The organism is Streptomyces sp. SD31, assembly GCF_052068475.1.
In the GTDB taxonomy this organism is placed as follows: domain Bacteria; phylum Actinomycetota; class Actinomycetes; order Streptomycetales; family Streptomycetaceae; genus Streptomyces.
Genome location: NZ_JBQHCX010000004.1, coordinates 1 through 57,671, shown reverse-complemented (window position 1 = coordinate 57,671; position 57,671 = coordinate 1). Strand labels below are relative to the sequence as shown.

Below are 57,671 nucleotides of genomic sequence, written 5' to 3'. Positions count from 1 at the left end.
GTCATCGGGGAACGCGGCAGCACCATCTCGGGTGGCGAACGCCAACGCGTCGCCCTGGCCCGGGCGCTGCTCGCCCGCCCCGCGCTGCTCCTGCTGGACGAGCCCACCTCCCACCTCGACGCGATCAACGAAGCGGCACTGACGGCGGTGCTGAAGGAGGTCGCCCAGGAGTGCGCCCTGCTGGTCATCGCGCACCGCCTGTCCACCGTGCAGCACGCCGACCACATCGTCGTGCTCCACCAGGGCCGTACCGCCGCCTGCGGACGCCACGAGGAGCTGCTGACCGGCAGCCCCCTCTACCGCGATCTGGCCACGAGCCAGATGCTGCGCCCCGGAGGGACGCAAGCGGTGGGAAGCGGCTGAAGCCCGGGTGTTCCTGCACATGCCCCCTGAGCCAGAACGTGCCATCGTGGCATGAGCGTGCCCGACCCGGGTTACCCGGCCCCGGCACGTCGATCAGCGAGGGCGACCCTGCCCGCGCAGGGACGCCGGATGGGAACGCCATGACCAGCGGCTTCAATGGTGGTCCGGAAGACTACGACCCCTTCGGGGAATTCCTCGCCCGCTTCTTCGGGGGACCGCGCCCCGGCCCCCGGCAGATCGACATCGGCCGCCTGCTCAGTCAGCCGGCCCGGGAGCTGGTGCGGGGCGCCGCCCAGTACGCCGCCGAGCACGGCAGCCGCGATCTGGACACCCAGCACCTGCTGCGCGCCGCGCTGTCCGCCGAGCCGACCCGGAGTCTGCTCAGCCGGGCCGGCGCGGACCCGGACTCGCTGGCGACGGAGATCGACGAGCGCTCGGGCCCGGTCCAGCACCCGCCGGGCGAGGCCCCGCCGCCGACGTCGCTCTCCCTCACGCCGGCCGCCAAACGCGCCCTGCTGGACGCGCACGATCTGGCCCGGGCGCGCGGCGCCGGTTACATCGGCCCCGAGCATGTGCTCAGCGCCCTCGCCGCGAACCCCGACTCCGCGGCGGGGCACATCCTCAACGCGGCCCGGTTCGCGCCCTCCGCCGGACCGTCCGAGGCCTCCGACGCCACCGATTCCCGGCCCCGCATCGATCAGCGGCCGCGCGTCGACACCGGCACGCCCACCCTCGACAAGTACGGCCGCGATCTCACCGACCTCGCCCGCCGGGGCCGTATCGACCCGGTGATCGGCCGGGACGAGGAGATCGAGCAGACCATCGAGGTGCTCTCCCGGCGCGGCAAGAACAACCCGGTGCTGATCGGCGACGCGGGCGTGGGCAAGACCGCGATCGTGGAGGGCCTGGCCCAGCGGATCGCCGAGAGCGACGTGCCCGACGTGCTCAGCGGCCGCCGGGTGATCGCGCTGGACCTGACCGGCGTGGTCGCGGGCACTCGTTACCGGGGCGACTTCGAGGAGCGGCTCAACAACATCGTGGGCGAGATCCGCTCGCACTCCGACCAGCTGATCGTCTTCATCGACGAGTTGCACACGGTCGTGGGCGCCGGAGGCGGCGGCGAGGGCGGGTCCATGGACGCCGGGAACATCCTCAAGCCGGCCCTGGCCCGCGGCGAGCTGCACATCGTCGGCGCGACCACCCTGGAGGAGTACCGCAGGATCGAGAAGGACGCGGCGCTCTCCCGCCGCTTCCAGCCGATCCTCGTCCCCGAGCCGACCGCCGCCGACGCGATCGAGATCCTGCGCGGCCTGCGCGACCGCTACGAGGCCCACCACCAGGTCCGCTACACCGACGAGGCGCTCGTCGCCGCCGTCGAACTGTCGGACCGCTATCTCACCGACCGCCGCCTGCCGGACAAGGCGATCGACCTGATCGACCAGGCGGGCGCCCGGGTGCGGCTGCGCGCGCGGACCAAGGGCACGGACGTCCGGGCCATGGAGCGCGAGGTCGAGCAGCTGTACCGGGACAAGGACCAGGCGGTCGCCGACGAGCAGTACGAACAGGCGACCCAACTGCGCGACCGTATCATCGAGTTGAAGCAGCGCATGGCGGACGCGACCGTCGACGAGGAGGTCGACGAGGGCCAGCACCTGGAGGTCACCACCGAGGCGATCGCGGAGGTCGTGTCACGGCAGACCGGCATCCCGGTGAGCAGCCTCACCGAGGAGGAGAAGGACCGGCTGCTCGGCCTGGAGCAGCACCTGCACGAGCGGGTGATCGGCCAGGACGAGGCGGTACGCGTCGTCTCCGACGCGGTGCTGCGCTCGCGGGCCGGACTCGCGAGTCCCGACCGGCCGATCGGCAGCTTCCTCTTCCTCGGCCCCACCGGCGTCGGCAAGACCGAACTGGCCCGGGCGCTCGCCGAGGCGCTGTTCGGCAGCGAGGAGCGCATGGTCCGCCTGGACATGAGCGAGTACCAGGAACGGCACACCGTCAGCCGCCTGATCGGCGCCCCGCCCGGCTACGTCGGGCACGAGGAGGCCGGCCAGCTCACCGAGGTCGTCCGCCGGCACCCGTACTCGCTCCTCCTCCTCGACGAGGTCGAGAAGGCCCACCCGGACGTCTTCAACATCCTGCTCCAGGTCCTGGACGACGGCCGGCTGACCGACTCCCAGGGCCGGACCGTGGACTTCACCAACACGGTCATCGTGATGACCAGCAACCTCGGCTCCGAGGCGATCAGCCGGGGCGGCACCGGGATCGGGTTCGGCGCGGGTGACGAGGAGGCCGACGAGGAGGCGCGGCGCGAGCGGATCCTACGGCCGCTGCGCGAGCACTTCCGGCCCGAGTTCCTCAACCGCATCGACGAGATCGTCGTCTTCCGCCGGCTGACCCACGACCAGTTGGAGCGGATCACCAATCTGCTGCTGGACCAGACCCGTCGGCTGCTCCGGGCGCAGGGCGTCTCGGTCGAGTTCACCGGCACGGCCGTCGACTGGCTCTCCGAGCGCGGCTACCAGCCCGAGTACGGCGCCCGCCCGCTGCGTCGCACCATCCAGAAGGAGGTCGACAACCAGCTCTCCCGGCTGCTCCTGGACGGCCGGATCGGCGAGGGCGGCCGGGTGACGGTGGACGTGGAGGACGGACGGCTCGCCTTCCGCACGGAAGAGCTGCCGCCCGCCCCCGAGTTGTGACGCGCCACATGTGGTCAGGCCTCATGGGGTCAGGCCCATGTGGTGAGGCCCCATGGGGTCTGACCACACGTGGTGAGGCCCCATGTGGTCACCCCCATGATGGTGAGGCGCTACGACGCGGGCCGCACCACCATCGCCGAGCCGCCGCCCCGCCGCACCTTCTCGGCGGCGGCCAGCCACTGCCCGTTCGGCAACCGCTGTACACCGGTCGCCGCGCCGATCTCGGCGTTCTGCCGGAAGCCGTGCCCGATCGCTTCCAGCTGGGCCTTCAACGGGCTGTTCCACAGGACCGGTTCGAGCTCGGTGGTGGTCTGGTTGCGCTGGCTGGCGCGCGGCGCGGCGATCGCGTCGACGAGCGGCAGCCCGCGGTCGAGGAACCCGGTCAGCGTCTGCAGCACGGTCGTGATGATGGTCGCGCCACCGGGCGAACCGAGCGCCACGACCGGCTTGTTGTGCTGGTCGAGGACGATCGTCGGGGACATCGAGGAGCGCGGTCGCTTGCCCGGGCCCGGCAGGTTCGGGTCGTGGACGTCCGGGCTCGCCGGGGTGAAGGAGAAGTCCGTCAGCTCGTTGTTGAGGAGGAAGCCACGGCCCGGCACCGTGATGCCGCTGCCGCCGGTCTGCTCGATGGTCAGCGTGTACGAGACGACGTTGCCCCACTTGTCGGCCACCGTGAGGTGGGTGGTGCTGTCGCCCTCGTACGTGGTCGGCGCCGCCGTGCCGCTCGCGTCGCAGGACGCCGGGTCACGCGGGTCACCCGGCGCGACCGGGCTCGTCAGCACCGCGTCGTCCTTGATCAGGCACGCCCGCGAGTCGGCGTACCGCTGCGACAGCAGTTCCTTCGTCGGTACGTTTTCGAAGGCCGGGTCGCCGACCCAGCGCCCGCGGTCGGCGAAGGCGATGCGGCTGGCCTCGATGTAGCGGTGGAGGTACTGGGCCTCGCTCGCCTTCGACAGATCCGTGTTCTCCAGGATGTTGAGGGCCTCGCCGACCGTGGTGCCGCCGGAGGAGGAGGGCGCCATGGCGTAGACGCCGAGACCGCGGTACGAAGTCCTCGTGGGCGCCTGGGACTTGGCGCGGTAGGCGGCCAGGTCCTTGGCGGACAGGTCGCCGGGGCGGGCCTTCCAGCCGGAACCCGGGTCCACGGGTGGGTGGTTGACCGTGTCGACGATGTCCTCGGCGAGGTCTCCCCGGTAGAGCGCGCCGACGCCGTTCCTCGCCAACTCCGCGTAGGTGCGGGCGAGATCGGGGTTCTTGAAGGAGGAGCCGACGACCGGAAGCTCCCCGCCTGGCAGGAACAGCTTCGCCGTGTCCGGGAAGTAGCGGAACCGGGTCTCGTTGGCGGCGGTCTGCGCGCGGAAGGTGCCGTCGACGGTGAAGCCGTCCCGGGCGAGCCGCTCGGCGGGCTTCAGCAGGGTGCCGAGCCCCCTGCTCCCCCACTTGTCCAGCGCCTTCTGCCAGGTGGCGGGCGTGCCCGGAGTGCCGACGCTCAGTCCGCTGCTGACGACCTCGGCGAACGGGATCGCCGCGCCGTTCTCCACGAACAGTTCGGAGTCGGCGGTCAGCGGCGCGGTCTCGCGGCCGTCGATGGTCTGCACCGTACGGGACTTGGCGTCGTAGTAGACGAAGTAGCCGCCTCCGCCGATGCCGGCGGAGTAGGGCTCGGTCACGCCGAGCGCGGCGGCCGTGGCCACGGCGGCGTCGACGGCGTTGCCGCCCTTCCTCAGGACCTCGATGCCGGCCGCGGAGGCGTCCGCGTCGACGCTCGACACCGCGCCGCCGTAGCCGACGGCGACCGGAACCTTCTGGACTGCCGTGCTCTGGGCGGCGGGTGGCGCTGCGGCCCCGACCGACACCACGGCGGCCGAGACCGCCAGGACCGACAGTTTCCGCGCGACAGGGCGACGCATCCGCACCTCCAGTGAGGGACCGTTCGCGCAGCCTATTCGATCGCCATGCCCTCGTCAGCCTGGCCTCGCGGGCTTTGCTCGAACACGGGTTTGCGTTCGCCCGCTACCATGCGCGCCCATGAATGACGACGTGCGCAACATCGTGCTGGGCGTGGTCGCGGCGGGCATCAGTGCCGCGCTGGGCTGGCTCGCCCGTACCTACCTGTGGAGGCGGAAGCTCCGCCGCAAGCAGGCGTTCTTCGGGCTGCCCGACAACGCCGAGTCCTTGCTGGTGGTCAACCGCGGCGCCGGCGGGCCCGAGCTGACGGTGATGCGCTACGACGTGTTCGCGCTCCTCGAACTCGCCGCCCTCATCAAGGACTGCAACGCCCACGCCCAGATCGTCCCGCACGACACGGCACGCCAGGGCTTCGGCGAGCGCACCGAGTTCTGCGTCGGCGGCCCGGCGTCGAACCGCCGCATGACGGCGCACCTGGCCTCGCTGCTGCCCGGGGTGCGGGTGAACGTCGACGCCGAACCCGGCCCGGAGCGGGGCGCCCTGCAGGTCGGCTCCGAGCGCTACCGGGTGGAGGCCGGCAAGCAGGAGTACGCGCTACTCGCCCGGCTCACCGTCGACCAGAGCCACGGCACCCGCCCCGTCTTCCTCTTCTGCGGCCAGACCGCGATCACCAACCAGGCCGCCACCCGCTACCTCGCCCGCAACCACGAGCGGCTCACCCGCAAGCACGGGACCGGGTCCTTCGTCCTGTTGCTGAAGGTGGTCAACTCGCAGGCGTACGGCCCGGATGTCGTGGAGCTGGTCGCGGACGTCACGCGGGCGGCACAGGCACCACTGCCGACACCGGCGGCTCCTCGCAATACCCACCGGGCCTCCTGAGGTTCATCACATTCCAGTAATCGTTACTGCCACGTAACTTACCGACGGGTTACTTGCGGTAAGGGGCCACGGTTACCGTTCGGTCACTTTGCACTGACACGAGTGAGGAGTGACCCCGTGGGACACCATCGCAAGGCCCTGCGTACGACCGCCGTAGGTGCCGTCTCCGCGACCCTGATCGCCGGTAGCGCCCTCGGGCTCGCCCCGGCCGCACAGGCGGCCCCGAACAGCGTCCGCTTCGTCGACATCACCGGCGACGGCGGCACCACCCTCAAGGCGAACGTCATCACGCCCGCCGGCGCCGACGGCAGCCGCCGCTACCCGCTGCTCGTGCTGCCCACGAGCTGGGGCCTGCCCCAGGTCGAGTACTTCGCGCAGGCACAGAAGCTCGCGGACTCGGGCTATGTCGTGGTCAGTTACAACGTGCGCGGCTTCTGGCAGTCGGGCGGCGAAATAGAAGTGGCGGGCCCGCCCGACATAGCCGACGCGTCCAGGGTGATCGACTGGGCGCTCGCCAACACGCCGGCCGACGCGGGGCACATCGGCATGGCGGGCGTCTCGTACGGCGCCGGCATCAGCCTGCTGACCGCCGCGCACGACAAACGGGTCAGGGCGGTCGCCGCCCTCAGCGGCTGGGCCGACCTCATCGGCTCGATCTACTCCGGCCGCACCCAGCACGTCCAGGCCGGCGCGCTCCTGGACGGCGCGAGCCTGGTCACCGGCCGCCAGAGCGCCGAAGTCCGGCAGATCTTCAACGACTTCTACGCCTCCAACCTGTCCAAGGAACAGGACATGATCAATTGGGGGAAGAAACGTTCGGCCGCTACCTATGTGGACCAACTGAACAGCAACGGCGCCGCGGTCATGATGGCCAACGCCTGGGGCGACACGGTCTTCCCGCCCAACCAGTACGCGGACTTCTACGAGAAGCTGACCGGCCCGAAGCGGCTGGAGTTCCGTCCCGGCGACCACGCCACCCCCGAGATCACCGGCCTGTTCGGCCTGCCCAACGACGTGTGGACGGACACCGAGCGCTGGTTCGACCACTACCTCAAGGGCGAGGACAACGGCATCGACCGCGAGCTGCCGGTCCAGCTCAAGTCCCGCTCCACGGGCGGCTACGAGGGCTATCCGGACTGGAAGTCGGTCGGCGCGACGAACCGGAAGATCGCCCTCGCCGGCACGACCACCATCCACACGAACGTCAACTCGGGCGCGGACGGCGGGGTCGTCTTCCTGTCCAGCATCCTCGACCAGGTGGCCCAACTGCCCCCGATGGCCTCGATCCCGCTGATCCCCCGGCTCTGGGCGGGCGTCTGGCAGTCCGAGAAGTACCCCACGGCCCAACGCGTGCGCGGCACGGCGAAGGTACACACCACGGTCACCCCGACCAAGGAGAGCGGCACCCTCGTCGCCTACCTCTACGACGTGGGCCCGCTCGGCCTCGGCAAGCTGGTCAGCAACGCGCCGTACACCTTCCACGGGCGTACGCCCGGAAAGCCGTTCACCGTCGACCTGGAGCTGTACTCCACGGCCTACGACGTACCGGCAGGGCACCGACTCGCCCTGGTCGTCGACACGGTCGACCCGCTCTACATCGAGCACAACCCGTCCGGCGCGCGGCTGACCTTCTCCTCACCGGCGAACGACCCGTCGTACGTGTCGATCCCACTGCGCGAGCAGTGATCTCCGGCCGGCGCCGGGCGGGTATGGCTCTGTGACTGCTGCCCCCTGCTGCCCCTGGTCCAGGGGCTGTGGGGGGATCCCCACCCGGCAGCAGCGTCCCTGGCCGTGGCCGGGGCCACCGCCGCGACCTTGGGGACGGACGGAACATCGTAGTCGAGGTCGGACACGGCGGGGATTCCGGCGTCGAAATACACCGTTCGTCTCGGCATGGGTGGTACTCCGTACTCCCCGCTCAGTGATGGAGGATCTTCGAGAGGAAGTCCCGGGCGCGCTCGCTGCTGGGGTTGGTGAAGAACTCGTCGGGGTTGCGGTCCTCGACGATGCGGCCGTCGGCCATGAACACGACGCGGTTGGCGGCCGAGCGGGCGAAGCCCATCTCATGGGTGACGACCACCATCGTCATGCCGTCGCGGGCGAGTTGGCGCATGACCTCGAGAACTTCGTTGATCATCTCCGGGTCGAGCGCGGAGGTGGGCTCGTCGAACAGCATCACCTTGGGCCCCATGGCGAGGGCCCGGGCGATGGCGACGCGCTGCTGCTGGCCGCCGGAGAGCTGCGCCGGATACTTGTCCGCCTGGTCGGCCACGCCGACGCGGTCGAGGAGTTCACGGGAGCGCTTCTCGGCGTCCTCCTTCTTGCGCCCGCGAACCTTGACCTGGCCCAGCGAGACGTTCTGCAGGACCGTCTTGTGGGCGAAGAGGTTGAAGGACTGGAAGACCATGCCGACTTCGGCGCGCAGACGTGCGAGGGCCTTGCCCTCCTCGGGCAGCAACTGCCCGTCCAGCATGATCGTGCCGGACTCGATGGTCTCCAGCCGGTTGATGGCCCGGCACAGAGTCGACTTCCCCGAACCCGACGGCCCGATGACGACGACCACCTCCCCCTTGCCGACGGTGAGGTTGATGTCCTGCAGCACATGCAGGTCCCCGAAGTGCTTGTTGACGTCACGCAGCTCGATCAACGGATCGACAGCCATGCCCAGCCCCAGTCCCATTCAGCTGTGTAGCGGTGGTCGCAAACTACCCACGTAAAAGGGGCCTTAGTGAACGACACGCACCTTTCGGGCAAAAGCCGTATTTATCTCAAATTTATGCCAGCTCGGAGGTCAGAGCCTCACGCCTCCGCCACTTCCGCGTACAGCTGCGACAGCTCGGGTACCCCGCTCGCGGCCCACTCCTGCCCCGAGGCCACGACATCGAACTCGCGGCCGGAGGCGAGGCGGACGACCGGCTGACCGTCCGGCCGGATCTTCCACGCGGCCCCGGGCACGGTGCGCACGATGACGGTGCCGAGATACAAGCCGGCGTCGTTGCCGAGCCAGGGCAGGACCTCCTCGTCGTCCCGCCAGCGCGGCACCAACTGGTCGACCGCCTCCAACGAGGCCGCGCTGTCGTCGAGTTGGACCCCGGCCCGGGACGCGTGGGAGCGCAGGAGTTCACACTCGGAAAGGAGTTCGGCGATGCCCTCGGGGTCGGGGGCCCCGCGCTTCTCGGGCCGGTCGCCCAGAAAAGGGATCTTCATACCCCCAGCGTGTCATTCGTACTGCCGAACGCACCACAGGCGCGCGGGCCACCGATTCCGGTCGAGTTCACGCCGAGTTCGGGCATGGCTCGTTGACGGGTCATGGGCGCCTCTCTAACTTCACGGTGCGTCCTGCGTCTCATCTGAACGTCTCACTGAACTTGTCATGTGCAGTCATACGCGGTCCTGAGCGGTCGCGAACGGGAGGAGTCGGAGTTGCGCCGACGTGTGTGGAGTTCCACTGTCGTCCTCGCTCTCTTCGCGGCCCTGGTGCCGAGTGTCTCCGCGCAGGCGGCCACCGAGCGCAGAGCCGGGCCGCTCCCACTGGAGCGGCTCTTCGACAACACGGCGGTCAGCCACAACGCCCGGCCCGCCGAGGCGGACTTCGACGGGCTGGGCGGCTCCCTGTCCGCGCAGGACCTCTCGGCCGCGGGCTGGACACCCGGTCGCATGCTCACCGTGCAGGGCGCCCGGCTGACCTGGCCGAACCGGCGGCCGGGCGAGGCGGACAACGTGCGGGCCAACGGACAGGACGTGCGGGTGCGCGGCCGCGGTGACGCGCTCGCCTTTCTGGTGGCGGGCACGGCCGGGCGCGACGTCGGTGGCACGGGGACGGTGACGTACGCCGACGGCACCCGGACCGGCTACGGCCTGACCGCCTCCGACTGGCGCACCGGCCCGCTCGCCACCAAGGCGGTCGCCCTGCCGCACATCAACACGCCCGGCGGCCAACTCGCCGAGCGGGCACGGCTGTACGTCATGACCGTGCCGCTGGCCATGGGGCGCGAGGTCACCTCGGTACGGCTGCCGGTCGCGCCCGGGCTGCATGTGTTCGCGCTGGCGGTACGGGCCGCGACCCCGGGCTGGACGGGGAGTTGGGCCACCGCGACGGGCGGCTATCCGACCGTGGGGCCATGGACCGACCGGACGTTGCGGCTGGTGGTGCACACCTCGGCGGGCGGGCCGCGGGTGCGGCTGCGGTTCGACAACACCTTCGCGGCGGCGCCGGTACGGATCGGGAGCGCCACGGTGGCGGTGCAGGAGGCGGGCGCAGCGGCACGGAGGACGCCGGTTGCGGTGTCCTTCCGGGGCAGTGCGGGCGTCGAGATCCCGGCGGGGGCGCAGGCGTACAGCGATCCACTCGGCTTCGAGGTGCCGGCGGACACCAATCTGCTGGTGAGCTTCCATCTGCCCGGGAGCGTGCCGGCCGCGCCCGTGCACCGGCTCGCGCAGCAGCGGTCGTATGTGAGCGGGCCGGGCGACCATACGGGGGACGGCTCCGCGGCTTCGTATGGCACGGTCCTGACCAGCTGGCCGCTGCTGACAGGTGTCGACGTGGGCGGTGGGCCGGGGTCCGTGGTGCTGCTGGGAGACTCGATCACCGACGGCGACAAGTCCACGATGGACGCCAACCGGCGGTGGCCCAATGTGCTGGCCACACGGCTGCTGAACCAGCATGTGGTCCCGCGCTATGGGGTGCTGAACCAGGGGATTTCCGGCAACCGTGTGGTCAGCGACCGCTATCCCGGTGACGGGGTGTCCACGGACACGGCCGGAGTGAGCGCCTTGTACCGGTTCGACCGGGATGTCCTGGCCCAGACGTCGGCGCGCACGGTGGTGGTGTTCGAGGGTGTCAACGATGTGCGGTGGGGCACGACCGCGGAACAGGTGATCGCCGGGCTGCGCGCGATCGCCGACCGGGGGCACGCGCGGGGGCTGCGGATGCTGGCGGCGACGATCCTGCCGTGCGAGGGGGAAGTGCGCTGCACGGCGGCGGCCGACGCGGAGCGGCTCAAGGTGAACCATTGGATCCGCACCGGCCCCGCGTTCGACGGCGTGCTCGACTTCGACGCCGTGGTACGGGACCCGGCGCGGCCGTCCCGGATGCTGCCCGCGTACGACAGCGGGGACCATCTGCATCCGGGCGACGCGGGGCTCGCTGCGCTGGCCGAGTCGGTGGATCTGCGGGGGCTGGTTCGGTGACGTTGCCCGGCGCCGAAGGGGCCTTCTTGGGGCTGCGCCCCCAGAAGGCCCCTTCGGCCTGAACGGCCTAGTCCGCAAACGCCGGACAGGCTGGAAACGGCCGGCCTCGACTACACGTCCAGGTCCACGACCACCGGCGCATGGTCCGACGCGCCCTTGCCCTTGCGCTCCTCGCGGTCCACGTAGGAGTCGGTGACCGCCTTGGCGAACGGCTCGTTGCCGTACACCAGGTCGATGCGCATGCCGCGGTTCTTGGGGAAGCAGAGTTGGCGGTAGTCCCAGTACGTGAACGGGGCGTCGTACTTCAGGGGGCGCGGGACCACGTCGGACAGGCCGGTCTCGCGCAGGGAGGCGAGGGCGGCGCGCTCGGCGGGGGTGACGTGGGTGAGGCCCTCGAAGGCGGCCACGTCGTGGACGTCGTCGTCGGTCGGCGCCACGTTGTAATCGCCCATCACCGCGAACGGGCGGCTGCCGCCCGCATCCCCCGCGACGGCGGCCTTGAGGGCCTCGAACCACTGGAGCTTGTAGGCGTAGTGGGGGTGGTCCACCTCACGGCCGTTCGGCACGTACACCGACCAGACGCGGACCGGGCCGCAGGTGGCGGAGATGGCGCGGGGCTCCACGGCGCCGTCGAAGCCGGGGTCGCCCGGGAGGCCCTTGACGACCTCCTTGAGGCCTACGCGGGAGAGCACCGCCACGCCGTTCCACCGGCCGGTGGCGTGGACCGCCGCCTCGTAGCCGAGGTCGCGCAGCGGGTCGAACGGGAACTGCTCCTCGGCGACCTTGGCCTCCTGCAGGCACAGCACGTCGGTGCCGCTGCTCTCCAGCCAAGCCAGCAGCCTGGGCAGGCGGGCGGTGATCGAGTTCACGTTCCAGGTCGCGATGCGCATGCCTGACAACTTACCGGGCGGGACTGACAACCCGGCCCCGCCCGGGGTGGGCCCGCTCACACCTGCGCCGAGTCCCCCGGAGTCAGACGCAGGTGCTCCGCGCCGCCCAGGCCGCCGATCTGACGGTCGTAGATCGGGCGGGCCAGATCGGTGAGCAGGGCGTCGTGGATGTCGTAGGCGCGCTGCGGCTTGACCTCGCGGACGTAGTCGATGACCTCCGAGATCTTGCTCCAGGGCGCCATGACCGGGAGCATCAGCGTCTCGACGGGGTGTTCCGGCACGGTGAGGGCGTCGCCGGGGTGGAACACCTTGCCGCCGTCGATGAGGTAGCCGACGTTCGTGATGCGCGGGATGTCCGGGTGGATGACGGCGTGGAGTTCGCCGTGGACCTGGACGTCGAAGCCCGCCGCGGTGAAGGTGTCGCCGTGGCCCACGGTGTGCACGCGGCCCGGGAACGCCGCCGAGATCTGCTCCGCCACCGACGCGAGCGTCCAGATCTCGGCGGCGGGGTTCGCCTCCATGGCCGCCCGCAGGTGCGCCTCGTCGAAGTGGTCGGGGTGCTCGTGCGTGACGAGGATCGCATCCGCGCCGACCGCGGCGTCCTCCTCGCTGAATCCTCCGGGGTCGAGAACCAGCGTGCGCCCGCCCTTCTCCAGGCGGACGCAGGCGTGCGACTTCTTCGTGAGCTTCATGACACCATCCTGCCCCGCCGCCCGGTCGAAGGGCGGCTCAAGGCGGCTCAAGGCGGCTCAGGATGGTGCTTGCGGTGCCTGGCCGGCGACCGCTGAGGATCACTCCGTGGGAGTGGTCTCCTCCCTTATCACCTGCTGCGCCACCTTGAACGCGCTGTTCGCCGCCGGTACGCCGCAGTAGACGGCCGCCTGCAGCAGCACTTCCTTGATCTCGTCGGGGGTCAGTCCGTTGCGCAGGGCGGCGCGGGTGTGGAAGGCGAGTTCGTCCATGTGGCCGCCCGCGACCAGGGCGGTGAGGGTGACACAGCTGCGGGAGCGCCGGTCGAGACCGGGTCTGTCCCAGATCTCGCCCCACGCGTACCGGGTGATGAACTCCTGGAAGTCCCCCGAGAACTCGTCCGCCTGCGCCAGCGCCCGGTCGACGTGCGCGTCGCCGAGGACCTCGCGACGGACCTTGATGCCCGCGTCGTACGGATCAGGCCGTCCCGTCGTCTGCGGCGGTACGGCCACCGGGGCTATCTCGGCGATGGGCGCGGGCTGCGGCGGCGCGGCAGCCAGGACCGGCTTGACGGGGGCGGCCGTGATGGCGATCTGGCCGGTGGAGGAGTCGTAGGCGGGCTGCCAGGCGGTCGAGAAGTGCCGGACCAGCAGGTCGGTGACGGCCGCGGGCTGCTCGACCGGCACCAGGTGGGAGGCGCCGGGGACGACGGCGAGACGGGCGTCCGGTATGCCGGCGACCAGGGTGCGGGCCTCGGCGGGCCCGGTGACCTGGTCGTCCGAGCCGACGAGGACGAGCGTGGGCACGGTGACGCCGCCGAGCTGGGACCGTACGTCGAAGGAGGCGAGCGCCTCGCAGGCGGCGATGTAGCAGCCGGGGTCGGTGGTGCGCACCATCTGCACGGCCCACTCGGTGATCGCGGGCTGGGCGGCGGCGAAGCCGGAGGTGAACCAGCGGTCCGGCGAGGTGCGGGCGATGGGGTCGAGGCCGTTCGTGCGCACGATCACACCCCGCTGCCGGAACTCGTCGGCCGTGCCGAAGCGGGGCGAGGCGGCGATCAAGGCGAGCGAGGCGAGGCGCTCGGGGTGACGCAGCGCGAGTTCGATGCCGAGGGCGCCGCCGAACGCGCAGCCCGCGTAGCCGAAGCGCTGCACGCCGAGGCCGTCGAGGGTCGCGAGCAGCCGCTCGACGAGATCGCCGACCGAACCCGCCGGGTACGCGGGCGCGCCGCCATGTCCCGGCAGGTCGAACCGGAAGACGCGCCACTGCTGCGTCAGCTCGGGGACCTGCCGGTCCCACATGTGCCATGTGGTACCCAGTGAGGGACCCAAGATCAGGACCGGGGCGTCTTCTGGCCCGTCAAAGCGGTATTGCAGGGTGTTCGATGGTGTCTCACTCACGCCTCAGACCCTCTCACGTATCACGACTGCCCCTCTGACGGGGGTTGCGACTGCACAGGTCTGACCAGGTGAAGACCTCTCTGGCCACGTAGCGCTTGAGGCTTCGGACTATCTCGCGCCGGGTTTGCCCTCCTTGCTGCGGGGCCGCGTTCGCTTGCCGGTCGCCGCCCCGGTTCAGGCGACGGTACCGCCGACTGCCCGAGGAACGCTCGACTGGGCTGACACCGCACAGCGCCGCAAAGGACGCCTCACTGCCCAGGCGTTCCGGGTTGTCCCCGATCGTGATCAGCAAAGTGACGGCGGTGTCCGGACCGATGCCCGCCACCTCGAGCAGCTGCGGAGCGTGGCGCTCCACCAGCCGGGTCAGGCGGCCTTCCAGCTCCCGGACCTGTTCGCTGAGCTGCCTGATGCGCCGGTCCAGCAGACACAGGGTGATGTGCGTAGCGTGGAGCACCGCCCCTTCGTGGGCCTCGTCGGCGATGACCAGGACGGCCTTGAGCTGGTTGATCGCCTGGATACGGGCCTTGACCGCGGAGTCCTTGGCGAGCTTGAACATCCGAGCGCTGTGCACCGGCCCGGCACCGGATTTGGCCCGTGCCCTGGCGTGACCGCTGAGCACGGCCCGCGCGGCAGCCTGCGCATCGAGCGGGTCCGACTTCCCGAGCAAACGGCGGGCCGAGCGGTCGGGCCGATTCACCTCCCCGACGGTAGCCGGCCGCCGTGGCCGGAAAGGACTCGGTGCCCAGGACCTTTCCCAGCGGGGAGACCACGGCGGCAACATGAACCTCGCCATGTGTGTCCACGCCCAGGACAACCTCGCCCGGAACGGGAGGATCCGTGCTGGAGGAGGTGCTGCGCTGTCTGGTCGTCATGGTGGTTCGCCTCCCGCGTAGTGACGTCCTGGGTGGCTGGCACCGGCCTGGACGGGCGGTCTGAACCGTGATGGCGCCTGATCGTCGGCAAGGCCCCTATTGGGACACGCCCGGTGGCTCGGTGACAGCAGACACCATCCCGCAACGACAGTCGACAAGCCCGTGACTGGACAGCAGCCGGAGGACAGAGTGCGGGAGGCCGTGCCGCAGATGCATGAGTGTGGCCGTCAACCGGTCGACGCCTTCCATTTGAGGGGCCCAACGCGACCCTGCGGATTCTGCTCGACCACTCGGTCGCGGAGATCTTCACCGCCTCCGGCCGCACCTCACCCTGCGCGTCTACCCCTCCGGCGACGGCCCCTGGCGCGTCCAGATGGGCGCCACCGGGGTGGCCTCCGCCGCGTACACGGTCGGGGCATCGACCCGGTCGGCACGGCTGGCGTGCCGACCGGGTCGATGATGCCGGCGGGCGGGGACTGCCCTGAGTCAGTCGGTCAGGTTGCCCATCTTCCAGATGGTCATGGACTTGACGACACTGCCGTCGCCGAAGAGCCGCAGGCCGAGGGAGTCCTGCCGGAAGGGGTAGGCGCGGGTGGTGATGGACTTGTGCGCGTTCGCGTATGCCTCGATCATCGAGCGGTCCAGGAACACGTCCAGTGACAGTTCTCCGTTGGAGAGCGTCAGCGGACCTTTCTGGATGCCCAGGTTGGCGTCGACGCTGGAGTTGTTTCCGGATCGTGTTCGGTCGACACCCAGTTGCCCGGCTGGGGCGTCGTAGAACAGACGGGTCCGCTCTTCGTCGCCGGGGCTGCGCAGCACATCGAGACCGAAGGTGTCGGCGCGGCCCCGTTCCAGGGTCAGCTTGATGTGGAGCATGTCTCCCTTGATGTCTGCCAGGCGCGCGTTGGCGTCGGCGACGGAGGTCGGTTCGTTGATGTGGAGGAGTGGTTCGCCCACATGGAGCCGGGAGACCTCCTCGACCGGGCTGACTCCCAGGTCTCCGTCAGGTCGCATGGACAGTTGGACGGGGAGTCCGGCGTTGTGGGCCCAGCCGGCGTCGTAGTGGGCGCGCTCCGTGCGCCGGTCCTGCGCGATGCTGAAGACGAGGGAGCGTCCCTTGTCGTCGACCGTGCCGCTGGGGCCGGTGAAGTGATCGCCGTAGTCGAGCAGTTTGGGCGTGGTGGTGTCGGGTGTCCATCGGCGGGCCTGGGCGTCCCAGGTGCCGACCCAGTAGTAGGTGTACTTGCTGCTGTACTCGGCGGGGCCGTCGGGGAAGGACGGGTTGACGAGCAGCGCCCGTCGCTGGCGTCCCTGGTCGTCCTTGCCGATGGGGAGGAAGGTGGGGAGCTCCCAGACCTGGCCGGTCTTGGGGTGGGCCGCCACGTCACCGACCATGAGAGGCCCCGAGTAGGTCCAGTCGGTGAGGTTCTTGGAGGTGTAGAGGAGCGCCGTCCCGCCGACGCTTTGGCCTGAGGTGGTCTGGACTCCCGAGCCGACCAACTGGAACCAGGTGTCGCCTTCCTTCCACACGTCCTGGTCGCGGAAGTCTCCGAAGCGGACCTTGCGTCCGGGGCCGACGTCCAGATCGGCGGTCTGGCTGGTCACCAGGGTCGGGTGCATCTTCCACTCGACCAGGTCCGGGTCGCCGGGGTCGACAGGGCGTGCGAGTCCGGTTGCCTGATTGGGGCGCTGGGAATCGTTGCCGGCCGTGAACAGCAGGGCCGGGACACCGTTCTCGTCGAGCGTCGCGTCGCCGGACCAGACGCCGTCCGGTGCCACGCTTCCCGCGGTGGGGGCGAGGGCGACGGGCAGGTCGCGCCAGTGCACCAGATCCTCGCTGACCGCGTGCCCCCAGCCGATGTTGTGCCAGTAGGGGCCGTGGGAGTTGTGCTGGTAGAAGAGGTGGTACTTGCCGTTGACCTGGATGGGGGCGTGGGGCTCGTTCATCCAGTGGTTGGGTGCCGAGAAGTGGTAGCCCGGGCGGTAGCGGTCGCCGTCGTAGCGTGAGCGGTCCATGGCCATACGGGCCTCGGGGATGCTGCCCCCGGCGAATGTCTGCATGTCGTGCTCGTGGCCGGCGCGCACGGATTCGGAGGTGAGCGCGTCCGTGTGGACCTTCACCTCATCGACCAGGCCGTTGAACATGTTCACGGCAAAGGTGCCGTTGATGACGGCGGGCTGGTTGTGGCGGCCGATGAGCAGGGGAACGTCGGCCTTGGCCAGGCGGGCCGTGGCGGGGATGGCTGTCCGGGCGACCCGCTCACCGTTCAGGTACAGGCTGATGGTGCCCTCGCTCGGAGCGAAGACCGCCGCGATGTGCGCCCACTTGCCCGCGGCCAGAGCCGCCGCCTGGGGAACCGCCGTCTCGTACCAGGCGTCACCGGTGCCGATGCCGAACTGCCACACGCCGTGCCGGCCGACGCCGAGCGAGAATCCGCGGCGTGCTGCCTTGTCCTGCTGGTTGACGATGGCCGAGGGCTTGCCTTCGTCGCCCCATTCGAAGGCGCGGGGTGCGACCCAGGCTTCGACGGTCATGCCGTCCGTGGGGAGCTGCGTCTGCGATGCGGCGCGGGTGACCCAGGTGGAGTAGCCGTCGAAGAGAAGGGCGCCGGAGAGAACGCCGTCCTCCTGCCGCTTGGTACGCCACAGTGGGTCGCTGTTCGGCTTGTAGACCGCGTTGTTGAAGACGTAGCTGATGGGGTCCGCGCTCTGGCTGATCCGCTCCGTGGTCGTGGTGCCCTGGCTCTCGGCGAAGTCCCAGTAGGCGGCGAGCCCCTCGAGGCCCGGGTCCGGAGCCTCGTCCAGACCGACTCTCACGTCGTCCAGGTTGATGTGTCCCCAGCCGCCGGTGGCCCGGTCGACCGCCGTGATGCGTAACTGCTGGCCCAGGTGCTGTCGTGCGTCCCAGGTGACGCGGCGGTACGCCTCGTCGTCGGTGCCGGTGGCCTTGTGCAGGACGGTGCCGTCCAAGGTCGTCAGAGCCACGTACAGCTGGTCGTCGTTGCGGCCGCCGGAAACCAGGACGCTGACCATTCCCGTGCCGGTCAGGGTGAACGGCTCGGAGGTGACGGTGCCCGTGGGGGCATCGCCGCCGCCCGCGAATCCCCACAGGTGGTAGGTGCCCTGCTGGTTGAAGCAGCAGCCCCATCCCCAGCCCGGCTGGTTGGTGACGGATCCGTTGAAGGCGGTTCCTGTGGTGCTCCAGCCGCTCAGGTCGCCTGTCTCGAAGCCGGGGTTGGACAGGGTGCTCTCGCTCGCGCGGGCTTGTCCCGACATGAAGGGTGTTGTCATGCCGAGACATGCCACGAGGACGAGCAGTGTGCATAGCAGGCTGCCCGGGGGCCCTGTCCTGGATGTCGCTGATGAACGCGTGCGCATGCATACCTCCGGTGATGTGTTGAGGTGTGTTGAGCAGGCTGATCAGTGCGTTCTCCTGGTCGCGGGCCCACGGCAGGGCCCCGGGAGCGTGGAACGTGGATGGGTCGGTGGTCAGGAGCGCTGGACGGGTACGTTGACGTCGTCGACGTTGATGTGGCCCCAGCCGCCGGTCGCCTTGTCGACGACCTCGACGTAGATCCGTTCGCCGATGTGCTCGGACAGGTCGAAGACGACACGGCGGTACTGTTCGGCACCACGCCCGGTTTCCTTGGCCAGCACCTTGCCGTCGGCGGCGCGGACGACGGCGGCGTAGAGCCGGTCGGGGTCGTTGCCGCCGGACACGAGCAGGTCGACCACGCCGTCTCCGCCGAGGACGACGGTGGCGGAGCGGAGTACGCCTGTGGCGTCGTCGCCGCCCGCGTCCGGGTTGTAGCCCCACAGGTGGTGGCCGGCCGGGTCGTCCGCCGTCTCGGCCTGGTAGAAGGGTCCGCCCCAGCCCCAGTCGGTACGGGTGGTCACGTTGGCGTCGCCGAAGGTGGTGCCCGAGACGACGGTCCATCCGGTGAGGTCGCCGGTGGCGAAGTCGTGGTTGGGAAGGGCGTCGACGTTCGTCGGGCGCGGCGGGTCGTAGGCGGCGGGCGCGACGGATGTGTCGTAGGCGCCGTTCATGCGCCAGACATCCAGGGAGACGACCCGGGCGGAGCCGCCCTCGCTGGTCAGTCGCAGGCCGGTGGAGTCCTGCCGGGTCGGGTAGACGCGGCTGGTGAGGCTGTTGGTGCCGTTGACGTACGCCTCCAGCATCGAGCGGTCGAGCAGGACCCTCAACTTCAGCTGTCCGCCGACGAGTTCGACCGTGCCGCCGTGGACGCCCTTACGGACGTCCGGGTCGAGGCTGGAGCGGCCGCGGTCGATGGAGAAGCGGTGCTTGCTCGTGTCGTAGGAGAGCAGGGTCCGCTCACTGCCGTCGGCGCTCGCCCGGACGGCCAGGGTGACGGTCGTGGCGTCGCGGGGCTCGATGACGGCCTCGATGTCGAGCAGGTCGCCGGAGACACCGGCGAGTTGGCGGTCGGCCTCCTTCACCGAAGCCTGGCGGATCTTGACCAGCCGTCGGCCCCGCAGTCCGGCCGCCTCTTCGATCGGCTCGACACCGAGGGTTCCGTCCTGGCGCAGCGAGACGCTGACCGGCATGCCGGCGTTGTGGGCCCAGCCGGACTGGGCGTGCTGCTGTTCGCTGCGGCGGTCCTGGGTGATGCTGAAGAGCACCGAGCGGCCGTCGGGGGTGACGAAGCCGGACGGGCCGGTGAAGTGCTCGCCGAAGTCGAACTCGCGGGGCTTGTCGTGGTCGGGCAGGAAGCGGCATTCGCGCTTGTCGAAGGTGCCGATCCAGTAGTAGGTGTGCTTGACGGCGTTCGGGTTGAACGCCTCCCACCAGGGGCTGAGCAGCAGGATGTGCTTGCCGGTGCGCTTGCCCTTCGGTCCGGGGAGCGGGAGGAGCACCGGCAGCTCCCAGACCTCTCCGGGCTCGGGGACCTTCGCGAGGTCGTTCCAGTGCAGCGGCCCCCGGTATGTCCAAGGCCCCTCGGGCCTGCGCGCGGTGTAGACGAGTGCGGTTCCGCCGTGCTTCTTGGTGACCTGGGTGCCGTCGTAGTCGACGATGCCGCTGCCGACCAGCTGGTACCAGACGCCGTCCTCCTCCCAGACGAACGGGTCGCGGAAGTTCTCCGCCCACGCGGTACCGGGGCCGGCGGGGAGACCGGCCGGGGCCTCGGTGACCGGCTCGGACTTCATGGTCCAGGTCGGCAGGTCCGTGTCGCGGTCGGTCGTGTACGAGGACACGGCCATCCCGGTGCGCTGACGGTAGGGCAGCCGGTCGTCGCCACCGGTGAAGAAGAGCACCGGCCCGCGATCGCCGTCGACGTACGCCGAGCCCGACCAGATCCCGTCCGGCCCGACCGAGTCCCCCGCCGGGGCGAGGGCTATGGGCATGTCCCGCCAGTGCACCATGTCGGTGCTGACGGCGTGACCCCAGTGGATCTGGCCCCAGAACGGGCCGAGCGGATCGTGCTGGTAGAAGATGTGGTACTTGCCCTTGAAGTACACGGGTGCGTGCGGCTCGTTCATCCAGTGCCAGGGCGGCAGCATGTGGAACTGGGGGCGGTGCCGGTCGCCGTCGAAGCGGGACCGGTTCAACGTCAGGTCCGGGCGGGGCACGCGGCCGCCCGGAAGCGCGGCGACCCTCTCGGCGTGCTCCCGATGGGCGGTGGTGTCATCCAGGGTGCCGGGGCGGATGACGAGGCTGTCCATCAGGCCCATGTACATGTTGGCGTGGAACTCGCCGTTGAGCAGGGTGGGCCGGTTGTGCCGGCCGATCAACATGGGCTCGCCGAGGGCCAGTTGAGGGTCCTTGTCGGGAGTGGTGGCGGTGCCGATGAGACGGCCGTCGCGGTAGAGGCGCAGCTGGTGTGCGCCCGGGTCGTAGCTGGCGGCGACGTGCGTCCATCGGCCCTTGGCGGCCGGCTGGTCCTGGGCTCCCTTGACCTCGATCAGGTCGGTGCCGAAGCCGAGTTGGAAGACGATCTGACCGAAGCGGCGCAGACCGAGCAGGAACCCGGTCTTCGCGTCCGGGTTGTGCTGGTTGACCAGGGCCTGGGGCTTGCCGTCGATGCCGTGCTCGTACGCGTAGGGGGCGATCCACGCGTCGATGGTCAGGCCCTGGGCGGGGTCCAGCTTGCCGGGGCCCTTGGCGGTGACGACGGTGGAGTAGCCGTCGAAGTACAGCGCCCGGCCGCGCACTCCGCGCCGCCGGACGGGGTCGGTGTCCGGCTTGTAGCGGGCGTCTTCAAAGACGTACTCGATGGGGTCTGCGGAGCCCGAGACCGCCTCGCGGGCGACCGTGCCGCCGCGCTCGTCGAAGTCCCAGCGGGCGGTGGGACTTTGGGGGCCGCGTCGGCTCTCCGCGGCGGCGGAAGCGGAAGCGAACGAGAGCGGTACGACGGCCCCGCCAATGGCGGCGGACACGACGGTGAGGGCTGTTCTTCTCCTCATGGGCGGGCTCCTGGGTGGTGCGCGGCAGGTCTGACGCACTGCCAAATCGGTTTAAGCGAGATGGCTCGGCATCGTTCGCGCCCCGCCCCTGCTAACGCAAGAGCTAATGCATACCGTTTTACCCGGGGGACACAAGAGGGGCTGACAAAAGGGCATATACATCCCCCGTTTCTCATTCGAGATGTCTGCGGTGTTGACATCCGGCCACGGGCGCATCAATCTCTTCGCAACTTGCTAATCCGATTTAACAACGGAGCTGAGCAGCGTGTCTGAACGTCGTGTGACCATGGCCGATGTCGCCCGCCACGCGGGCGTCTCGCCGACGACCGCGTCGTTCGCCCTGTCCGGTCGCACCGACATGCGTATCTCCGATGCCTCCCGCCAGAAGGTGCTGGACGCCGCGAAGGAGCTGGGCTACCGCCCCAACGTCACCGCGCGCAGCCTGCGGACGAAGTCGACACAGACCATCGGGTTCGTCTCGGACCGGATCACCACGACGCCCTTCGCGGGCGAGGTGATCCGCGGCGCGATGGAGGCCGCCCGGGAACGGGACAACCTGCTGTTCATCACCGAGGCGGGCGGCGATCGCGAGGCCGAGTCGTCGCTGGTCCACGCGCTGCTGGACCGCCAGGTCGACGCGGTGATCTATGCGTCCATGTTCACCCGGTACGTCACTCCGCCCAAAGAGCTCTTCGGGCGACGCGTGGTCCTGCTGAACTGCCTCGCTCCCGGCTTCGACGCCCCGTCCGTCGTCCCCGACGAGCTGGAAGCCGGCCGGGACGCGGCTCGCGCCCTGCTCGCGGCCGGTCACCGCGAGGGCATCTGGGCGATCGGCGGCCACCAGGCCGTTCCGGCCACGCCCGAGGGGATCATCGCGGGCAACGAGCGGATGCGCGGTCTGGAGGAGGTCCTCCGGGAGGGCGGCGCACGCCTGGACGGCGTCATCGAGTGCGACTGGGACACGCTGGACGGCTACCGGGAGGTCTCCGCGCTGCTCGCGGCGGGGCATCGTCCCCGGGCGCTGGTGTGCCTGGCCGATCGGGTGTCCCTCGGCGCCTACCAGGCGCTCGGTGAGGCGGGTCTGTCCGTGCCCGGCGATGTGTCGGTGGTCTCCTTCGACGACCAGGACATCGCGGCCGTACTGCGCCCGGCGCTCACCACGCTGAAGCTGCCGCACTACCAACTCGGCCGCCTCGCCGTGGAGCTGATTCTCCGCAGGGGGCCGCTCGAAGCAGTCGTCCACCGTGTGCCCATGCCGCTGCGGGAACGTGCCTCCATCGGCGCCCCCGCCGGGGACTGACACCGGGCACCCGAAGACGGTTGTCCCGCCGCCAGGAGTACTGACCCTCCGGGCGGCGGGACGACCACCAAGAACAGCGACCGTCGCAACCGGTCGCCAAGGCGGGTCCGGCAAGACCCGTCTCAGTGAGATGGAGGAACCCTCGTGGTGTTCAGAACCAGGCGCCTCGCAGTAGCGAGTGTAGCCGTGGCAGCGGCGACCGCGCTGGTCGCCGGATGCGCGACCGGAAGCGGCGGCGGCAGCACGTCCGGAGCCGACGGCGACACATTGACCCTGTGGACGCACAACGCCGGCAACTCTGCCGAGCTCGACGTCGTCAAGAAGATCATCAAGGACTTCAACGGCTCCCAGAGCAAGTACAAGGTCAAGCTCCAGGCGTTCCCGCAGAGCGACTACAACAACTCCGTCGTGGCAGCGGCCTCGGCCCGCAAGCTGCCCTGCCTGCTCGACGTCGACGGCCCCAATGTGGCGAACTGGGCGTGGGGCGGCTACCTCGCCCCGATCGACGTCTCCGGCAGCGAGGTACCGCTGTCCGACCAGCTGCCCAGCACCGTCGGCCGCTACAAGGACAAGGTCTACGCGTTCGGCTTCACCGATGTCTCCCTCACGTTCTTCGCCCGCAAGTCGGTACTGAACAAGTACGACATCCGCATCCCGACCATCGACAAACCCTGGACGCAGGCCGAGTTCGACTCCGCGCTGGCCAAGCTGAAGAAGAGCGGCAAGTTCGAGTACCCGCTCGAAATGGGCACCGGCCTCATCGGCGAGTGGTACCCGTACGCCTACTCGCCGCAGCTCCAGAGCTTCGGCGGCGATCTGATCAACCGTGACGGCTACAAGACCGCTTCGGGCACCCTCGACGGCAAGAAGTCCGTGGAGTGGGCGACCTGGCTCGGCTCGCTCGTGAAGAAGGGGTACCTGTCGAAGAAGTCCGGGGCCGACCCCAACAAGGACTTCCTCGCCGGCAAGAGCGCCATCCACTGGGACGGCAGCTGGAACGCCGCCAAGAACGCCGACAAATTCGGTGACGACCTGGCGATCATCCCGCCGGTCGACTTCGGCAACGGGCCCAAGATCGGCGGCGCTTCCTGGCAGTGGGCGATGAGCTCCACCTGCTCCAACAAGGCGGGCGCCGAGGCATGGCTGAAGTTCTCCCGCCAGACCAAGTACTTCGTCGACTACGCCAAGGCCACTGGCACCATCCCGGCCGCCGAAGCTGCGGTGAAGCAAGTCGACGGCTACCAGCCCGGCGGAAAGTTCAACGTCTTCGTCCAGTTCGCGCGCAAGTTCGCCGTGGTGCGCCCGGTCACCCCGGCCTACCCCTACATCTCCACCGAGTTCCAGAAGGCGACCCAGGACATCCTGTCCGGGGCCGACCCTCAGAAGGCGCTCGGACAGGCCGCGAAGGACATCGACAACGACCTGAAGTCGAACAACTACTACACCGGCTGACCCGCTCCGGTCCGGTTCGGGCCCCGACCGCGCCTTCCCCGCGCGCCCGAACCGGACCGGTACCCCCCTGGAGCTACCGTGACCACCATGATCGCAGCCCTCGCCCGGCTGCGTCCGGTGCGGCGAACCCGAACGGCCCACGCCCGTCGCCGTGAGAGCCTCACCGCCCTCGGCATGGCCACCCCGGCCGTCGTCCTGCTGATCGTCTTCGTCGTCGTACCGCTCGCCCTCACCTTCGCCCTGGCGTTCACCGACGCGCGGCTCGTCTCGCCCACCCCGGCCCGCTTCGTGGGTCTCAGGAACTTCACCCGGCTCTTCGAGGACCCGGTCTTCTTCAAGTCCCTGCGCAACACGGTGTACTTCACCGCCGTCGTCGTCCCGCTCCAGGCCGGGCTCGCCCTGGTGCTGGCGCTGCTGGTGAACGCGAAAGTGCGGGGCGTCAACTTCTTCCGCACCGTCTACTTCCTGCCGGTCGTCACCTCGATGGTGGTCGTGTCCCTGCTGTGGACCTTCCTCTACCGGCAGGACGGCTTGGTCAACCACATCCTTTCCGCGCTCACCTTCGGCCATGTCGAGGGCCGGGACTGGCTGGGCGACCCGGCCACCGCCATGCCCTCCATCATCCTGATGTCGGTGTGGCAGGGCGTCGGCTTCCACATGATCATCTGGCTGGCCGGGCTGCAGACCATCCCCGCCGAGCTGTACGAGGCCGCCGACCTCGACGGCGCCACCCGCTGGCACCGCTTCCGCCACGTCACCTGGCCCGGCCTGCGCGCCACCCGCACCTTCGTTCTGGTCACCATCACCATCCAGGCGTTCGGCCTCTTCACTCAGATCAACGTGATGACCGAGGGCGGCCCCCTCGACTCGACCACCACCGTCGTCTACCAAGCGGTGCGGACCGGCTACGAGCAGCAGCAGACCGCGTACGCGGCTGCCATCTCGCTGGTCTTCTTCGTGCTCGTCCTGACCGTGTCCCTCGTCCAGCGTTTCCTGACCCGGGAGAAGGACTGACCATGACCTCCTTCCTCAAGCACCTCGGCGGTCACGCCGGCCGCGTCGTCCTCGCCCTGGTCTTCGCACTCCCGCTCGTCTTCATGCTGATCTCGTCGTTCAAGCCGGACGACCAGATCTTCACCGATCTCGGCTCCTGGCGTGCCTTCGTGCCGGTCGGCGCCCTGTCACTCGACAACTACACAGGTGTGTTCGACCGCGTTCCGGCGGCACGCTTCCTGCTGAACTCCGTGCTGATCTCGTCGATCACCGTGGTCCTCGGCATCGTCGTCAACAGCATGGCCGCCTTCGCCCTGTCCCGGATGCGCATGCCCGGCCGCAAGGCGGTCCTGACCGCCGTCATCGCCACCCTCATCGTGCCGTTCGAGACCTTCGCCGTGCCGCTGGTGTGGTGGATCAACCAACTGCCGCTGCTCCGCGTCAACGGCTTCCAACTGGAGCTGACCACCGGCTGGATGGACACCTATCAGGTCCAGATCCTGCCGTTCGTCGCCAACGCCTTCTCGGTCTTCTTCTTCCACCAGTACTTCCAGAGCATCCCCAAGGAGATCGACGAGGCGGCAGTCATGGACGGAGCCGGGTGGTTCACCATCTACCGCCGTATCGTCATGCCCCTGTCCGGCCCGGCGGTCGCCACCGTCGCCATCCTCACCTTCCTGCCCGCCTGGAACTCCTACCTCTGGCCGCTGATGGTGGTCCAGAGCGAGGAACTACGCCCGGTGATGGTGGGCATCTCCTACTTCTTCCAGCTGAACGTGGGCTGGGGCCAGATCATGGCGTACTCCTCCTTGATCACCGTGCCGATCCTCGCCCTGTTCGTGGCGTTCCAGCGGTCGTTCGTGAACAGCATCGCGTCGACGGGCGTGAAGGGCTGAGCTCGCGCCTCCGCGCCACGCGCCGCGTCTCCACTTCTCCTCTTCCCCTGTGCTTCGCGCACCCCGAGAAAGGCCCCGTGTGTCCACGCCGCCTGCTGACCCCCACCTTCCGGCCGTGCATCTGCGCCCCCCGCTCAACTGGATCAACGACCCCAACGGGCTGGTCTTCCACGACGGGCACTACCACGTCTTCTTCCAGTACAACCCGTACGGCCCGCGGCATTCGAACGTGCACTGGGGCCACTACCGCAGCCCCGACCTGATCACCTGGGAACCCCTCCCGGTGGCCCTCGCCCCCACTCCGGGCGGCTACGACGCCGACGGCTGCTTCTCCGGGAACGCGGTCTCCGACGACGGCCGCATGGTGGCCTTCTACTCGGCCCACCGCAACGACCGCTGGTGGCAGCCGGTCACCACCGCCGAGTCGTACGACGGCGGAATCACCTGGGCCAAGCGCCCGGAGCTGCTCATCCCCGAGCCGCCCGCCGACACCACCATGTACCGGGACCCCTACGTCTGGCAGCAGGATGGCCGCTGGCGGATGCTGGTCGGCTCGGCCCTCGCCGACGGCCGCGCCGCGGCGCAGCTGTACGAGTCCGACGACCTGGAGCACTGGGAGTACCGCGGCCCCTTCCACGCCGGCGATGCCGCGGCCGGCTCCGGCCCGGTCGGATGGGAGTGCCCCCAGTACGCGACCTTCGGCGACCGCGGCGTCCTGATCATCAGCGACTGGACCCCGCAGGGCGGCCCCAGCCACACGACCGTCCACACCGGCCGCGAACAGGACGGACGCTTCACGGCGACCGCGGCCCCGGTGCCGCTCGATCACGGCCCCGACTTCTACGCCCCCGCGCTGCTGAAAGCCCCCGGGGAAGACCGCTGGCTGCTGTGGGGCTGGGCGTGGGAGGCCCGCGACGACACCTGGGCGCATGAAGCAGGCTGGGCAGGCACCCTCACCCTCCCCCGCGAGCTGACCCTCGCCGCCGACGGAACGGTCGTCCAGCGCCCCGCTCGCGAACTGCTCGCGCTGCGTGGCGAACGCGTACTGCACCGCACCGGGCACCTCACACAGTCCGGGGCGGCCGAACTCGGCGAGATCAGCCGCACCTTCGACCTCACTGCCGTCCTGACGCCGGACACCACCGGCACCAGCGGCCTGCGCCTGGTCACCTCCGCGGACGACACCGAGTACCTCGACATCAGCCTCGATCCCACCACCGGCCGGCTCACCGTGGACCGCAGCCACGCGTCACTGGACGCGAGGGCACGAGGAGGCTCGTACGCCGTCCCGTGCCCGGCCGCGACGGCCGGCACCCCCGTGGAGCTACGCGTGATCGTGGACCGTTCGATCGCCGAGGTCCATCTCGGCGACGGCCAGGTCCTCACCCTCAGGTTCTATCCACTCGCCGACGGACCGTGGCGGCTGCAGGCCCGCACGACAGGCACCGGCCGCAGCGACTTCACCGTCGAGGCATGGAACCTGACCCCGGGCGGAATCCGTCAGGAACCGCTGCTGGCGAGCCAAGGGCAGGACGCGTAACACGCGCTGCCTGCCCGTACCTGCCCTCACAACGCCGTCCTCACCCCGAAGCGGGTGAGGACGGCACCGTCGTAGACCTACCCGTTGACCTGACCTCGACGTACCTGCCGGACCCACGCACGGGAGCGGCAGCCCACGCCCTCCCTCAGAAAGGCAGACCGTCACCATGACCCGACACGGGTCCCCCGGCAGTGTCACCGTCCTCGGCGAGTGCGTCGCCGACACCTTCGCCGACCCTGGCCGGTCCGGCCTCGGCGAACTCGCACTGCGCGCCCTGCCCGGTGGTGGCCCGGCCAACACCGCCGTGGCCCTTGCCCGGCTCGGCACCCCCACCCGCTTCCTCGGACGGTTCTCCAACGACGTCTTCGGCACCCTCTTCCGAGACCGCCTCAGCGCCTCCGGCGTCGACCTGACCGGCAGCGTGAGCGCCCCCGAGCCCAGCACTCTCGCCGTCGCCGACCTCGACGAGACCGGCCAGGCCACCTACACCTTCTACGCCGACAGTGCCGCCGACTGGCAGTGGACCGCCGACGAACTCGCCGCCACCCAGCAGGACGACGCGGTCTGCCTGCACACCGGATCCCTGGCCCTGGTACGCCGGCCCGGCGCCGGCCACATCGAAGACCACCTCGCCAGTGCCCGCGAGCACGTCACCGTATCCGTCGACCCCAACGTCCGCCCCCTCCTGGTACCGCCCTCGGCCTACCAAGAGCGGCTTCCTCGCTGGTGCGCCCTCGCCGACATCCTCCGCCTCAGCGAGGACGACCTCGCGCTGCTCCTCCCCGGTGCCGGCCTTGAAGAGGCTTGCGACACCTGGCACGCCGCCGGCGCACGACTCGTCGTCATCACCCTCGGCGGACGCGGCGCACTCGCCTCCCTCGACGGCCACCGCGTCACCGTCCCGACCCCGGCCATCGACATCGTCGACACCGTCGGCGCCGGAGACTCCTTCACCGCCGGCCTGCTGCACCGCCTCGCCGCCCTCGGACACCTCGGCGGGCGACTCGACCGGCTGAGCCTCGAAGACCTCGCCGACGCCTGCTCGTTCGCCGCCCACGTCGCCGCCTTGACCTGCTCCGTGCCCGGGGCGAACCCACCCAGGGCAGAACACCTGGCACCCCCGTTCCTCTCCGGGGAACGCCGCTTCATCGAGTCGGCGTCCCGTCCACTTCCACCCTCGTGCCCTGACCATGACCGGACCGCACACGCAAGAGCAGTGCCGTAGCCGACGCCGGTGGTGACCAACATGGTCGAGCTGTCGGCGACCATCGCGTGGCGGTACATATTGATCCGAAACGGTAGGTTTTCCACTCGCCCAGCGCATTGCTTCACATCCGCAAGCACCGTCCCCATCAACGAGAGCACCGCAGCCACATGAGCATCCCGGTGCGTGTCCACTCCCAGCGCCACCTCCCCCGCAGGGCGACGACGACGGGCCCGCGGAGCGAGCGGCGTACTGGGCACGGTCGAATTCCGGGCACACGCCGCGCGGGCTGACGACGTTCCCCGGGTCGGGCGGCGGTGGGTGACGAACACCGGGCCGGGAGCGAGTCGAGGAAGGCGTCGGCCGCCCCGCGGACGGTCCACGCCTTCCCGGCCCACAGTTGCACGACGGTGGGCACCGCTTCCCCCTTTCGGACGGCCGCGGGACGACGCCTTCACGCTCGCGCGACTCAGGGGAGGTGACCCAGGCTGCCGTGATGGGGTACCTGCGCCTGGGGCTGTCAGGGACTACCAGGCGGCCAGTGAGCCGTCCGTGTTGCGCCAGACCGGGTTGCGCCAGCGGTGGCCGCGTTCGGCGGCGGCGCGGACCGCGTCCTCATCAATCGTGACACCGAGACCGGGCGCGGTCGGGCGGTCTATGTAGCCGTCATGGAACGTGAAGGGCGTGGTGTCGGCGAGGTAGTCCAGCAGTCCGCTGCTGTCGCCGTAGCCGATACCCAGTGCCTGTTCCTGGATGAGGAAGTTGGGGATCGCGAAGTCGAGTTGCAGACTGGCCGCGAGGGCGATCGGGCCGAGTGGGCAGTGCGGGGCCACCATGACGTCGTACGCCTCGGCCATCGCGGCGATCCGGCGGGTCTCGGAGATGCCGCCGGCGTGGCTGATGTCGGGCTGGGCCACGGCGATGCCGTCGGAGAGCACCGAGCGGAAGTCCCAGCGTGAGTAGAGCCGTTCGCCGGTGGCGATGGGGATGGAGGTGGAGCGCACCACGGCGCCGAGGTCCCTGGAGAACTCCGGCAGCACGGGCTCCTCGACGAAGAGCGGCAGCAGCGGCTCCAGGAGCGGAAGTACACGGCGCGACATCGCCCCGCTGAAGCGGCCGTGGAAGTCCAGCGCCAGGTCGCGTTCCGGTCCGATGGCCTCGCGGACCGCACTCACCCCGTCCACGATGGCGTTGATCGCGGCGGGCGTGGCGAGAGGCTCCAGCTGGCCGCAGGGGTTCAGCTTGACCGCCGTCATGCCCTTGGCGACCTGCGCGGCCGCGGACTCGGCCAGTTCTTCGGGGGTTTCGCCACCGACCCAGCCATAGACGCGCACCCGGTCACGCACGTGGCCGCCGAGCAGCTGGTGGACGGGGACACCGTGCGTCTTGCCCGCGATGTCCCACAGGGCCTGGTCGATGCCGGACAGGGCGCTGTTCAGGACGACGCCGCCGCGGTAGAAGCCGCTCTTGGCGAGCACCTGCCAGTGCTCCTCGATCCGCGCCGGGTCCTGGCCGACCAGGTAGTCGAACATCTCCTCGACGCAGCGGGCGACGGTGTGGGCCTTGCCCTCGACGATGGGTTCGCCCCACCCGGAGATGCCCTCGTCGGTGTCGACGCGAAGGAAGAGCCAGCGCGGTTCGACGAGGAAGAGTTCGTATCCAGTGATCTTCATGGGGTGGGTCTCCGGGTTCTGTGCTGGGCACGGCGGGGCGGGGGCCGGTACGTGGGGATGGAGGGTGGGGCGGTCATGGTGGGAGCGAGCGCGGGCAAGCGCACGCTCGGGCGGGGAGGCAGAGGGCCAGGCACGCGAAGGGGTTGCTGCGCAGGACGCGCGGCGGGGGTGCGGCGGCGGAGGTGAGCCGGGGTGCGGCGCCTACGTTCGGCGGTCGGGTCGTGCCCGGCGGGGGTGAGCCGGGGTGCGACGCCGGGCTTCGGCGGTCGGGTCGTGCCCGGCGCTGGCCGGGCGTGCGGTCGGCGGTCGGTCGGGGCGGTCGGTCGGGGCGGTCGGTCGGTCGGGGCGGTCGCACGGAACGGCCGGAGCGCGGCAGCGTGTTGCCGGCCCGGAACGGCCAGGGCGCGGCGGCCTACTCCTGGGAGCTGATGCTGCGGCCACCGTCCACGAGCAGGTTCTGGCCGGTGATGAAGGAGGCGTCGTCGGAAGCGAGGAAGGCCACGGTGGCGGCGATGTCCTCGGGGGCGCCGAGCCGGCCGACAGGGGTGCGCGCGGCGGTCTTCGCCTTGTACTCGGGGGGTGCCTCGGCCCACAGGGCGGTGACCACGGCTCCGGGCAGGACGGCGTTGAACCTGATCTGTCCGCCGTACTCGACGGCCAGCTGGCGTACGAGGGCGTCGATCCCGCCCTTGGCCGCCGCGTATGCGGGGAAGCCCTTGAAGCCGATGGCCGCGTGCACGGACGAGGTGATCACCACCGCGCCCCGGGCCGTCCTGAGCAGCGGCACAGCGGCCCGGACGCCGTAGAACACCGAGTCGAGGGAGAGCCGCAGCTGGTCGTGCCAGGAGTCGTCGTCGAGTTCGTGGGCCGCTCCGGGCAGGTTGCGGCCGGCGTTGAGGTGCAGCACGTCCAGCCGCCCGGTCCAGGACTCGGCCTCCGCGACGGCCGCCGCCCACTGCCCCGGCGAGGTGACGTCGAGGCGCCGGTCCTGGGCCCGCCCGCCCTCGGCGCGGATCTCCTCGGCCACGTGCTGGGCGCCCTTGGCGTCCACGTCGGTGACGAGGACGGACGCCCCCTCCGCCGCCAGCCGGCGGGCGGTGGCCGCCCCGATGCCGGAGGCGGCCGCGGTGAGCAGGGCCGTACGGCCGGTGAAACGCGCCGGTGCGGCGGCGACGGTCATGGCATGTCTCCTGGTCGTGCTGGTCTCGCCGTGGAGCCGCGCAGCACCAGCTGCGGCTCGGTCGGTACGACGATGTCTCCCACCGGCGTGCCCTCGATAGTGGCCACCAGGGCGTCCACGGCGGCGGTCCCCAGCTCGTACAGGGGCATCGCGACGGTGGTCAGCGGGGGATGGAGGTGCGCGGCCACGGGCAGGTCGTCGTTGCCGACCACGGAGATGTCCTCCGGGATCCTGAGGCCGAGGTCCCTGATCGCGGCCATGGCGCCTATCGCCTGGGCGAGCGAGCTGGTGTAGAGGGCGGTGACCGGCGCGCGCGTGTCACCGGCGGGAGGGCGCAGCAGTTCCCGGGCGGCGGATCCGCCGCCGTCCTCGGTGAAGTCCCCGGAGGCGACCGGAGCCGCGTCCAGTCCCAGTGCGTCGGCGTGGCGCAGGAACGCCTCCTTGCGGACCTCGCTGGGGGTGATCCCGGGAGGGCCCGCGATGTGGCCGACCACTCGGTGGCCGAGGCCGTGCAGGTGGTCGAGCGCGGTCACGCTGGAGCGGGCGACGTCCATGGTGACGTTGCGGCCGGAGCCCTCGACCGAGCGGTTGAGGAAGACGTGCGGGATCGCGCTGCGGCTCAGCGCGTCCAGCAGGGGATGGCCGGGGCGGGCCGAGGCGATGAGCAGTCCGTCGACCCTGCCCTCCTGCACCAGGTCGTGGAAGGACTCGTCGGCTTCCTGCCCGTCGAAGTCCTCGGCCAGCAGGGAGAGATAGCCCCGTTCGCGGGCCCGCTGGTAGGCGCCGCGGGCGATGGTGACGTACGTGGGGTTCGCGAGGGCGGGGACCAGCAGGGCCAGTGCGTGGGTGCTGGCGCCTGCCAGGGCCCGTGCACCGGAGTGCGGCCGGTAGCCGAGTGCCTCGGCGGCCTCATGGACGCGCCGACGCGTCTCCGGTCGTACGGACAGGTCCTGTCGGCCGTTGAGCACCTTGGACACGGTGGCCTTGGAGACCCCGGCCGCATGGGCCACATCCACGAGCCTGGCCCGCACGGGCTGTTCCGGCACCTGCTCCCCCTCTCACAGGGTGACGCGTTCTTGCCTCTTGACACCTTCTGGCGACGCAACCTAACGTTCGCGAAAGTTTCAGTCAACCGGTTTCCTCAGACGGAAATAAGCGATAAGTCTGAGCAGAGCCAGAGAAACCGGCCATATTGACACCGCAAGATGTCGGCCACAGTTGACGTGAAGTCAACTGGGCCGAAAGCCGTCCTCCCCGGGCTCACCGCCGACGCGACCACCGTCGCACTCGCGGTCCCCTGACACCGGTGCGCACATCCGTCCACGCAGACGGATGTGCCCGGTCCAGGGCATCTCGCACCACCACCGAGCGAGCCGGTGTGCCACCGGCCGCCGTGATCCCCCCCTCGCTCCCCGCGGCAGCCCCTCATGCCGCCACGGCCCTCGCCGCAGGTCCCGCAGCCGCCGTACGCCTGTCCCGCGTATGTCCCGCACGAAAGGTCTCATCAGCATGCCTATGTCAACGTCGACATCTCTCGACAGACGGCGCTTCCTCGCTGTCTCCGCCGGTGCCGCGCTCGGCGCGTCCGCACTGTCCGCCTGCGCCGGCACCGCCGGCACCACCGGCACCACCGGCACGAGCGGATCCGGGAGCGGCAAGACGACGCTCACCGTGATGACGGTGCAGAACGAGTGGGACAAGAAGGCCCTCAAGGCCGCCGAAGAGGCGCTGGGGATGAACCTCAACGTCATCATCTGGGACCCCACCAAGCTCAACGCCATGCTGGCCGCCAAGAACCCGCCGGACGTGGTCCGCGGCTTCGGCGCGACCGAGACCCCGTACTTCGCCGCCCGCGGCCTGATGACGGACCTCGACCCGTACTTCGCCAAGAGCTCGGCCCTGAAGGTCTCCGACCTCGACCCGGTCAACGACGTGTGGCGCTTCGACGGCAAGAAGCAGGGCGCCGGACCGCGCTACGGCATGGCCAAGGACTACTCCCAGGACTCCATGTTCTGGTACCGCACCGACCTGTTCGAGGCCGCGAAGCTGGACGTGCCGAGCGCGACCGAGCCGATCTCCTACGACGAGTGGCTGGACCTGGGCAAGAAGCTGGTCAAGCGCCGCCTGGGCAAGGTGAAGGTGTACGGCCTCAACGCCACCGGCATGGGCGTCTTCCCGCAGCTCATGGGCATGACCGCGTCCGCCGGCGGCAGCCTGTTCGCCGAGGACCTGGCCACGGTGGACTTCTCCTCCCCGGAGGCGCTCAAGGCGCTGCGGTGGTACCTGGACTACGCGAAGGCCGACATAGGCCCGAGCGTCACCAACCCCAACCCGGACGGCTGGGACGGCCCCACCTACCAGGCCAACCGCATGGCGATGAGCTGCAACGGCTACTGGTTCGGCGGCCTGATCGGCGGTGACCCCAAGCTCGCCGAGGTCTCCCGCTTCGCCCCCGCCCCGCAAATGGGCGGCAACCGCGTCAGCTCCTGCTTCGGCGCCACCGGCTTCTGGATCCCGAGGGACGCCAAGAACAAGGACGCGTCCTGGAAGTTCTTCGAGTGGTACTTCGGCGGCAAGCCCGCCCAGGAACGCGCGGCGAGCGGCTGGGGCATCCCCTCCCTTAAGTCGCTGCGTCCGAAGATGCCGCAGGCCAGCGCCTTCCAGAAGCAGGCGTACCAGGTGCAGGAGCAGGAGCTGCCGAGCTTCTCGGTGCTGAGTTTCACCCCGTACGCCCAGCAGGCCGCCCTGGAGGGCGTGCTGACCAAGGTGCTGCCGGGTGCCGTGAAGTCCGGCACGTCCGCGGGCAAGGTCGCCGACATGCTCAACTCCCGCATGAACGAGCAGCTCGCCCAGGGCAAGGGGCTCGTGGGGTGAGTACCGACCAGATCACCGCGCCGGGCGCGCCGTCCCCCTCCGGGGAGACGGCCGCCCGGCCCGGGCACCGCACCGACGCGCAGAACGGTCGCAGACGCTACTCGCTGACCACCCGCCGGGCCTTCTCCTTCTATGCGTTCGCCGGCCCGTGGGTGCTGGGCTTCCTGACCCTGACGGTCTTCCCGCTCGGCTACGCCTTCTGGCTCAGCCTGACCAACTCCGACGGTCTGTCGAACAACGCGCGCTTCGTCGGCCTGGACAACTACCGGGAGGTCCTCACCGACCCCGAGACCATGTCCTCCCTGGCCCGTACCGGCGTCTTCACCGCCATCACGGTGCCGCTGAGCATCGCCGCGGGGCTGCTGCTCGCGGTGCTGGTCAACCAGCCCATCCGGGCCCGCGGGCTGTTCCGCACCCTGCTGTACCTGCCGGCGGTCGTCCCGCCGGTGGGCGCCGCCCTCACCTTCAAGCTGATCTTCGACCGGGACTCGGGCGCCGCCAACGGCATCCTGGACGCCCTGCACATCGACGGCGTCAGCTGGCTGATGGACCCCTACGCCCGCTGGGTCCTGATCTCTCTGACCCTGTGGGGCGCCGGAAACGCCATGATCATCTCCTTGGCGGGGCTGCAGGACGTTCCCAAGGAACTGCACGAGGCAGCCCGCATCGACGGGGCGAACGCCTGGCAGACCTTCACCCGGGTCACCCTGCCGCTGCTCTCTCCGGTGCTGTTCTTCCAGGTCATCACCGGCATCATCGCCGCCGTGCAGAGCTTCCTGCCGCTGCTGATCTCCCTCGACCCCACCCCCAGGGGCGTCACGGCCGTACCCGAGGGCAACTACCTCTTCATGATCCACGTGTTCGCCCAGTACTTCGCCAACGGCCGCTACGGATACGCCTCCGCGATGCTCTGGGTGCTCTTCCTGATCATCGTCGCGGTGACCTTCCTCGTCTTCAAACTCAGCAAGGGCGCGGTCTTCTACGCCGTCGACCCGGAGCCGGACAAGCCGTCCCGGCCGCGCACGCTCGGAGGCAAGTGATGGTGTTCCCCCGCAGAAGTGCCGTCTACATGCTGCTGGTCGGCGCCCTCGTCCTCTTCCTGGGCCCGTTCGCCTGGCTGCTGGACACCGCTCTGAAGGCCCCGGACGAGCTGCGCGCGTTGCCCATCCACTGGTGGCCGCACCACCCCAGCCTGAGCAACTTCAGTGACGCGCTGACCCAGATCGACTACTTCGGCTACGCCCGCAACTCCCTGACGATCGCCACCATCTATGCCGTCCTGGTCACCCTGGCCTCGGCGTGGGCTGGCTACGGGTTCGCCCGCCTGGCCGCGCCCGGCAAGCGGCTCATCTTCAACGTTCTGCTGTCGACGATGATGCTGCCGCAGATCCTCACCCTCATCCCGACCTATCTACTGTTCGCCAAGATGCACCTCACCAACACCTATGTGCCATGGATGCTGTGGGGCTTGTGCGGCGCTCCGTACCTCATCTTCCTGTTCCGGCAGTTCTTCTCGAACATGCCCAAGGAGCTGGAGGAGGCCGCGATCGTCGACGGCTGCGGGCAGTTCCGCATCTTCTGGCGCATCTTCCTGCCGCAGTCCTGGCCGGTCATCGCCACCAGCCTGATCCTGTCGTTCAGCTGGACCTGGGGCGACTACATCGCGCCCGCCCTGCTGCTGGACGACAGCCACACCACGCTCGCGGTCAAGCTCGCCTACGGCTACGTCAACGAGCACGGCGCACAGCTCGGCAACCTGGTCGCCGCGGGCGCGGTGATGTACGTCGTCCCGGTGCTGGCGCTGTTCCTGATCGTGCAGCGGGGCTTCGTCGCCGGCGTCGCCACCTCCGGACTCAAGTGACCCACGTCCACCGACGAACCTGTTTACCGACACCCCTCGCAGCAAAGGAACTTCGCATGACCTACAGCCAGGCAACCGCCAAGTTCCCCGTGGCGGTGGGGGCATGACGGAGCGTCCCGCCCTCACCCCGCAGCTCGGCCGGACCCGGGTCATGGCCATCCTCAGATCGGCCGACGCCTCCGGGCTGCCCGCCGTGGCCCGGGCGCTCGCGGCCGGCGGCGTCGCCTGCCTGGAGGTCACCCTCACCACCGCCGGAGCGCTCGACGCGCTGACCCGCATCCGGGCGGAACTCGGCCCCGGCGTCGCGATCGGCGCCGGCACCGTGATCACCGGCGCCCAGGCCAGGGACGCCCTGGCGGCGGGAGCGGAGTTCCTGGTCGCCCCCGTCGTGGACACCGCCGTCGTCCGACACGCGGCGGACCGGGGCATCCCGTGCTACCCGGGCGCCTGGACGCCGACCGAGGTGTCCCAGGCATGGCAGGCGGGCGCCGCCGCCGTCAAACTCTTCCCCGCGAGCACGGGCGGGATCGGACATCTGCGCCAGCTGCGGGCACCCCTCCCCGACATCCCGCTCGTCGCCGTCGGCGGCGTCGGCATCGACAAGGCGCGGGACTACCTGGACGCGGGCGCCTGCGCCGTCGGCATCGGCTCCCCGCTGCTGCGCGGGGCGGACCGCGACCCGGCTCCGGGGGCGCTGGACGCCCTCACCGCGAGGGCGCGCGCACTGCTGGACGCGGTCGGGATCACCGCACGGGCCGGGGAGGCGACCACGTGAGCACGACTTCACGCCCGGACTCCGAGCCCGAGTCCTACCTCGTGACCGTCGGCGACGTCCTCGCCGTCATGGGCGCCCGGGGCCCCGGCCCGTTCACGCTCGGCACGACCCTGCGCCTCGGGATCGCCGGCGCCGAGTCGAACGTCGCCATAGGCGTCAGCCGCCTCGGCGGATCCGCCACCTGGATCGGCCGGGTGGGCGACGACGAACTCGGCGACCTCGTCCTGCGAGAACTGCGGGCCGAAGGTGTCACCACCGTCGCCGTGCGCGACCCCTCCCCCACCTCCCTCCTGCTGAAGGAACATCGCACCACCACCCACAGCCGTACGCGCTACTACCGCACCCACACAGCAGGGGCCCGGCTGACCGCCGACGACGTCCCCGAGCACGTCGTCGCGGGCGCGGCGATCCTCCACATCACGGGCATCACCCCGGCGCTCGGAGAGGGGCCGGCCGCGGCCGTGACCCGTGCCGTGGACATCGCCGCCGCCGCCGGGGTGACCGTCTCCCTGGACATCAACTTCCGATCCCTGCTGTGGAGCGAGGACGAAGCCCGGCGCACCCTGCTGCCCCTGCTGCGCAGGAGCGACCTGGTCTTCGCCGGACCGCACGAGGCCGCCCTGGTCGTGCCCGGCACCGAGGGGCCGGAGGAACTCGCCAAGCGCATCTGCGCCCTCGGACCCGCCGGCACCGTGATCAAGCTCGGCGCCGAAGGGGCGTACGCACTCCTCGACGGACGGTCCTACCGGCAACCCGCGGTACCGGTCCGCGTCCACGACTCGGTGGGCGCGGGAGACGCCTTCGCCGCCGGGTACCTCGCCGAACTCCTCGCGGACGAGCCCCCGGAGCGGCGGCTGCACACCGCCGCCCTGCTCGGCGCCTTCGCGGTGAGCACCGCCGGCGACTGGGAGGGCCTGCCCCGCCGCTCCGAACTGGGCCTGCTCGACCACCACGACGACATCGTCCGCTGACACCTCCTCCCCGTACGCCACCGCACAAGCAACTTCCGGGACCACCCATGCCCTCAAGCCCCTCAACCGGCGCGCTCCCCGTCCTCACCGGCTCCTACACTCCGGACTCCGGCGGCCACGGCCCCGGCATCGCCGCCGTGCACCTCGACCCCGGCACCGGCCGGCTGACGTACGACGACGGGGTGAAGCCGCTGCCCGTCAGCGGAGCTTCCTTCCTGGCGGCTCACCCGTCGCTCGACGTCGTCTACAGCACGAACGAGGGCGAGTCGGGCACCGTCAGCGCCGTCTCCCGCGACGGGGACGGCGCCCTGTCCCCGCTGGGCGACCCGGTGAACAGCGGCGGGGCGAACCCGTGCCACCTCACCGTCCACCCGGACGGCGGGTGGCTGCTGACCGCGAACTACGGCAGCGACACCGCGCCGGGCACCGTGGCGGTGCACCGGCTCGGCCCGGACGGACGCCTGCTGGAGGCGACCGACCTGATCGTCCACAAGGGGTCGGGACCGGTCACCGGGCGGCAGGAGGGCAGCCACGCCCATCAGGTCCTTCTCGACCCGGCAGGCCGTTTCGTCCTGGCCACCGACCTCGGGGCGGACACGGTGTTCACCTACCGGCTCGACAATCGCACCGGAATCCTGGAACGGGTCGCGGTGAACCCGCTGAGCCCGGGATCCGGACCCCGCCACCTCGCCTTCTCCCCCGACGGTGACCTGGTGTTCAGCGCGGACGAGTTGTCCTCGACCGTCACCTGCCACCGCTACGACGCCGCCACGGGCGCCCTGACAGCCCTCTCCTCCGTACCCGCCACGGCGACCTCGGACGTCACCAACCAGCCCGCCGGAATCGTCGCCTCACCCTGCGGACACTTCGTCTGGGTGACCAACCGCGGCGCGGACACGATCGCCACGTTCCGCCTCACCGGCACCACCCTGGAACCGGTCGGAGAGGTACCCGCCGGCGGCACCTGGCCGCGCGGCCTGACCCTCGCGGCCGGTCATCTCCTCGTCGCCAATCAGCACAGCAGCACCCTGGCCGCCCTGCGGATCGGGGACGACGGCACCCTCGTCCAGCCCCACCCGCCGGTCTGTGCCCCCTCGGTGGTCTGCGCACTGGCGCTCTGACCACACTCCCCTCCCTGCTCAAACACTTGCTCGAAAGGCAGTCATGTCCCACCCCGGCACCTCCCCCGCACGGTTCACCCTCGACCCTGCCTTCGCCGTCGGCAGCGTCAACCCCCGTCTGTACGGATCGTTCGTCGAGCACATGGGCCGCTGCGTCTACACCGGCATCTACGAGCCCGGCCACCCCAGCGCCGACGCGGACGGTCTGCGCCGGGACGTCCTGGAGCTGGTCCGGGAGCTCGGCGTCAGCACCGTCCGCTACCCCGGCGGCAACTTCGTCTCCGGCTACCGCTGGGAGGACAGCGTGGGCCCGCGCGAGGAGCGGCCCAACCGGCTGGACCTGGCCTGGAAGTCCACCGAGACCAACGAGTTCGGACTCGGCGAGTTCATGGACTTCTGCGCCAAGACCGGCATGGAGCCGATGATGGCCGTCAACCTCGGCACCCGCGGCGTCGAGGACGCCGTACGGCTCCTGGAGTACTGCAACCACCCCGGCGGCACCGAACTGTCCGACCGCCGTGTCGCCCACGGCGGCAAGGAGCCGTACGGCATCCGGATGTGGTGCCTGGGCAACGAGATGGACGGCCCCTGGCAGACCGGGCACAAGACGCCCGAGGAGTACGGCCGCCTCGCCGCCGAGACCGCCCGCGCCATGCGGCAGGTCGATCCCGGCCTGGAGCTGGTGGCCTGCGGCAGCTCCAGCTCCTCCATGCCGACGTTCGCCTCCTGGGAGGCGACGGTCCTGGAGGAGTCGTACGACCTCGTCGACTACGTCTCCCTGCACGCCTACTACGAGGAGATCGACGGCGACCGCGCCTCCTTCCTTGCCTCGGCCGTGGACATGGAGCACTTCATCGAGTCGGTCGTCGCCACCTGCGACCACGTCCGGGCCCGCCTCAAGGCGAAGAAGCACATCAACCTCTCGTTCGACGAGTGGAACGTCTGGTACCAGAAGCGGCCCAACCCGCACCCCGTGGAGGACTGGCAGCAGGCGCCGCGCCTGCTGGAGGACGTCTACACCGTCACCGACGCCGTGGTCTTCGGCTCACTGCTCATCGCCCTGCTGCGGCACGCCGACCGGGTCACCGCGGCCTCCCTCGCCCAGCTCGTCAACGTCATCGCGCCGATCATGACCGAACCGGGGGGCGCGGCCTGGCGGCAGACCACGTTCTACCCCTTCGCCCAGGCATCGGCGCACGGACGCGGCCGGGTGCTGCGCGTCGAGGTGGACAGCCCGACGTACCCCACCGCCCGCTTCGGTGACGTACCGCTGCTGCACGCCACCGCTGTCATGGACGACGAGACCGGCGACATCACCGTCTTCGCCGTCAACCGCAGCCAAACGGACGCCCTGCCGCTGGAGATCGACCTGCACGGCACCGACGCCCGCACCGTCGTCGAGCACCTGGTCCTGGCCGACGGCGACCCGGAGGCCACCAACACCGCGGACCGGCCCGACCGGGTCACCCCGCACGCCGCCACCGGCACCACCCTCACCGGCGGCGTCCTCCACGCCCAACTCGAGCCACTGTCCTGGAACATGATCCGCCTGACGAACCGTCAGAACTGACTTGGCGTCATGGGACGCCACCGCACTCACGCTCGGGAAGAACCATGACAGCCGTTCCCCAACCTCTGTTCCGAGACCCCATGCACGACGGCGCGACCGACCCCACCGTCATCTGGAACCGGCATACCGCCGAGTGGTGGATGTTCTACACGAGCCGACGGGCCGACGCGCCACCGATGAACGACGTGAGCTGGGTGCACGGGACCGACATCGGGATCGCGTCCTCCTCGGACGGCGGAGCCGGCTGGCTGTACCGGGGAATCGCCGGGGGGCTGGACATCGAGCCCGGGCGGCACACCTACTGGGCCCCGGAGATCGTCGACGACGGAACCGAGTACCACATGTTCGTCAGCGTGATCCGCGGTGTTCCGACCCGGTGGGAGGGCCACGCACGCGTGATCCGCCACTACACGAGCCACGACCTCTTCTCCTGGACCTACCGCTCCACCCTGTCGCTCTCGTCCGAGAGAGTGATCGACGCCTGCGTCCTGCGGCTCCCCACCGGCGGCTACCGCATGTGGTACAAGGACGAGGCCGATCACGCACACACCTACGCGGCGGACAGCGAGGATCTGGCGCGGTGGAGCGTCCGGGGCCCTGCCGTCGAGTGCTCGGCGCACGAAGGCCCGAACGTCTTCGAGCTCGGCGGCAGCTACTGGATGCTCGTCGACGAATGGCACGGCCAGAGGGTTCTGCACTCGCGGGACCTGGAGACATGGGAGCCGCGCGGACTGGTTCTCGATCGCCCCGGGCAGGGCATCGACGACGCGTCCTACGGCTTCCACGCCGATGTCGTCACCAGCGAACTCGGCGCCTTCGTCTTCTATTTCACGCATCCCGGACGATCCGACGACGGCGCGGTACCCGACAGCGGCCACGCCGACCGGCGAAGCTCGATCCAGGTCGCGCGCCTGCGGGTGAGCGGAGACACCCTCGTGTGCGACCGCGACGAAACCCTTGAGGCCCCCATCCTGCCTCTCGAAGGGCCGGTCCGATGACACAAGTCCATCGCCGTCGGATCCCGCGAGGCCGACGCCCGCCCTCTTCGCCGCGGATCCGCACTGCCGCCGGATCGTCGCCGCACCGGCCGAGGACGACTCCCCGGCCCGGCTCGCCCTGGAGACCGCGGGCTTCCGCCCGGTCACCGAGGCCGACCTGCCCGGCGGAACGGTGGTGCTGTACACGGCCGAGCCACCGGCCGTCATGGCTCTGTCCACCGCTCTCGACGACATGCCCCACTGAACCGCCGTGCGTCCCACGGAGCCGGTCGCGCCCACGTTCGCTTGTGGGCGCGACCGGCTCTGTGCGTCGGCCTTGTCCGCGCGCTAAACGTCCGCGGAAGGGCGCTGATCCGAGCCAGCCGAGCAGGAAGCCCACCGGAACCGAGACGATGGCCGGGTTGTGGAGCGGGAACACCGCGAAGTCCAGGCCGGGCAGCAAGGCGGTGGCGCTGCCGGAGACCTGGGGCGACAGGCACACCAGCGACACGGAGGTGGCCAGACCCCCGTAGATGCTCCACATCGCACCCCGGGTGGTGAAGCCCTGCCAGAACATGGTGTACGGCAGGGTCGGCACGATCGCCGGGGCGGCCACGGCGAAGGCCAGACCTGTGAGGAAGGAGACGTTGAGGTTCCCCCACCACCATGGCCAGCACCGTGGCGCCCGTCCCGACCACCGCGGCCGCCACCCGCGTCACGAACAGCTCGCGCGGCTCGGACACGGTGCCCACGAGTGATGACCGCGCCGCAGATGTCGTGGGCCAACGACGTCGCCGCGGCGAGCGTGAGACCGGCCACGACGGCCAGCACGGTGGCGAACGTCAGGCAGGCGACCAGGCTGGGCAGGAACGAACCCCCGAGGTTCGCCGCGAGGAGAAGCACGGCCGTGTTCCCGGAGGGGTTGTCCGCCGCGATGCACACGCCCGGGAGATCCCCATCTCGGCTGCGACGTGGGCGATGGGCCTCGTGCGACACCGCTCGACGAGACGACGCCGTCCCTCCACGGTGAGGGGTGCATTCTTGTGCGTCACGTAGCGGAACCAGGCGCAGAGGCTCGCCGTGACCGGTCTCGCCCGGCGATGGCCTCGGCGACCTCTTGGATGGCGCCACGAAGAAGGTCACCGTAGGGATCCTGAGGAAGGCTGGGGGTGTGCGCTTTGGCCGCGTTGATGTGCTCAGTGGCGGCTTCGAAGGAGCCGAGTCGGCGGTAGTTGTCGGCGAGGTTGAGGTGCAGGGAGGGGTAGAAGCCGGCGATGTGGAGGCCGGCGTGGTGCTCCTGGACGCGCTGCTCGGTCACGGCGTCGGCGGCATCCAGGGCCCGGATGTCCCAGGCGAGGGCCTGCGCGGGATCTTGGTAGAGATCTGCTAGGTGGTGAGCGAGGGAGCAGCGGTGCAGCGGGTCGCCGGTGACACCGATCGCGGACCACAGGCCCAGCAGTTTCTGGCGGGCGGAGGCGCTGTCACCGGCTCGGCCCTCGGCGACGGCATGGCCGATGGCTTCCATGGTCGGGTCGGGGCTGGCGGGTGCGGTGGTCATGGGCTGTTCCTCGTCGTTTTCTCAGGCGGAGTGGTCGGGCTTGATGGGCATGGCCAGGGTGGTGAGATCGCCGCGGTCGGCGGAGCGGATCGTGACGGGCTGGTCGTGTCCCCGTAGGTCAAGCATCACGTCGGGGCCGATTGCGGTGCTCACTGCGGGATAGAGCGTGGTCAGCTCGAACCAGATCTGGCGGGCCTGGCCCGTCGCGGTGGCCGAGAGTGGGATGTTGGGGTGTCCGTCGGCCGCTGACACGACGTTCACTCCGTGGTCGGCAACGTGCAGCGCGATGCGCTCGCCGGGATGTTCTTCCAGGGCTCGCAGGAGCAGATCCTTCGAGACCGTCGCACGGGTGGTGACCTCGCCCAGCGACGCGAGCATCAGCCGATAGTCGGGGAACTCCTCGGGCAGCAACCGGCAGTGCCGGCCCTCCCGGTCGGCCACGCGGAACCAGATCCCGTTCGAGACCGCTTCCAGCCGCACCAGCGGACTGCGGCGGCTGACGGCGACCGCGGCCCGCAGCTCGTCGCCGTTGACCGTGCCGGCCCACGTCTGCCTCGGTGGTTCAGCTGGCACCAGGGTTCGAGTGGAGAGCCGGTATCGGTCCGTCGCGGTCAGGGTGACTGCTTCCTGACGTGCCTCGATGCGGAGGCCGGCGAGTGCCGGCATCCCGGGGTCATGCGCGGTCGCGGTCAGGACCTGCTCGACCGCATCCGCCAGCACGGGACCCTTCATCACTGCGATGGGAAGGCCTGGCACGTTGCCGAGCGCAGACTTGATGACAGCAGCCTTCTGCTGCACGGCCGCCGCATCCCCAACGACCTTTGCAACATGCTCATCGAGCAGCCGGGATGCCTCGTCAGCCCCGGAACCGAGTACCGCCTCGACAGCAGCGAGGGGCATAGTGAGCTCGCGGAGCTCACGCAGCACGGTCGCCCGTGCCACCTGGTCGGCGCTGTAGTAGCGGTAGCCCGAGACCGGGTCGACTTCGGCAGGGGGCAGCAGACCGGAGTCGGCATAGAACCGCAACGCGCTGGAGGTCAGACCACTGCGTTGGGCGAAGGCCCCGATCGGCATCAGCTCATCATTTGGCACCGCGTCATCATCGAGCTTCAACCAACTCGAAGGTCAACACCGACGAGCAGCGACACCGACCTCATGGCCAGCAACAACTAGGGTCCGTCTTCAAACTGATCTTGCCCAGAGCAGGAATGAGGCGAGTGTGACGGCTGCCTCATAGGAGGTGGCCGTCTTCTCGTAGCGGGTGGCGATGCCGCGGAAGCCCTTGAGTTGGTTGAAGCAGCGCTCGACCGTGTTGCGGCGGCGGTAAGTTGCGGTGTCGAAGCCCGGCGGTCGGCCCCCTCGACGGCCGCGGATGCGACGGTGTTTTCGCTGGTCGTTCTTTTCCGGGATGGTGTGCCCGATGCCGCGCCTGCGCAGGTAGGCACGGAATCCTCGTGAACTGTAGGCCTTGTCAGCGATCACGTGATCCGGTCGGCAGCGGGGCCGGCCCAAACCGGTTCGGGGCACTCGGATACGTTCCAGAAGGGAGCGTGCGCAGATGCTGTCGTGTCGTTGGCCCGGCGTCACGAGGAGTGCCAGCGGCCTGCCTTGGCCATCGACGGCCAGGTGGACTTTGGTGGTCAGTCCTCCTCGGGATCGCCCGAGGGCGTGATCGTCCGGTTCGTCCTGCCGGTGCTTCCCCCTTTTCGGCCGGTGGCGGCTGCGTGCTGATGGGCGCGGACGATGGTGGAGTCGATCTGGACGAGCCAGTCGATGTCACCGGCCGCATCGGCCTGGGCCTGGATGTGCTGCAGGGCCCGGACGAAAATCCCCTCCAGCGCGTAGCGCCGGAAACGGGTGTACACCGTCTTCCACGGACCGTAGCGTTCGGGCAGGTCACGCCAGGAGACGCCGGTCCGGATCTTGTAGACCATCCCATTGACGACCTGCCGGTCCTCTGCCCGGGGGCGACCCGTGGCGGCCCTCGGTATCAGCGGGGCGAGTAACTCCCACTCACGATCAGTGAGCTCATGGCGACGTATCACCCCACCATGATCCACCACACAACGGTCTTTGAAGCCGGACCCGGACGCTCCCGCGCGCATGCCTGGCTGCCCCGGGGCGGCTTCACGCAAGGGATAGCTCAGCGACGAAATGGGGAGTTTCGCGGTGACGAAACACTGGGCGGACGGCTACCGCTTGACCCGTCCGCGAATGGCGAGCACAGCGAGGCCCAGTAGCACGGGTTCGGCCAGCCGGGATGCCATCTCGGTGTAGATGCCCGAGGTGGTGAGGTCTTGGCCGGAGGAGCGGAAGACGACCGAGTTCACCACGATCCGCAGGGACTTCTCCCACCGTTCGGAAGTGAGCCGAGTACGGAGCGGGCCGGTGGGATTGACCGGGTCGGGCTTGTCGGTGGTCAGTGAGATGTTCTGCCCGGCCAGCCGTCCGGTGGTGGCGGGTTTCGGGTCGTCCAGCGGGAGCCCCCATAGCATCATGACGAGCACCGTGGCAGCCATGGCAGCGAGCAGCCAGCTCAGTGTCCGGGTAGCGCGCAGACCGTACCCGGACACCGCCCAGTACAGGGTCAGCAGCAACTGCTCGGCGTGGGGCCGCTTGCGATCGTGGCGGCGCATCTCCATCTCGCCGTAGTAGAAGTCCGCCGCGTCCGGCTCGTTCTTGCCGTCCTCCAAGGACTTCCGCAACTGACGGTACACCGGCGCTAACCCCGCTGGACCCACCACCTCAAGCCCAATAGGCGCTCCTGTCCAGCCGGGCAGCCCCCGACTGTGGCGCCAGTGCTGCTCCTCGGCCAGCACCCTCCGCGCAGTCCAGCGCACCGGAAACAGCCCACGCCACCGCAAGCCAGCGGGCGCGCTTGCAAGGGGGCATTCGCCTTCGAGACGCAGCTGGTCCAAGTGCACCGTGTCAGACAACAGACAAGCGCTGAGGTCGACGTTGTGGAGCACCAAATGCGCCGCGTCCGCCCCCTGCAACGAGGCCATGCGCACTCCCGCATCATTCATGGCCAGCTCCGCCTCCGCCAAGGGTGCTCCGAGCCGAGTGGTGAGGCGGGCGGGCCGGGAGGCGACACGCAGCGGATACTCAAGAACCGCGTCGCTCAGGTCGACAGTGGCGTACCTCAACCTCAAGGCGGCGGTGGATTCCCACTGCGTTCGCTGGCATGTGAGGCGCAGTACCGCAGCCTCGAGCGTCATGGGGCCACCGAACCGTGCTCTGGACAGGTCGAGGGTTCTCAGACAGACCAGAGGGCCTAGCTGCACAGCTGCTTCGAATATCGCGTTGTTGAACCGGGCGTGGTCGGTGAACGTCACCGCCTCGAACCCGGCGCCGCTGGTGAAAGTTGCCTCGCCGAACCAGGCGGGGCCGGTGAACCTTGCCCCGAAGAACCGGGCATCGCACGTGAACGTCGCCCTCTCGAACAGGGCTTCGCCGAAGAACTTCGCCGCCTCGAACCCGGCGCGGCCCGTGAACGTCGCCCTCGCGAAACTGGCGTCCCTGACAAAAGTGGTCTCGCCGAACAGGCCGCGGCCGGTGAAAGTCGCCCCGTAGAATAGGGCCCGGCCGGTGAACCTCGCCTCGTTGAACACGGCGCCGTGGGTGAATCTCGCCTCCTCGAACACGGCGTCGCAGACAAACCTCGCCTCGTTGAACAGGGCGCCGTGGGTGAACGTCACCTTCTCGAACACGGCGTTGCCGGTGAATGCCGCCTTTTCGAAATCGGCGTGGCCGACGCGAGGCTGTCCGGTGGCGGGATCCCGGAGCGCGTCCAGTAGTTGCCGCAGCAGACTCTGCGAGATGGCGGTGCCGCGGTGATCGAGGTTGCTGCCAGGTACCAGTGTGCTGAGGAAGGTGGCCCGATCGGCGTCTGTGAGGTGAGCAAGGCACCGACCAGACGGCTCTATCTGACGACCGCGGCAGCCAACCGGGTCGCTGTCCGGGTCCGCACCGCGCGCGCAGTGCGGCCAAACTGGCGGGAGTACGGGGGGCGGTGCGCCAGTAGCCGTCATGTCCGCTGGGACGTTGCAGGCAGATGCCTGGTTGCGGCGTCCGGCCAGGATCGGCCTCGGCCACCTCCTATGAGGCAGCCGTCACACTCGCCTCGTTCCGGCTCTGGGCAAGATCAGTTTGAAGACGGACCCTAGGTCTCGTCCCGCGACGAGACCTAGGAACATGTCACGCGGAGCGGCAGACTATCGATCGCGCGCTGGGGCCTTTTCCGTTGGTTGAGGGTGGCTCGGGGAGCCGTGCAGCCAGAATTGCCGCCTGTCGATCGATAGCCTGATCAAGAGTGGACCGCAGTTGTTCAATTTCACCCAGCAGACTCGTTTGAGTATCTGCCAGAAGAGCTGACGTACCGTCCACGCCAGCTGTGACAGCTGTGGAAATTTCGTTGCGAACATTCGACAATTCTGCTCAGCACAGCCACTGATCGGGTGACGCTGGTGGTGTGCGAAACGCACGCGGCTCCCATGCCGTTGGGGGAGGTGTTCGAAGTCTCAACCCACAGGCACAGGAGCCGCGTTGGTTCCGTGTTCTGCCGCACTCGACCTGCCGCACGCCCTGGTCGAGTGGGTCACGATGCTCATCGTCACCCGGGAGGGTGACCGCCGCTGCAAGCTCCCGCCGCAACAGCGTGCGCTGGTCGGGCTGGTGAACCTGCGCCGGCACGACACCCTCGCGCAGATCGCTGCCGGCTTCGGCATATCTGTCGGCACCGCCCACGCGTACACGGCCGCAGTCATCAATCTGCTCGCCGAGTGCGACCGGGTCGGCAACAGCCGCGCCGACTACTTCCACAAGCACCGCCGGCACGGAGTGAACGTGCAGGTCGTGACCGATTCAGCCGGACGGCTGCTGTGGATCTCGCCCGTACTGCCCGGCCGCACCCACGACCTGACCTCGGCCCGCACCCACCGGATCATCCGGATCTGCGAACGCCAAGGCGTCCCAGTTCTCGCTGACCGGGCTTACATGGGAGCCAGCTCGTGGGTGACGACACCTCTCAGGCGCCCACCGGGCCGCGAGCTCACACCGACCCTGCAAACCGTCAACCGTGCGCTGTCCGCGGCCCGGACACCGGTCGAGCGCGGGGTCGCACGACTGAAGTCCTGGCGCATCTTCCGCAGTTCCAGGTGCAGCCCGAATCGAATGACGTCAATCGCCGCAGCCGTCCTCACGCTGGAGCGGCAACGCCGAAAGGCCTCAGCAGTCCACCTCGTAACCCCACACGTATGGGGTGTCACCGCAGCACGCCGGGCACATGCAGCGGCACGTGTCCGCCCGGCCAGTGCACGGCCCCGGCCCCCCGTCGCCGTGGGCCGGCCTGCCCGGGCACCAAGGCCCCGGCTTCGGGCAGTCCGCTACGGCCATCTCGTGCGTGTCGCACCACGTCACCAGAGCGGTCGCCAGCTGCACGTCACCCTTCGCGCCGTCGTACCGCATCGCACCATCCACCCACGGGCACAGCGCCTCCACCGGCGGGGGCGGCCACGACACGGCCGGCTCCCCGAGCACCGTGAGATTCACCCTGCATAGAAGCGACCGAGCGCATACTCCGTAGGGTTGCGCCCAACATCTCGGCTTGCGTGTCCCGAGCTCGTCAGCGCCAAGTGGGACAACGATGATCGTGTGCTCGCCTCCTTGCTGCCCGGCCTCCGTGAACTTCGCGCCGACTGGAGCATGATCGTTCTCAGCGCCAACGGCCGTACCAGTACCCGTACCGACGCCAATTGCGCACCTGTATCTCGTCCACACCGATGGCCGCAGGCTCCGCGTGAAAAAGAATCCCGCAGGGGACGCGAGCGGTGTTCCAGCCGACAGACGAGCAAGCCGCACGTGTGGGCGATCCCTTCTGCCATCCGTGGCGCCTGCGCGGGTGGCGTCCCGAGGGCTATACCTCCTGCACCAGAAGCCGCGCGTTGATGGTGGGATTGCCCGCCTGCCCGAGGGGGAAGGCCGAACCGATCTCCGCGGCGTGCCGGGGCACGTCGATACGGACGGACAGCGTCCGGTCGAGAAGCTGTTCCTGCGTCAACCGGAAGTCGATGTTGACGATGCCGTGCTGCACACACGTCGCACAGTTCCGCGGATCCTCCGGTTGGAAGAAGAAGCGCTTCGCGACAGGCTCGTCGTCGGCGAGCAGACTCACCACGAACGACCCCGGGATTTGCAGCCGGTTGATCCCCTTCACTCGCACCGAAACCGGATTGGCGCTCCGGAACGCGAAAGTGCGGGAGGCGTCGATGCTTCCGGACAGATTCTCCAACGCGCCCTCCACAGGGCTGATGAGTTCCAGTCGATCGTACGAGACGTCGGTTTCGATCGTCTGGTCGGCGGTCGCGCTGAACGGCGGCAGAGCGTTGAACGGCGTGGTGAGCCACTCGGTGTTCTGCCCCAGTGTGGATCGGAATCCGGTCAGCGTGGTCGCGCCCACGAGTGTCTGCCAGCTTAGCCAGAGGCGGTCGAGGTTGCAGTGGAAGAACCAGAACACCGGGTCGAAGGACGCGACATTCTGGTCGCCCATCGTCGGCCCAATCGATCCGTGGCCACCGTCGTGGGCCTGGATTGAGAAGTCTTGGTAACCGTTCACATTGGACTCGCCCCACAGCGACTGGGTCAGCGATGTGGCAATGTCGTCCAGGACCCCGAAGTCCCTCACGTTCTGTGCGATGTCGGTGGCTGAGAAGCGTTCGGTCTTGTACGGGAAGTATCCGGTCACGGGCTGTGGCGTCGCGGTGCCGCCGGGATCGGCCGGCAGGGTGTACGTGTCGAACGGTGGCTGTTGCAGCCGGTCCGGCAGCATGGTCGAGATGTCCCAGTAGGGAATCGTCACCTCCTCGCAGCCCGGGACGGAGCGCAGGGCGTCTTCGAACACCCGCAGGTACTGGCGGTGCCAGGGGTTGTAGCGGTCTTCGTGGTGCAGGCACCAGCGTTTCGGGAGGCCGTGTTGCCCGGCCAGGGCGAAGTAGCTGTCCGGATCGCCCGGGTCGCGGTCCATCAGGCCGGAGAACGCTCTCGCCAGCAGGTCGAACTCGGCATCGCTCAGCGCTGTGATGTCCTTGCGCAGCCGTGTCGCGGGATGCCCGTTCGCCGGTGGCTCGACTGGGGTCGCCGTACCGAGCGGACATCCGTTGATGATCCAGTTGCGGAACGTCTGCGAGCGTGCGGCACTCCATTGCCCCTCTGCGTCTGGCGGCATCTGAGGGTTCGGCGGAGCGGTCTGCGCGTGAATCGAGAGCGCGTTGCTCTTCACCCCGTCATAGGTGCCGAGCTCGATTCCCTTGGCGGCCATATGGGCCACGTCTTCGGGTCGGAAGAAGAAGCGAATATCCGCCAGATAGGTCGGAGCTGAAACGACTTGGTCGGCGATCGGGTTGTTCATACTTCCTCCGTTGGGTTTTGCGCGGGTGTGAGGGTCGACTGGGTGTTGCAGTAGCCGAGGCACTCGCATGATCTATTCCGAGTATGCGGTACCCCAAGAGGTGTCTGAACGATCGACACTGGCCGACCGCAGCCTGAATCGCGAGGGGGGGGCGACACTCCGCGAATTTCTGGCTCCGTTGCTGTTAATTGACCCCGCAATTTCATTTCGCCAGGGATCCGGGACGAATATCGCCTCCATCCTGCTCGGGAAGTGGTGGGTGCGTGGCGGGCCCGGGTTCCCTCCGTCGGCGAGCGGCCTTGCCGTCGCCATCCGGGAGCGACGCCGCACTCGGGACAGGAACGCCGCTGTCGTCGCCGTGAATCGGTCGGCGTCGTCGCCGGAGCGCCGCCCGGGCTGTTTTGTCCCCTCCGGGCAGCTGCCAGGGATCGTGCTCCGGATGGCGTAGGGTGGTGTTCACCGACGCGGGGTGGAGCAGCTCGGTAGCTCGCTGGGCTCATAACCCAGAGGTCGCAGGTTCAAATCCTGTCCCCGCTACTGCTATCGGCCCCTTCGACAGACTGTCGAAGGGGCCGACCACGTTCTGCCGGCGCGGGCCCGCGCCGGCAGGCTGCCCGCGGTGATCCGGGTTGACGAGCGGGGTCGCCACCTTCTGGGTTCCGGCGCAGAGTCCCCAGGCGTGCGAGACCTACAAGCAGCGGAACGCCGTCGAGCGGTGCATCAACAAGCTCAAGCAGTGGCGCGGCCTGGCCACTCGCTATGACAAGACCGCCACCATCTACCTGGGCGGACTCCACCTCGCCGCCGTCTTCATCCGGGCGGCGAGGTGATCCAAAGGAAACGGAAGGGCCGCAGTGCCGCCCCCGGCACGGGAAACGGCTGCCTTCCGGCCGGGCGGCGTAACCCCGCACCTACTGCACGGGGGTCGTCACGATGCGTCGGAGGCCCGGAACAACGTCCGGCCGGTGGTCGTGCCGACGGGGTTTTGCTTCTGCCAAGGTGAAGCGACCGGCTGAGATGCGCCGGGTCTGGTGGCGGGGCTACGGTGGAATTGCGGCGGCGGTTCGGAGGTGCCATGCGGACTGGGCGTTCGTGCAGGGCGGCCGTCTTCCGTTCCATCCCATGTCGCTCCCGGGAGGAAATTGTCATGCCCGACGGACGCGTTGAAGCATTCAGCCAGATCGCAAGTGTGGCCTTCGCCGACCCAGGTACGAGAGATCCGCAGCTGAAGTTTGTGCAGGGATTCCTGCAACGGTTCGGATATCTGGGAGGAAACTCCTTCACGCCGGGAACAGTTGACGTGAAGACAGCCGATGCCCTGAAGAAGTATCAGGAGCGGAACGCCGTTCCCTCCACCGGCAGTTTCGACGAACTGACCCGCGACGCCATGACGAGCGCTCGGTGCGCGCTTCCCGATCTCGACAACGGGGTGGCGTTCAGCACCCGTTGCTCGTGGACCAAGCGGGAACTGACCTACGCGTTCGACGTCGACAGCACGGACACCACCGGCACACCTGAATTCGAGGCGGTGCGCAACGCCATGCGTACTTGGGCGGCGGCGGTGCAGCTCACGTTCACCGAGGTCACCAACGAAGACGCCCCCGACATCCTCATCGGCTGGCGGCCGGCCAACGACCCCGATCACACCATGGTCGGCGGCACTCTGGCGCATGCCGACTTTCCCCCTGACTGTGACCTCGTCACCGCAAATCTGCCCAAGCCCGTGCACTTCGACGACACGGAGCACGTCTGGTCGATGGGCGCGGCGGTGAACGCTTTTGACGTGGAAACCGTGGCTCTCCACGAGCTGGGCCACATTCTGGGCCTCCAGCATTCCAGCGTGAACGGCGCTGTCATGTTCCCCACGGTGAGTTCGAATTCCACCCTGCGCGTGCTGCAGCCCGACGATGTGGCGGGAGTGCAGCAGCTCTATCCGTGAGTGCCCGCTCGGGTGTCGCACCGGCCCCCAGCCAGCGCCCGACGACGGCTTCGACGATCTGGTTCGACGCCGCGCGGAGCGTCTCGACCACGAACTCCAGCCGGTTCAGATCCCTGGTCGCCCCGGCGTCCCGCAGCACCGCGTCGAACACCGCACACCCCACCCGTGCGGTCTCCTCGGGAATCTCCGCCGACTCCACCCCACGCAACGACACGAACGCGCCCCTGAAGACGACGACGGCCTGCGCAACCCCCACGGGGTCGCGCAGGTCGTCGTCATGCAGGCCCCGGATTTGCCGATAACGTCAGTCGAACACCGGGGCGCAGCGCGCGGTTGAGGGTCAGGCCCGAGCGGCCGTCTCCTCCAGGGTCACGCCGCTTCGGGGCATTCACCTAACTTCGCCGAAGGGGGAGGGACTTGCTTCCCGTGGCGGCTCCTCGGAGGAGGATGAGACGCCTGGCGAAGCCGCAGCCTAAGCACCTGCGCGAGGGGCACCGCAGCCTTCGTCCTGGTGCAGTGCTGGCGGATGCCCTACGGAACGCTCACGCCGCCGCTGAACTGCGCATATGTGCGGGGTTGACGGGGGTGGGCTGAGGCCCTCGTCGACCTTGGGACCGTGGCAGAATCCGAGCTGCTAAGACGTGGCGGCCCGGGGCATATCGCTCCGGGGGTCACACACCACCCCTTCGCCGCTCCCGGTCCGAACTACGTATTCACGCGTCCGACCTCGATCGTGTGTGGAGCGAGCCGAGGCGTACGCGATTTCGATCGCCCCGGGAGTGCATGAGGCGAGGGAGTCGCCGGGAGAGGCCGCTGGCGCAGGCGATCACCCCGCCAGGGCAGAGCCGACGGCACACGCGGAGCGCGCGGCGTCCAGCGGCTCCTGCATGCCGGCCACCATGCAGGCGAAGCCGGTGCCCCGCCAACCGGCACACCGCCTCATTCCGAAGAAATGCGAAACTCGAATTCGGGACGGTCCCACGGCACGGCGGGCGGGTTCGCATACGCGGTCCCGGTCCGCACCGCACCAACACGGTGGTAGAAGTCCTCGGCGGGAAGATGCGACACGACCTTGAGACGGTCGAGCCCGGCGGCACGGGCCTCGGACTGCATGTGCGCCACGAGCAGCCGTCCGATACCCCGTCCTTGCGCTTCGTCGGCAACGAACAGCAGGTCGAGCTCCGGTGGCGCGAGGACGAGCGAGTAGAACCCGAGGACCCGGCCTCCCTGCTCGTCAGCGCCGACGGCCACAAAGACGCGGTGGGCCTCGATGTAATCAGGACCGACCCGGTAGCCCGCGACTGCGGCTGCGTACTTACCCTCGTAGGCGCCTGAGCCACGCACGAGCCGCGTGAGCCGTTTGGCATCCCGCGCGACGGCCCTCCGTATCGTGATCAGCTGGCTGATCGGGGAAGTGCGTGAACTCATCGGGAGAGTATTTCGCACCGGGGAGTGCCTTCGTGCGGCGGGTCGGCTGCTCGGGCAGGCGTTCCCGCACCGCTCCCGGGAACCACTCGCCCAGGCCCCGATCGTCGACCACGTCACTGCCGCCGAATCGGCCGCCCGCCAGCAGCAACTGGCCCCGAAGCGATGCGGAGGAGCTGGAGAACGGCGTGGTCGACGACTGCTCTTCCTGGGCCTGCCGTGGCGAAGCCGAGCCGGTACAGGAAAGTTCCGAGCCGGCCTCGTGAGGCGGATCATCTTCGACGTGTTCGCCGGCCCCGGAGGAGGTTCCAGTCCCTTGGGGCTCTTTCTCGTCTGCCGTGGGCGAATGCTCCATGGCATCTACGTCAGCGCAAGAGCAATGCTCACGGCATGATCCACGCGAGGCTCAGCGACCTGCCGGCCACTGAGACAGGCCAGCGGAGGTACAAAACGTCTCAGGGGTGTATCCAGGTTTCATGGGTGCTCGAGGACCGCACGGCAGTCATCGCCGATCACGGGAGCCTCATCTGGCTCTGCTGGCGGTACCACTCGGGCTCATCGTCATCGTCACGGTGGGAGACATCCTTGCTCCCCCCGAAGTGCACCTCGGCCCCTTCCTCGCCGCCGCTCCCGCCATCACCGCATCGTTCGCAGGCCCTCGCACCACCGGGTGCGTCGGGGCGGTCGCAGTTCTCGCTCAGGCCGTGATCGCGATCGTGCGCACCAGTCTCACCGACCTCAACCACAGCTTCCAGCTCACCGCGCTCGTTCTGATCTCGGTGTTCGTCACGCTGTTCGCCCACCGGCGCGAGCGACACGAGCAGGAACTGATGCAGCTGCGCTCGGTGGCGGAGGCCGCACAGCAGGTCGTGCTACGACCGCTGCCGGGCCGGATCGGACCGCTGCGCATCGCCTCCGTCTACCTGGCAGCCGAAGCCGAGGCACAGATCGGCGGCGACCTGTTCGCCGCAGCGCGTGCCGGGCAGGGGACCCGGTTCATCGTCGGGGATGTCCGGGGCAAGGGCCTGGAGGCGATCGGGGACGCTGCCCTCCTTCTCGGCGCCTTCCGCTCCGCCGCCCACCGGCAGGCCGACCTTGCCGCGCTGGTCGCCTACCTGGAGGGAACCGTCTCCTCGGATCTGGACGACCCGGAAGCGGCCCTATCGGGACCCGGATCCCACAGCGAAGCCTTCATCACCGCCGCCGTCCTGGACGTCCCCGACGACACACCGGTCCTTCATCTGATCAACTGCGGCCACCCACCGCCTCTGCTGCTGCACAGGGGCCAGGTCATCTCGCTCGAGGTGAGCGATCCGGCCCCGCCCCTGGGGCTCACCGAGTTCACCGCCTCCCCCTTCGCCGCGAAAACCTTCCCCTTCGAGCCCGGCGACACCCTCTTGCTGTACACCGACGGCGTCATCGAGGCCCGCGACGGCTCGGGGACCTTTTACCCGCTGGCCCAGCGTATGAGCGCCGCTCCCGAACGCGAGCCCGAAGGGCTACTGCGTCATCTGCAGCAAGACCTCCTCGCCTACACGCCGGGAGGGCATCTGGGCGACGACGCTGCCATGGTGGCGATCGAACGCCAGAGTCGCGGCTAGATCGTCAGCATCGTGAGGCGGCCATGGTGGTCAGCACGGTCAGCCGAGAAGGGCGATGATCACCATGCAGCCCGCGAAGAAGACCGTGCGGCCGACCGCGTCCAGGGCCTTGCGGCCGGCTGCGGCCGGGTCGGCGCCGTCGGTGAGTTCGTGCCGGTAGCGGTAGAAGATCAGCAGGGCGTAGTCGACGCCGAGTCCGACCAGCATCGTGATGGGCGGCGTGAAGTCGGCGATGGTGAACACGAAAGCGGTGCCCCGCCCGGGAGGCGACTGGCGGGGCGCCGCGCTCAGCCACGGACCAGTCACCGGCGCGCGTTCACCGGACGTGGCGCGCGATGCCGGTCGCCTTCGCCATCAGCCACTCCAGCGGGCCTCGTGTGACGTGCCGCGACCAGAGCGTCGCGAATACCGCGACAGCCGCGATGAAGCCGAGTAGCACGTGCAGCGACGCCCCGGGCAGTTCCTCGATGCCCAGGAGCCGGATGCCGACGATGTGCAGGGCATAGGCCATCAGCGACATGGAGCCGACCGCGATGACCGGCCGGCCAGGTGGCGCAGGCGGGGAAAGGCGTCCATGGCGGCGAGGCAGACGGCCACGACGGTGATCGCCACCCCGGTGTTGCCGAGGATCGACAGGGTCGTCTCGCTGTGCGGAGAGACCGCCGGCAGCCAGTAGGGGTGTCACCGAACGGGAAGCCGGCCGTGTCGGACCACCATGCGCTCGCCGGGTTACCGCCCAACCCCGACTCACCGATGGCGGGGAGCGCGCCGGGCACGCCATGGAGCGCCAGCCAGGAGCCGCCGTAGCCGATGACCGCGAGCATGACACCGGTCAGCGCGAGGCGTACGCGTACGGCGGTGGCGGCCAGGTCGAGGCGGGCGACGGCCATGCCGGCGATGACGAACGGGATCCACGTCAGGGCCGGGTAGCTTCCGGTGAAGAGCAGGGCGAGGGGTCCGTCAGGCTCACCGGCCGAGGGCGATCCGGCGTCACCGAGCACCCGCCTCACCACGTACAGCACCTGGGGCAGGACGAGGGCCGTGCCTGCGGCTATCACTGCCAGAGGGCCGGCGCCGAGCCGGTACAGCGGCAGCACGAGCAGGAAGTACACGCCGTAGAAGGCGAGGATCACCTCGACCGGTGTACCGGACATGGTCAGCACCGTGCCCACGGCCAGCAGGATCACGGCCCGGATGATCACCTTGGCAACGGCCTGGCGGCCGGCCCGCCCGGTCTTCGACGCGCTGCGCCCGGTGATGAGCACGACGGCGAAACCCGCCAGGAAAGCGAAGAGAGCGGAGGAGCGGCCGTGGGCCGGCTCCATCAGGAAGCCGGTCACTCCGCCCTCGCTGGGGTCGGGGCCGACATGGGCCGCGTACATACCGAAGACGGCGAGCCCCCGGGCCAGGTCCAGGCCGATCAGCCGGCCCATGCCTGGTGTGCCGCTCGGAGGTTCACCGTTCTCACGCACCGGGAACTCTGCGTCGGCCGCCGCCATCGCGGTGTCTGAGTGCCGTGTCATGGCTCTCAGGCTGGAAAACGGGCGGGTGCCGGAGTATCCGGCAGAAGGCTGCGGTGTCCCTGCCGAGTGGTGGGTGCTACCCCGCCGTGTGGCTGGAGCTGCTGTTCTCCGGGACGCAGGCGGTCTCCGGGGCTTTAGGGTCGAGGCGGCATGGGCCGGACGGCTTGGACGAAGGTGAGGCGGAGCGCGCGTGAACCGGGTGGTGCGGGTAGTGGTGGTGGACGACGAGGCACTGGTCCGGTCGGGGTTCGGGCTCATTCTGGGCGCGTCCGAGGACATCGAGGTCGTCGCGACCGCGAGCGGGGGCGACGCCGTGCAGACCGTCCGGCGTGAGCGGCCGGACGTGGTGCTGCTGGACATCCGGATGCCGGACGTCGACGGGCTCACCGTGCTGCGCGAGCTGCGGACGATGCCGGATCCGCCGGTGGTGGCGATGCTGACGACATTCGATGCCGACGAGTACATCCTGACCGCGCTGAACTCCGGCGCGGCCGGCTTCCTGCTCAAGGACACGGAGCCGGA

The 57,671-nt window shown here is 69.5% G+C and carries 41 protein-coding genes, 1 tRNA gene and 6 pseudogenes (1 of these 48 running past the window's edge); 26 read left to right on the top strand and 22 right to left on the bottom strand.

Annotation, left to right across the window (positions count from 1 at the left end; genetic code table 11):
• Both ACTMVF_RS10115 and ACTMVF_RS10110 read left to right on the top strand, forming a co-directional pair.
• A protein-coding gene (locus tag ACTMVF_RS10115; protein ID WP_441270611.1) for an ABC transporter ATP-binding protein crosses the window boundary here: on the top strand, positions 1-363 show its 3' portion. It extends 1,482 nt beyond the left edge of the window; 363 of the gene's 1,845 nt are visible here — the last part of the coding sequence; its start codon lies beyond the left edge, outside the window; it ends in the stop codon at positions 361-363.
• Between the two features lie 140 nt (positions 364-503).
• Entirely contained in the window at positions 504-3,059 is a 2,556-nt protein-coding gene (locus ACTMVF_RS10110) for an ATP-dependent Clp protease ATP-binding subunit (RefSeq protein ID WP_441270610.1), read from the top strand.
• A gap of 110 nt (positions 3,060-3,169) precedes the next feature.
• On the opposite strand, the gene ggt is transcribed toward ACTMVF_RS10110, so the two are convergent.
• Positions 3,170-4,969, bottom strand: a complete 1,800-nt coding sequence (ggt, locus tag ACTMVF_RS10105; RefSeq protein ID WP_441270609.1) for a gamma-glutamyltransferase — start codon at positions 4,967-4,969, stop codon at positions 3,170-3,172.
• A 118-nt stretch (positions 4,970-5,087) separates the two neighbouring features.
• On the opposite strand from ggt, the gene ACTMVF_RS10100 reads away from it, so the two are divergent.
• Together ACTMVF_RS10100 and ACTMVF_RS10095 are read left to right on the top strand one after the other, a co-directional pair.
• Positions 5,088-5,846 (top strand): hypothetical protein, encoded by a 759-nt coding sequence (locus tag ACTMVF_RS10100; RefSeq protein WP_441270608.1) that lies wholly within the window; start codon positions 5,088-5,090, stop codon positions 5,844-5,846.
• 117 nt (positions 5,847-5,963) lie between these two features.
• Positions 5,964-7,532, top strand: coding sequence for a CocE/NonD family hydrolase (locus ACTMVF_RS10095; RefSeq protein ID WP_441270607.1), 1,569 nt, complete (start codon positions 5,964-5,966; stop codon positions 7,530-7,532).
• A 232-nt stretch (positions 7,533-7,764) separates the two neighbouring features.
• Here the strand turns inward: ACTMVF_RS10095 and ACTMVF_RS10090 are convergent, their stop codons facing one another.
• Complete coding sequence (locus tag ACTMVF_RS10090; protein ID WP_441270606.1) at positions 7,765-8,508, bottom strand: amino acid ABC transporter ATP-binding protein; 744 nt, start codon at positions 8,506-8,508, stop codon at positions 7,765-7,767.
• 137 nt (positions 8,509-8,645) lie between these two features.
• Positions 8,646-9,053, bottom strand: a complete 408-nt coding sequence (locus tag ACTMVF_RS10085; protein ID WP_301995635.1) for a DUF6278 family protein — start codon at positions 9,051-9,053, stop codon at positions 8,646-8,648.
• Between the two features lie 216 nt (positions 9,054-9,269).
• Between ACTMVF_RS10085 and ACTMVF_RS10080 the strand changes: the two genes are divergently transcribed.
• Complete coding sequence (locus ACTMVF_RS10080) at positions 9,270-11,036, top strand: SGNH/GDSL hydrolase family protein (RefSeq protein WP_441270605.1); 1,767 nt, start codon at positions 9,270-9,272, stop codon at positions 11,034-11,036.
• A 110-nt stretch (positions 11,037-11,146) separates the two neighbouring features.
• Here ACTMVF_RS10080 and ACTMVF_RS10075 read toward each other — a convergent pair whose 3' ends face one another.
• The 6 genes and pseudogenes from ACTMVF_RS10075 to ACTMVF_RS10050 all read right to left on the bottom strand — a co-directional run bounded on the left by ACTMVF_RS10075 (position 11,147) and on the right by ACTMVF_RS10050 (position 21,311).
• On the bottom strand, positions 11,147-11,926 hold the full coding sequence (locus tag ACTMVF_RS10075) for an exodeoxyribonuclease III (RefSeq protein WP_441270604.1): 780 nt from the start codon (positions 11,924-11,926) through the stop codon (positions 11,147-11,149).
• 56 nt (positions 11,927-11,982) lie between these two features.
• Complete coding sequence (locus tag ACTMVF_RS10070; protein ID WP_441270603.1) at positions 11,983-12,618, bottom strand: MBL fold metallo-hydrolase; 636 nt, start codon at positions 12,616-12,618, stop codon at positions 11,983-11,985.
• A 99-nt stretch (positions 12,619-12,717) separates the two neighbouring features.
• Positions 12,718-14,016: a bifunctional 3-oxoadipate enol-lactonase/4-carboxymuconolactone decarboxylase PcaDC gene (gene pcaDC, locus ACTMVF_RS10065; protein WP_441270602.1), complete on the bottom strand. Its 1,299-nt coding sequence runs from the start codon at positions 14,014-14,016 to the stop codon at positions 12,718-12,720.
• Between the two features lie 13 nt (positions 14,017-14,029).
• A pseudogene (locus ACTMVF_RS10060) lies at positions 14,030-14,888 on the bottom strand (transposase).
• A 486-nt stretch (positions 14,889-15,374) separates the two neighbouring features.
• Positions 15,375-18,179, bottom strand: coding sequence for a GH32 C-terminal domain-containing protein (locus tag ACTMVF_RS10055; protein ID WP_441270601.1), 2,805 nt, complete (start codon positions 18,177-18,179; stop codon positions 15,375-15,377).
• Between the two features lie 198 nt (positions 18,180-18,377).
• The gene (locus tag ACTMVF_RS10050) at positions 18,378-21,311 is read right to left on the bottom strand and encodes a GH32 C-terminal domain-containing protein (protein ID WP_441270600.1); all 2,934 of its coding nucleotides are present in this window, start codon (positions 21,309-21,311) and stop codon (positions 18,378-18,380) included.
• Between the two features lie 265 nt (positions 21,312-21,576).
• On the opposite strand from ACTMVF_RS10050, the gene ACTMVF_RS10045 reads away from it, so the two are divergent.
• From ACTMVF_RS10045 to ACTMVF_RS10020, 6 genes are all read left to right on the top strand, one after another.
• On the top strand, positions 21,577-22,611 hold the full coding sequence (locus ACTMVF_RS10045; protein ID WP_441270599.1) for a LacI family DNA-binding transcriptional regulator: 1,035 nt from the start codon (positions 21,577-21,579) through the stop codon (positions 22,609-22,611).
• Positions 22,612-22,797: 186 nt separating this feature from the next.
• Positions 22,798-24,063, top strand: a complete 1,266-nt coding sequence (locus ACTMVF_RS10040; RefSeq protein WP_441270598.1) for an extracellular solute-binding protein — start codon at positions 22,798-22,800, stop codon at positions 24,061-24,063.
• A gap of 87 nt (positions 24,064-24,150) precedes the next feature.
• Complete coding sequence (locus tag ACTMVF_RS10035) at positions 24,151-25,077, top strand: carbohydrate ABC transporter permease (protein WP_441270597.1); 927 nt, start codon at positions 24,151-24,153, stop codon at positions 25,075-25,077.
• Between the two features lie 2 nt (positions 25,078-25,079).
• Positions 25,080-25,952 (top strand): carbohydrate ABC transporter permease, encoded by an 873-nt coding sequence (locus ACTMVF_RS10030; protein WP_441270596.1) that lies wholly within the window; start codon positions 25,080-25,082, stop codon positions 25,950-25,952.
• Positions 25,953-26,067: 115 nt separating this feature from the next.
• Entirely contained in the window at positions 26,068-27,492 is a 1,425-nt protein-coding gene (locus ACTMVF_RS10025; protein ID WP_441270595.1) for a glycoside hydrolase family 32 protein, read from the top strand.
• Between the two features lie 166 nt (positions 27,493-27,658).
• Complete coding sequence (locus ACTMVF_RS10020) at positions 27,659-28,717, top strand: carbohydrate kinase family protein (RefSeq protein ID WP_441270594.1); 1,059 nt, start codon at positions 27,659-27,661, stop codon at positions 28,715-28,717.
• Positions 28,718-29,223: 506 nt separating this feature from the next.
• On the opposite strand, the gene dgoD is transcribed toward ACTMVF_RS10020, so the two are convergent.
• The 3 genes from dgoD to ACTMVF_RS10005 all read right to left on the bottom strand — a co-directional run bounded on the left by dgoD (position 29,224) and on the right by ACTMVF_RS10005 (position 32,595).
• Positions 29,224-30,369, bottom strand: coding sequence for a galactonate dehydratase (gene dgoD, locus ACTMVF_RS10015; RefSeq protein ID WP_441270593.1), 1,146 nt, complete (start codon positions 30,367-30,369; stop codon positions 29,224-29,226).
• 412 nt (positions 30,370-30,781) lie between these two features.
• Positions 30,782-31,549 carry an SDR family NAD(P)-dependent oxidoreductase gene (locus ACTMVF_RS10010; protein ID WP_441270592.1) on the bottom strand — a complete coding sequence of 256 codons (768 nt, stop codon included), beginning with the start codon at positions 31,547-31,549 and terminating at the stop codon, positions 30,782-30,784.
• Positions 31,546-32,595 carry a LacI family DNA-binding transcriptional regulator gene (locus ACTMVF_RS10005; RefSeq protein WP_441270591.1) on the bottom strand — a complete coding sequence of 350 codons (1,050 nt, stop codon included), beginning with the start codon at positions 32,593-32,595 and terminating at the stop codon, positions 31,546-31,548. Before ACTMVF_RS10005 ends, ACTMVF_RS10010 begins: the two co-directional genes overlap by 4 nt.
• A 463-nt stretch (positions 32,596-33,058) precedes the next feature.
• On the opposite strand from ACTMVF_RS10005, the gene ACTMVF_RS10000 reads away from it, so the two are divergent.
• The 9 genes from ACTMVF_RS10000 (at position 33,059) to ACTMVF_RS09960 (ending at position 41,963) form a co-directional block, all read left to right on the top strand.
• On the top strand, positions 33,059-34,423 hold the full coding sequence (locus ACTMVF_RS10000; protein WP_441270590.1) for an extracellular solute-binding protein: 1,365 nt from the start codon (positions 33,059-33,061) through the stop codon (positions 34,421-34,423).
• Complete coding sequence (locus ACTMVF_RS09995) at positions 34,420-35,463, top strand: carbohydrate ABC transporter permease (RefSeq protein ID WP_441270589.1); 1,044 nt, start codon at positions 34,420-34,422, stop codon at positions 35,461-35,463. The genes ACTMVF_RS10000 and ACTMVF_RS09995 overlap by 4 nt, the downstream gene beginning before the upstream one ends.
• Positions 35,463-36,284 carry a carbohydrate ABC transporter permease gene (locus ACTMVF_RS09990; RefSeq protein WP_398656405.1) on the top strand — a complete coding sequence of 274 codons (822 nt, stop codon included), beginning with the start codon at positions 35,463-35,465 and terminating at the stop codon, positions 36,282-36,284. The genes ACTMVF_RS09995 and ACTMVF_RS09990 overlap by 1 nt, the downstream gene beginning before the upstream one ends.
• A gap of 103 nt (positions 36,285-36,387) precedes the next feature.
• A complete protein-coding gene (locus ACTMVF_RS09985) occupies positions 36,388-37,059 on the top strand; it encodes a bifunctional 4-hydroxy-2-oxoglutarate aldolase/2-dehydro-3-deoxy-phosphogluconate aldolase (protein ID WP_441270588.1) in 672 nt (223 codons plus the stop codon).
• The gene (locus tag ACTMVF_RS09980; protein ID WP_441270587.1) at positions 37,056-38,030 is read left to right on the top strand and encodes a sugar kinase; all 975 of its coding nucleotides are present in this window, start codon (positions 37,056-37,058) and stop codon (positions 38,028-38,030) included. Before ACTMVF_RS09985 ends, ACTMVF_RS09980 begins: the two co-directional genes overlap by 4 nt.
• 47 nt (positions 38,031-38,077) lie before the next feature.
• The gene (locus tag ACTMVF_RS09975; protein ID WP_441270586.1) at positions 38,078-39,151 is read left to right on the top strand and encodes a lactonase family protein; all 1,074 of its coding nucleotides are present in this window, start codon (positions 38,078-38,080) and stop codon (positions 39,149-39,151) included.
• 43 nt (positions 39,152-39,194) lie between these two features.
• The gene (arfA, locus tag ACTMVF_RS09970; RefSeq protein ID WP_441270585.1) at positions 39,195-40,721 is read left to right on the top strand and encodes an arabinosylfuranosidase ArfA; all 1,527 of its coding nucleotides are present in this window, start codon (positions 39,195-39,197) and stop codon (positions 40,719-40,721) included.
• A gap of 44 nt (positions 40,722-40,765) precedes the next feature.
• Positions 40,766-41,719: a glycosyl hydrolase gene (locus tag ACTMVF_RS09965; RefSeq protein ID WP_441270584.1), complete on the top strand. Its 954-nt coding sequence runs from the start codon at positions 40,766-40,768 to the stop codon at positions 41,717-41,719.
• Positions 41,679-41,963: a hypothetical protein gene (locus tag ACTMVF_RS09960; protein ID WP_441270583.1), complete on the top strand. Its 285-nt coding sequence runs from the start codon at positions 41,679-41,681 to the stop codon at positions 41,961-41,963. Before ACTMVF_RS09965 ends, ACTMVF_RS09960 begins: the two co-directional genes overlap by 41 nt.
• Before the next feature lie 83 nt (positions 41,964-42,046).
• Here the strand turns inward: ACTMVF_RS09960 and ACTMVF_RS09955 are convergent, their stop codons facing one another.
• The 6 genes and pseudogenes from ACTMVF_RS09955 to ACTMVF_RS09930 all read right to left on the bottom strand — a co-directional run bounded on the left by ACTMVF_RS09955 (position 42,047) and on the right by ACTMVF_RS09930 (position 47,287).
• The gene (locus ACTMVF_RS09955; RefSeq protein ID WP_441270582.1) at positions 42,047-42,601 is read right to left on the bottom strand and encodes a hypothetical protein; all 555 of its coding nucleotides are present in this window, start codon (positions 42,599-42,601) and stop codon (positions 42,047-42,049) included.
• Between the two features lie 26 nt (positions 42,602-42,627).
• Positions 42,628-42,750: pseudogene (locus ACTMVF_RS09950) on the bottom strand (IS481 family transposase); the annotation flags it as partial.
• Positions 42,747-43,256, bottom strand: coding sequence for a hypothetical protein (locus ACTMVF_RS09945; protein WP_441270581.1), 510 nt, complete (start codon positions 43,254-43,256; stop codon positions 42,747-42,749). The pseudogene ACTMVF_RS09950 and the gene ACTMVF_RS09945, both read right to left, overlap by 4 nt.
• Before the next feature lie 21 nt (positions 43,257-43,277).
• Positions 43,278-44,348, bottom strand: coding sequence for a MerR family transcriptional regulator (locus ACTMVF_RS09940; protein ID WP_441270943.1), 1,071 nt, complete (start codon positions 44,346-44,348; stop codon positions 43,278-43,280).
• Between the two features lie 90 nt (positions 44,349-44,438).
• A protein-coding gene (locus ACTMVF_RS09935) for an IS5 family transposase (protein WP_441270942.1) occupies positions 44,439-45,298 on the bottom strand; the annotation gives its coding sequence in 2 pieces (ribosomal slippage) (positions 44,439-44,942 and positions 44,945-45,298; 858 coding nt in all).
• Positions 45,299-45,448: 150 nt separating this feature from the next.
• The gene (locus ACTMVF_RS09930; RefSeq protein ID WP_441270580.1) at positions 45,449-47,287 is read right to left on the bottom strand and encodes a pentapeptide repeat-containing protein; all 1,839 of its coding nucleotides are present in this window, start codon (positions 47,285-47,287) and stop codon (positions 45,449-45,451) included.
• 514 nt (positions 47,288-47,801) lie between these two features.
• Here ACTMVF_RS09930 and ACTMVF_RS09925 point away from each other — a divergent pair.
• Positions 47,802-48,473: pseudogene (locus ACTMVF_RS09925) on the top strand (transposase family protein); the annotation flags it as partial.
• Positions 48,474-49,170: 697 nt separating this feature from the next.
• On the opposite strand, the gene ACTMVF_RS09920 reads toward ACTMVF_RS09925, so the two are convergent.
• Positions 49,171-50,661, bottom strand: coding sequence for a tyrosinase family protein (locus tag ACTMVF_RS09920; RefSeq protein ID WP_441270579.1), 1,491 nt, complete (start codon positions 50,659-50,661; stop codon positions 49,171-49,173).
• A gap of 463 nt (positions 50,662-51,124) precedes the next feature.
• On the opposite strand from ACTMVF_RS09920, the gene ACTMVF_RS09915 reads away from it, so the two are divergent.
• The 3 genes and pseudogenes from ACTMVF_RS09915 (at position 51,125) to ACTMVF_RS09905 (ending at position 52,600) form a co-directional block, all read left to right on the top strand.
• Positions 51,125-51,198 (top strand) — tRNA-Met (locus ACTMVF_RS09915).
• 152 nt (positions 51,199-51,350) lie between these two features.
• A pseudogene (locus ACTMVF_RS09910) lies at positions 51,351-51,491 on the top strand (IS5/IS1182 family transposase); the annotation flags it as partial.
• Positions 51,492-51,808: 317 nt separating this feature from the next.
• Entirely contained in the window at positions 51,809-52,600 is a 792-nt protein-coding gene (locus ACTMVF_RS09905; RefSeq protein WP_441270578.1) for a matrixin family metalloprotease, read from the top strand.
• Between the two features lie 939 nt (positions 52,601-53,539).
• On the opposite strand, the gene ACTMVF_RS09900 is transcribed toward ACTMVF_RS09905, so the two are convergent.
• Complete coding sequence (locus ACTMVF_RS09900; RefSeq protein WP_441270577.1) at positions 53,540-54,028, bottom strand: GNAT family N-acetyltransferase; 489 nt, start codon at positions 54,026-54,028, stop codon at positions 53,540-53,542.
• Positions 54,029-54,501: 473 nt separating this feature from the next.
• Between ACTMVF_RS09900 and ACTMVF_RS09895 the strand changes: the two genes are divergently transcribed.
• Positions 54,502-55,626, top strand: a complete 1,125-nt coding sequence (locus tag ACTMVF_RS09895; RefSeq protein ID WP_441270576.1) for a PP2C family protein-serine/threonine phosphatase — start codon at positions 54,502-54,504, stop codon at positions 55,624-55,626.
• 42 nt (positions 55,627-55,668) lie between these two features.
• Here the strand turns inward: ACTMVF_RS09895 and ACTMVF_RS09890 are convergent.
• Positions 55,669-55,869, bottom strand: a pseudogene (locus tag ACTMVF_RS09890) (MMPL family transporter); the annotation flags it as partial.
• A 73-nt stretch (positions 55,870-55,942) separates the two neighbouring features.
• A pseudogene (locus tag ACTMVF_RS09885) lies at positions 55,943-57,149 on the bottom strand (DUF418 domain-containing protein).
• A 199-nt stretch (positions 57,150-57,348) separates the two neighbouring features.
• Here ACTMVF_RS09885 and ACTMVF_RS09880 point away from each other — a divergent pair.
• The coding region (locus ACTMVF_RS09880; protein WP_441270941.1) for a response regulator at positions 57,349-57,671 on the top strand (323 nt) is incomplete at its 3' end.

Excerpts from the sequence above, each read along its gene's own strand:
- arfA (WP_441270585.1), top strand. The coding sequence starts at position 39,195 with ATGTCCCACCCCGGCACCTCCCCCGCACGGTTCACCCTCGACCCTGCC.
- ACTMVF_RS10010 (WP_441270592.1), bottom strand. The coding sequence starts at position 31,549 with ATGACCGTCGCCGCCGCACCGGCGCGTTTCACCGGCCGTACGGCCCTG.
- ACTMVF_RS09945 (WP_441270581.1), bottom strand. The coding sequence starts at position 43,256 with ATGACCACCGCACCCGCCAGCCCCGACCCGACCATGGAAGCCATCGGC.
- ggt (WP_441270609.1), bottom strand. The coding sequence starts at position 4,969 with ATGCGTCGCCCTGTCGCGCGGAAACTGTCGGTCCTGGCGGTCTCGGCC.
- ACTMVF_RS09930 (WP_441270580.1), bottom strand. The coding sequence starts at position 47,287 with ATGACGGCTACTGGCGCACCGCCCCCCGTACTCCCGCCAGTTTGGCCG.
- ACTMVF_RS09965 (WP_441270584.1), top strand. The coding sequence starts at position 40,766 with ATGACAGCCGTTCCCCAACCTCTGTTCCGAGACCCCATGCACGACGGC.
- ACTMVF_RS10070 (WP_441270603.1), bottom strand. The coding sequence starts at position 12,618 with ATGAAGCTCACGAAGAAGTCGCACGCCTGCGTCCGCCTGGAGAAGGGC.
- ACTMVF_RS09905 (WP_441270578.1), top strand. The coding sequence starts at position 51,809 with ATGCCCGACGGACGCGTTGAAGCATTCAGCCAGATCGCAAGTGTGGCC.
- ACTMVF_RS10090 (WP_441270606.1), bottom strand. The coding sequence starts at position 8,508 with ATGGCTGTCGATCCGTTGATCGAGCTGCGTGACGTCAACAAGCACTTC.
- ACTMVF_RS09900 (WP_441270577.1), bottom strand. The coding sequence starts at position 54,028 with ATGAGTTCACGCACTTCCCCGATCAGCCAGCTGATCACGATACGGAGG.
- ACTMVF_RS10100 (WP_441270608.1), top strand. The coding sequence starts at position 5,088 with ATGAATGACGACGTGCGCAACATCGTGCTGGGCGTGGTCGCGGCGGGC.
- ACTMVF_RS10085 (WP_301995635.1), bottom strand. The coding sequence starts at position 9,053 with ATGAAGATCCCTTTTCTGGGCGACCGGCCCGAGAAGCGCGGGGCCCCC.
- ACTMVF_RS10000 (WP_441270590.1), top strand. The coding sequence starts at position 33,059 with ATGCCTATGTCAACGTCGACATCTCTCGACAGACGGCGCTTCCTCGCT.
- ACTMVF_RS10020 (WP_441270594.1), top strand. The coding sequence starts at position 27,659 with ATGACCCGACACGGGTCCCCCGGCAGTGTCACCGTCCTCGGCGAGTGC.
- ACTMVF_RS10035 (WP_441270597.1), top strand. The coding sequence starts at position 24,151 with ATGATCGCAGCCCTCGCCCGGCTGCGTCCGGTGCGGCGAACCCGAACG.
- ACTMVF_RS10030 (WP_441270596.1), top strand. The coding sequence starts at position 25,080 with ATGACCTCCTTCCTCAAGCACCTCGGCGGTCACGCCGGCCGCGTCGTC.
- ACTMVF_RS09990 (WP_398656405.1), top strand. The coding sequence starts at position 35,463 with ATGGTGTTCCCCCGCAGAAGTGCCGTCTACATGCTGCTGGTCGGCGCC.
- ACTMVF_RS09920 (WP_441270579.1), bottom strand. The coding sequence starts at position 50,661 with ATGAACAACCCGATCGCCGACCAAGTCGTTTCAGCTCCGACCTATCTG.
- ACTMVF_RS10055 (WP_441270601.1), bottom strand. The coding sequence starts at position 18,179 with ATGACAACACCCTTCATGTCGGGACAAGCCCGCGCGAGCGAGAGCACC.
- ACTMVF_RS09985 (WP_441270588.1), top strand. The coding sequence starts at position 36,388 with ATGACGGAGCGTCCCGCCCTCACCCCGCAGCTCGGCCGGACCCGGGTC.
- ACTMVF_RS10050 (WP_441270600.1), bottom strand. The coding sequence starts at position 21,311 with ATGAGGAGAAGAACAGCCCTCACCGTCGTGTCCGCCGCCATTGGCGGG.
- ACTMVF_RS09895 (WP_441270576.1), top strand. The coding sequence starts at position 54,502 with ATGGGTGCTCGAGGACCGCACGGCAGTCATCGCCGATCACGGGAGCCT.
- dgoD (WP_441270593.1), bottom strand. The coding sequence starts at position 30,369 with ATGAAGATCACTGGATACGAACTCTTCCTCGTCGAACCGCGCTGGCTC.
- ACTMVF_RS09975 (WP_441270586.1), top strand. The coding sequence starts at position 38,078 with ATGCCCTCAAGCCCCTCAACCGGCGCGCTCCCCGTCCTCACCGGCTCC.
- ACTMVF_RS10075 (WP_441270604.1), bottom strand. The coding sequence starts at position 11,926 with ATGCGCATCGCGACCTGGAACGTGAACTCGATCACCGCCCGCCTGCCC.
- ACTMVF_RS10110 (WP_441270610.1), top strand. The coding sequence starts at position 504 with ATGACCAGCGGCTTCAATGGTGGTCCGGAAGACTACGACCCCTTCGGG.